At 47.4% G+C, this 49,291-nt stretch carries 38 protein-coding genes and 1 tRNA gene; 22 read left to right on the forward strand and 17 right to left on the reverse strand.

The window, feature by feature from the left end; translation table 11 throughout:
- Positions 1 to 206: 206 nt before the first annotated feature.
- The 3 genes from NDK19_RS15905 to NDK19_RS15915 form a co-directional block, all read right to left on the reverse strand.
- On the reverse strand, positions 207 to 812 hold the full coding sequence (locus tag NDK19_RS15905; RefSeq protein ID WP_250632898.1) for a hypothetical protein: 606 nt from the start codon (positions 810 to 812) through the stop codon (positions 207 to 209).
- 6 nt (positions 813 to 818) lie between these two features.
- Positions 819 to 2,087: a 6-bladed beta-propeller gene (locus tag NDK19_RS15910; RefSeq protein ID WP_250632899.1), complete on the reverse strand. Its 1,269-nt coding sequence runs from the start codon at positions 2,085 to 2,087 to the stop codon at positions 819 to 821.
- A gap of 902 nt (positions 2,088 to 2,989) precedes the next feature.
- Complete coding sequence (locus tag NDK19_RS15915) at positions 2,990 to 3,616, reverse strand: DNA-3-methyladenine glycosylase (protein WP_250632900.1); 627 nt, start codon at positions 3,614 to 3,616, stop codon at positions 2,990 to 2,992.
- Between the two features lie 57 nt (positions 3,617 to 3,673).
- Between NDK19_RS15915 and NDK19_RS15920 the strand changes: the two genes are divergently transcribed.
- The 4 genes from NDK19_RS15920 to NDK19_RS16975 are packed head-to-tail and all read left to right on the forward strand — an operon-like array spanning position 3,674 to position 7,805.
- Positions 3,674 to 4,336, forward strand: coding sequence for an HAD family hydrolase (locus NDK19_RS15920; RefSeq protein ID WP_250632901.1), 663 nt, complete (start codon positions 3,674 to 3,676; stop codon positions 4,334 to 4,336).
- The gene (locus tag NDK19_RS15925) at positions 4,333 to 4,821 is read left to right on the forward strand and encodes a SixA phosphatase family protein (RefSeq protein ID WP_250632902.1); all 489 of its coding nucleotides are present in this window, start codon (positions 4,333 to 4,335) and stop codon (positions 4,819 to 4,821) included. The genes NDK19_RS15920 and NDK19_RS15925 overlap by 4 nt, the downstream gene beginning before the upstream one ends.
- A gap of 18 nt (positions 4,822 to 4,839) precedes the next feature.
- Positions 4,840 to 5,736 (forward strand): class I SAM-dependent methyltransferase, encoded by an 897-nt coding sequence (locus NDK19_RS15930; RefSeq protein ID WP_250632903.1) that lies wholly within the window; start codon positions 4,840 to 4,842, stop codon positions 5,734 to 5,736.
- A complete protein-coding gene (locus tag NDK19_RS16975; protein ID WP_250632904.1) occupies positions 5,736 to 7,805 on the forward strand; it encodes a GAF domain-containing SpoIIE family protein phosphatase in 2,070 nt (689 codons plus the stop codon). The genes NDK19_RS15930 and NDK19_RS16975 overlap by 1 nt, the downstream gene beginning before the upstream one ends.
- Before the next feature lie 47 nt (positions 7,806 to 7,852).
- On the opposite strand, the gene NDK19_RS15940 is transcribed toward NDK19_RS16975, so the two are convergent.
- Positions 7,853 to 8,971, reverse strand: coding sequence for an SPOR domain-containing protein (locus tag NDK19_RS15940; protein ID WP_250632905.1), 1,119 nt, complete (start codon positions 8,969 to 8,971; stop codon positions 7,853 to 7,855).
- 69 nt (positions 8,972 to 9,040) lie between these two features.
- Positions 9,041 to 9,895, reverse strand: a complete 855-nt coding sequence (gene folP / locus NDK19_RS15945; protein WP_250632906.1) for a dihydropteroate synthase — start codon at positions 9,893 to 9,895, stop codon at positions 9,041 to 9,043.
- 9 nt (positions 9,896 to 9,904) lie between these two features.
- Between folP and NDK19_RS15950 the strand changes: the two genes are divergently transcribed.
- Genes NDK19_RS15950 through NDK19_RS15975 form a run of 6 tightly spaced genes read left to right on the forward strand, consistent with a single transcriptional unit; the run spans position 9,905 to position 15,084 of the window.
- Entirely contained in the window at positions 9,905 to 10,483 is a 579-nt protein-coding gene (locus NDK19_RS15950) for a DUF1599 domain-containing protein (RefSeq protein ID WP_394801693.1), read from the forward strand.
- Between the two features lie 5 nt (positions 10,484 to 10,488).
- Complete coding sequence (locus NDK19_RS15955; RefSeq protein WP_250632907.1) at positions 10,489 to 11,583, forward strand: BT_3928 family protein; 1,095 nt, start codon at positions 10,489 to 10,491, stop codon at positions 11,581 to 11,583.
- Positions 11,584 to 11,589: 6 nt separating this feature from the next.
- Complete coding sequence (locus tag NDK19_RS15960) at positions 11,590 to 12,645, forward strand: ABC transporter permease (protein ID WP_250632908.1); 1,056 nt, start codon at positions 11,590 to 11,592, stop codon at positions 12,643 to 12,645.
- On the forward strand, positions 12,646 to 13,632 hold the full coding sequence (locus NDK19_RS15965; protein ID WP_250632909.1) for a hypothetical protein: 987 nt from the start codon (positions 12,646 to 12,648) through the stop codon (positions 13,630 to 13,632). It begins immediately after the preceding gene.
- A 26-nt stretch (positions 13,633 to 13,658) separates the two neighbouring features.
- Positions 13,659 to 14,225 carry a TlpA family protein disulfide reductase gene (locus tag NDK19_RS15970; protein ID WP_250632910.1) on the forward strand — a complete coding sequence of 189 codons (567 nt, stop codon included), beginning with the start codon at positions 13,659 to 13,661 and terminating at the stop codon, positions 14,223 to 14,225.
- A gap of 1 nt (position 14,226) precedes the next feature.
- Complete coding sequence (locus NDK19_RS15975; RefSeq protein ID WP_250632911.1) at positions 14,227 to 15,084, forward strand: TraB/GumN family protein; 858 nt, start codon at positions 14,227 to 14,229, stop codon at positions 15,082 to 15,084.
- A gap of 164 nt (positions 15,085 to 15,248) precedes the next feature.
- Here the strand turns inward: NDK19_RS15975 and NDK19_RS15980 are convergent, their stop codons facing one another.
- Positions 15,249 to 15,956, reverse strand: coding sequence for an ATP-binding cassette domain-containing protein (locus NDK19_RS15980; RefSeq protein ID WP_250632912.1), 708 nt, complete (start codon positions 15,954 to 15,956; stop codon positions 15,249 to 15,251).
- Between the two features lie 147 nt (positions 15,957 to 16,103).
- Here NDK19_RS15980 and NDK19_RS15985 point away from each other — a divergent pair, with 147 nt between their 5' ends.
- Positions 16,104 to 16,511: a response regulator gene (locus NDK19_RS15985; RefSeq protein ID WP_250632913.1), complete on the forward strand. Its 408-nt coding sequence runs from the start codon at positions 16,104 to 16,106 to the stop codon at positions 16,509 to 16,511.
- Positions 16,512 to 16,519: 8 nt separating this feature from the next.
- Here the strand turns inward: NDK19_RS15985 and bcp are convergent, their stop codons facing one another.
- On the reverse strand, positions 16,520 to 16,969 hold the full coding sequence (gene bcp / locus NDK19_RS15990) for a thioredoxin-dependent thiol peroxidase (protein ID WP_250632914.1): 450 nt from the start codon (positions 16,967 to 16,969) through the stop codon (positions 16,520 to 16,522).
- 101 nt (positions 16,970 to 17,070) lie between these two features.
- On the opposite strand from bcp, the gene NDK19_RS15995 reads away from it, so the two are divergent.
- The 4 genes from NDK19_RS15995 to aceA all read left to right on the forward strand — a co-directional run bounded on the left by NDK19_RS15995 (position 17,071) and on the right by aceA (position 21,847).
- A tRNA-Arg gene (locus NDK19_RS15995) sits at positions 17,071 to 17,142 on the forward strand.
- A 386-nt stretch (positions 17,143 to 17,528) separates the two neighbouring features.
- Entirely contained in the window at positions 17,529 to 18,680 is a 1,152-nt protein-coding gene (locus NDK19_RS16000) for a hypothetical protein (protein ID WP_250632915.1), read from the forward strand.
- A gap of 244 nt (positions 18,681 to 18,924) precedes the next feature.
- A complete protein-coding gene (gene aceB / locus NDK19_RS16005) occupies positions 18,925 to 20,520 on the forward strand; it encodes a malate synthase A (RefSeq protein WP_250632916.1) in 1,596 nt (531 codons plus the stop codon).
- Positions 20,521 to 20,569: 49 nt separating this feature from the next.
- Positions 20,570 to 21,847: an isocitrate lyase gene (gene aceA / locus NDK19_RS16010; protein WP_250632917.1), complete on the forward strand. Its 1,278-nt coding sequence runs from the start codon at positions 20,570 to 20,572 to the stop codon at positions 21,845 to 21,847.
- 184 nt (positions 21,848 to 22,031) lie between these two features.
- Here aceA and pbpC read toward each other — a convergent pair whose 3' ends face one another.
- The 3 genes from pbpC to NDK19_RS16025 form a co-directional block, all read right to left on the reverse strand.
- Positions 22,032 to 24,365, reverse strand: coding sequence for a penicillin-binding protein 1C (pbpC, locus tag NDK19_RS16015; protein ID WP_250632918.1), 2,334 nt, complete (start codon positions 24,363 to 24,365; stop codon positions 22,032 to 22,034).
- A 7-nt stretch (positions 24,366 to 24,372) separates the two neighbouring features.
- Complete coding sequence (locus tag NDK19_RS16020) at positions 24,373 to 26,955, reverse strand: PAS domain-containing hybrid sensor histidine kinase/response regulator (RefSeq protein ID WP_250632919.1); 2,583 nt, start codon at positions 26,953 to 26,955, stop codon at positions 24,373 to 24,375.
- 136 nt (positions 26,956 to 27,091) lie between these two features.
- A complete protein-coding gene (locus NDK19_RS16025; protein ID WP_250632920.1) occupies positions 27,092 to 28,213 on the reverse strand; it encodes an NAD(P)/FAD-dependent oxidoreductase in 1,122 nt (373 codons plus the stop codon).
- A 115-nt stretch (positions 28,214 to 28,328) separates the two neighbouring features.
- On the opposite strand from NDK19_RS16025, the gene NDK19_RS16030 reads away from it, so the two are divergent.
- The 3 genes from NDK19_RS16030 (at position 28,329) to NDK19_RS16040 (ending at position 32,108) form a co-directional block, all read left to right on the forward strand.
- Entirely contained in the window at positions 28,329 to 28,943 is a 615-nt protein-coding gene (locus NDK19_RS16030) for a hypothetical protein (RefSeq protein WP_250632921.1), read from the forward strand.
- Positions 28,944 to 29,068: 125 nt separating this feature from the next.
- Positions 29,069 to 31,249 (forward strand): S9 family peptidase, encoded by a 2,181-nt coding sequence (locus tag NDK19_RS16035; protein WP_250632922.1) that lies wholly within the window; start codon positions 29,069 to 29,071, stop codon positions 31,247 to 31,249.
- 412 nt (positions 31,250 to 31,661) lie between these two features.
- Positions 31,662 to 32,108 carry an SRPBCC family protein gene (locus NDK19_RS16040; protein ID WP_250632923.1) on the forward strand — a complete coding sequence of 149 codons (447 nt, stop codon included), beginning with the start codon at positions 31,662 to 31,664 and terminating at the stop codon, positions 32,106 to 32,108.
- 294 nt (positions 32,109 to 32,402) lie between these two features.
- Here the strand turns inward: NDK19_RS16040 and NDK19_RS16045 are convergent, their stop codons facing one another.
- From NDK19_RS16045 to NDK19_RS16055, 3 genes are read right to left on the reverse strand one after another with little or no spacing between them, the layout of a single operon-like run.
- Positions 32,403 to 33,584 (reverse strand): MFS transporter, encoded by a 1,182-nt coding sequence (locus NDK19_RS16045; RefSeq protein ID WP_250632924.1) that lies wholly within the window; start codon positions 33,582 to 33,584, stop codon positions 32,403 to 32,405.
- Between the two features lie 21 nt (positions 33,585 to 33,605).
- Positions 33,606 to 34,103 (reverse strand): MarR family winged helix-turn-helix transcriptional regulator, encoded by a 498-nt coding sequence (locus NDK19_RS16050; protein ID WP_250632925.1) that lies wholly within the window; start codon positions 34,101 to 34,103, stop codon positions 33,606 to 33,608.
- An 18-nt stretch (positions 34,104 to 34,121) separates the two neighbouring features.
- Positions 34,122 to 35,372, reverse strand: a complete 1,251-nt coding sequence (locus NDK19_RS16055; protein ID WP_250632926.1) for an MFS transporter — start codon at positions 35,370 to 35,372, stop codon at positions 34,122 to 34,124.
- A 228-nt stretch (positions 35,373 to 35,600) separates the two neighbouring features.
- Here NDK19_RS16055 and NDK19_RS16060 point away from each other — a divergent pair, with 228 nt between their 5' ends.
- Positions 35,601 to 36,014: a hypothetical protein gene (locus tag NDK19_RS16060; RefSeq protein WP_250632927.1), complete on the forward strand. Its 414-nt coding sequence runs from the start codon at positions 35,601 to 35,603 to the stop codon at positions 36,012 to 36,014.
- A 6-nt stretch (positions 36,015 to 36,020) separates the two neighbouring features.
- Here NDK19_RS16060 and NDK19_RS16065 read toward each other — a convergent pair whose 3' ends face one another.
- Positions 36,021 to 37,370 carry a flavin monoamine oxidase family protein gene (locus tag NDK19_RS16065; RefSeq protein WP_250632928.1) on the reverse strand — a complete coding sequence of 450 codons (1,350 nt, stop codon included), beginning with the start codon at positions 37,368 to 37,370 and terminating at the stop codon, positions 36,021 to 36,023.
- 87 nt (positions 37,371 to 37,457) lie between these two features.
- Here NDK19_RS16065 and arfB point away from each other — a divergent pair, with 87 nt between their 5' ends.
- Complete coding sequence (gene arfB / locus NDK19_RS16070; protein WP_250632929.1) at positions 37,458 to 37,865, forward strand: alternative ribosome rescue aminoacyl-tRNA hydrolase ArfB; 408 nt, start codon at positions 37,458 to 37,460, stop codon at positions 37,863 to 37,865.
- Between the two features lie 16 nt (positions 37,866 to 37,881).
- Here the strand turns inward: arfB and NDK19_RS16075 are convergent, their stop codons facing one another.
- From NDK19_RS16075 to aroA, 3 genes are read right to left on the reverse strand one after another with little or no spacing between them, the layout of a single operon-like run.
- A complete protein-coding gene (locus tag NDK19_RS16075; RefSeq protein WP_250632930.1) occupies positions 37,882 to 38,796 on the reverse strand; it encodes an EamA family transporter in 915 nt (304 codons plus the stop codon).
- 37 nt (positions 38,797 to 38,833) lie between these two features.
- The gene (locus NDK19_RS16080; RefSeq protein WP_250632931.1) at positions 38,834 to 39,718 is read right to left on the reverse strand and encodes a DMT family transporter; all 885 of its coding nucleotides are present in this window, start codon (positions 39,716 to 39,718) and stop codon (positions 38,834 to 38,836) included.
- Positions 39,715 to 40,986, reverse strand: a complete 1,272-nt coding sequence (aroA, locus tag NDK19_RS16085; protein ID WP_250632932.1) for a 3-phosphoshikimate 1-carboxyvinyltransferase — start codon at positions 40,984 to 40,986, stop codon at positions 39,715 to 39,717. Before aroA ends, NDK19_RS16080 begins: the two co-directional genes overlap by 4 nt.
- Positions 40,987 to 41,090: 104 nt before the next feature.
- Here aroA and NDK19_RS16090 point away from each other — a divergent pair, with 104 nt between their 5' ends.
- Together NDK19_RS16090 and NDK19_RS16095 are read left to right on the forward strand one after the other, a co-directional pair.
- On the forward strand, positions 41,091 to 43,112 hold the full coding sequence (locus tag NDK19_RS16090) for a tetratricopeptide repeat protein (protein ID WP_250632933.1): 2,022 nt from the start codon (positions 41,091 to 41,093) through the stop codon (positions 43,110 to 43,112).
- A gap of 513 nt (positions 43,113 to 43,625) precedes the next feature.
- Positions 43,626 to 49,291: S8 family serine peptidase (locus tag NDK19_RS16095; protein WP_250632934.1), on the forward strand; the 5,666-nt coding region annotated here is incomplete at its 3' end.

Genomic DNA, 49,291 nt, shown 5'->3' on the forward strand with positions numbered 1-49,291 from the left:
CCTGTGGCAGCCTTACATTTCTTGTCACTTTTAAGATGCGACGTGCAACGTGTGAAAAATACTTGCCATAGTTATATAAATTTGAAAGAATCACCAAGTAAAATTAGGTAATTCACTGATAGTCACCAACCAAAAGGTCTAATGTTATTTCACTGCATTATTCATAAGCTTAATGAGAAATTTACCTTCTTAAGTAAACATATTTATCAGTTAGAGGATTGTTTACTGCTATCATACTTTAATGATAACGATTTCAGAAAGTAATCACCCACCTGAAATGAATCATTTTTTTCTAATATGATCATATTTGTAACTCTCAAAGAATCATCAATTATGAGATAAGAAGGCTGAGATAAAATGTCTCTTGTCAAACCAATACGATCTATATCGGTAAAAAACAGAGGATATTTAATTTTATTTTTCTTCCAATAATATTGAATCTCCTCTTCTGTTGACTTATCTGAAATAACTACCATATTTGGTATATTATACTCTTCCAATCGCTCTATCTCTCTGTAAATACAACTTGAGCAATTTATAAAACCTGTTACGAAAAATACCTTAAAGGAATTATCGCTCAACAGTGTTTCAAAGTGTACTGTATCAGTTCCGGAAATTAAAGGGCACTTAAATGTAAGTCTTTTCCCTATCTCAGCTAAACTTTTTGCCTGCCTATTCTTCTGTGAATCCAGCTGAGCTTTATATTCAAACTCTGCTTGAGAATAACTGGAATACTCCCTGAAAATAAGAAGTACTAAAGATAGATTCAACGTAACCGAAGCAGCCAAAATGACCTTATCTAATTTATTCATGAGTAATTAATAGTTTTGAGTATGTTTCAATCTAAACTGAATCAGAAATGGCATTTCCTGCTCTTCAAATTTTAATAGTTTAGCAAGTTCCGCTTTGGTTTTAGCATGTACTTTGTCGCTGGCAATGGCCTGTTTCAAGAGTGTTTTATTGATTTTATGTAGATAGCTATAGCCTATAAAATCGTGAAGCTTACTAAAACTAAGTCGCTCTATGCCAATTCCAAAAAGAGAAAAATTTTTCTCCCGAACTTTGTAGGAAAGATATTCGTGCCTGTCCACAAAATGAAAAAACTTATCCTCGCGGTCTTTCTCATTACTGAGCCATTCAAAGTGAAGAAAAGTACGTCCGACTAAGAGGTTGCCGATACTAAATGAACTCCCCGCTTGCTGAATCATCTGCCCGATACGCATCAGGTCTTCCTGCTTTTTAATTTCTTCCGGCAGTTTCTTCTTACCAAAGTCTATCACATAATCAGGACAAATTTGTCCATTTACCGGGCCAATCCAGTAAATAGTATCCATCATGGCGCTTGAAAAATAGACGCTGCCATCGTACAGTGAAAATTGAATACGACTTGGGAAGGCATCTACCATTCCATATTCCCATGCTCCTTTCTTCATTACTTTTTCACCGCTGATGTCACTGTAAAGCAATAAAGGCTTTTTCTGCCCCATGTAGTCGCGCCCATCTAAGTGATAAATGTACCAGTCTTCAGTTACGGGATAAAATGACACTATTTCCTTATTTATTTTCTTTTCTTCCAAAAAATCGCCGTTGAGAGAAAAACTAAGCATTTTGTGTTGGGGTAAGTCCCAAACCTGCAATATTTTTCGGTGCACGTTGTATTGTACATCCCACATTTTTTTGTATTGCCCCGGTCCTTGTCCGGTATCATCAATGACAAACTTCAGTTTTCCGTCCCTGTTGAAAGCGTATATTTTATTGGCAATCTGTAAGTCAGCTATATAAATAAGCGAATCGCCATAATCCCAGAGTTTGCTTATCTCTCCTAACAGGTGTTTAGGGTCGTCTATCTGTAAAGGAGTGATGGAAATAGCGTAATTAGAATCCAATAAATCTTCTAAGGTCTTTTCCTGTGCATTTTCCATGCTAATCAGATAATTGTACCCCGCCGGGTTCGTGCAATCCTTTCCACGCGGAAACAGGACATCGGTACTGTACTGCGATTGCTCAGTTTCTTTATTATCGCTTTGGCAGGAACCTAATAGCAAACATAAAAACAGACAGCCGGATAAATAAATAAGTTGTTTCATTCTTGTTGGGAATTGAATATGGATGAATACCTGCGTAATAATTTAAATTGATTCACTCTTTTGAATTGAAAGCTTAAAAGTGGGGAAATATACAACTGTAACTTCCCCACTGAAAATTTTGCTATAAGCCTAATATTTGTTTAAGCAAAAAATACTACCAGTGGTTACAACTACCTCCTGTTGAGCAGGAATACTCATGTGAATTGTCACATGCTATCTCCCATCTACACTTCCAGTATTGCTTCCCTTTACCATCTCCGGGACCAAGATTCTCCTGTGCTTTCACATTACCAGGAAAGGCTATCCAGATAGCGGATGACAATATTAACCCTAAGAAACCTCCATAAATATGAGGCTTTGCTGAGGTAAAAACGGCTCTAATTTTCGTCATGATTGAAAAATTTTTAAAGTGATAGAATAAAGCAGACAGTAGCTTGCGCGCTTATAACTACATCTGATGCAAATAAAAAAAAAAAAAATACATCTCCAAATAAATCATTCATTGTTTATACTGATATTTCCTACTATTTGAGAGGCCATCTGATGATTATTGTACAAATCAATTAGCATTGGTAGTACTAATGAGGCTATATTGATACAACCAGTAGTGAAATACATCAATATAAGCGCCTCTGCTTATCAAATAAGCCTTCTATAATTCAGATTTTTAGCAGATGATGCAGATTTTTGCTGATTTTTTAGTCTGATGTGTTGTAAACAGTGAAATAAGCAGGTGAGCAAATTAACGCGTTCTTTTTTACCGCAGAGTGCGCAAAGGTTTAACCGCAGTGTACACAAAGAAAAAATTTATCATAAAAACACTTAGCGCTCTTTGCGTAATACTCAGTGGGCTTTGCGGTAAATTTGAAAGGTCGTTTTAAGTTGCTCACTTACTTACTACTTTACTTTGCAGGACTGCACCACCTGTTCCCTGCAATACGAAAGCGCCAGGGCAGCAGGGCATCTTCACCGGCATAGTCCACACCTACGCGCGGGCTGCTGATAATTTGCTCATCGGCAATGGGTGGGCCGTCCGTAATCCATATTTGATTGCCTTGCAGCGATAGTCCGTAATGAATTGTTTGTATGCCCATAGCCTTTGTAAGTGCGCCCGGGCCTGCTGTCAGGCGGTAATCGTTGGGTTTATATATTTTCCGCCGTTGCATCATCAGTTCTACGTTATAAAGCGGCTCTACCGCACGCACCAGCACGGCATCCGCAAATCCTTCTTCGTGTGTTACCACATTAAACAAGGCATGAATACCATAGCAAAGGTAAACATAGGCCACTCCGCCCGCTGCAAACATGACTTCTGTGCGCTTGGTGCGCCTGTTCAAATGCGCATGGCAGGCGCGGTCGGTGGCACCACAGTAGGCTTCCGTTTCTACGATTCGCGCCGCACATAAGCCGTCTTCCATGTTGGTAATCAGCACCTTACCCAATAAGTCTTTGGCAATTTGCACTACATCGGAGCGTCTGTAAAACGCAAGCGGCAAGGGCGGGGACTCGTAAAAAAATGACAGATTCATACGTCAAATTTAAGGTGCGTTCTCCGGCATTTAACCAAATGAATCGTATTTTTGACTATGAAAACACCTGCTTTTGTATTTGATATGGACGGTGTGATTGTGAACAGCAATCCATATCATAAAGTTGCGCTGCAAATGTTTTGCCGACGGCTGGGCTTTAATTTGGACGAAGAGGAGATGATTCACAAAATTTACGGACGTACCAACAAAGAGTGGATTAGCAATCTCTTTGGCGGAGATATTGAAGCCGACCTGCTGGCGCAATACGGTATAGAGAAAGAGTTACTCTATCAGGAACTTTATAAACCACATATTCAACCGTTGGCAGGTTTGCAGGAATTTCTTCAATTGCTTGATTTACAGAGTATCCCAAGAGCCATTGCAACTTCTGCACCGCGCATGAATGTAGATTTCACTTTGGGTAATACAGGATTGAGCGGTTTTTTCAGTATCATTTTAGACGAGAGCCACGTGTTGCACGGCAAACCTAACCCCGAAATTTACCTGAAAGCTGCTGCCGCGCTGCAACTGCCACCTGAGCGGTGTATCGTTTTTGAAGATTCGCTTTCGGGGGTGGCTGCCGCCCAAGCTGCCGGATGCAAAGTAGTAGGCGTACTCACCACACACAGTGCCGACGAACTGGCTCATACCGACATGACTATTGAAGATTTTACTAATTTGCAGCCCGAAAAAATTTATCGTCAAATCAATTTATTATGAAAACGCTGTACATCGTTCGCCATGCGCAGGCAGAAGACCACTACCTCTACCAACGCGATTTTGACCGCGAACTCACCTCTCAGGGCATCAGAAAGGCTGTTCAGGTAGGTAAGCAATTAGCCGCCGAGGGTAATATCCCCGAAGTGATTATTGCAAGCAGTGCGGTTCGTACCCGCCAAACGGCTGCCTTGCTGGCCGAAAATTTGGGTGTTGGCGAATCGGCCATCATTCTTGAAGAAGATTTATACAACGCTTCTCCGCGAACATTGCTGCATGTGGTTTGTCATATCAGCGATAATTTTCGGAAAGTAATGCTGGTGGGGCACAATCCGGGCGTAAGTTATCTGGCAGAGTGGCTGACGGGCAGCCGCGACATCAACAGCATGGCAACTTGCAGTGTGGCGCATGTAGTACTCAACCTGCCCCATTGGGCAGCAACCGAACAAAATTGCGGAACTTTGCTGCAATACCGCGATTTTGATTAACCCTTGTCAATTTATTCCATGCAGGCGCATTACCCTTGTCCCGATTGTAACGGCGAACAATTTGCTGCTTTTCATACCTGCCGCGACTATACTGTCAGCGGTGAGCTTTTTACACTGGCGCGTTGCCGCCAATGCCAAATGGTTATTACGCAGCAACCTCCGCCTTCCGAAAAAATCGGAAGTTATTATAAATCAGAAGATTACGTTTCACACAGTGATACGAAGCGCGGGCTGTTTTTTCGCTTGTATCACTTAGCGCGCGGATGGATGCTCCAATCTAAGCGCAAACTGGTAGAAAAATACAGCGGCAAAACCAACGGCAAACTGCTTGACTGGGGCTGTGGCACCGGCTACTTCCCTGCCGCCATGCAACAGGCCGGCTGGCAGGTGCAAGGCATAGAGGCCGATGAAGATGCGCGCAACTATGCCCGCCAAAAGTTCAGCCTCGCGGTTTTTGCCCCTGAGAAAGTTACACAATTGCCTGACAGTCAATATGATTGCATTAGCTTCTGGCACGTGATGGAGCACCTCCACGACCTTCGGGGAACAATTGCCAATATTGAGCGGCTGCTTGCTCCCCAAGGTATTGTCGTAGTTGCTTTGCCCAATCAGCAGAGTTATGACGCATGGTACTACGGCAGGTATTGGGCGGCATGGGATGTTCCGCGCCATTTGTGGCACTTTGCCCCGCAAAATATTGAACGGCTGATGGCTGCAAACGGCTTCGGGCTGCTGCATAAACAAACCATGCCTTTTGACCCGTTCTACGTTGCCCTGCTTAGCGAAAAATACCGCGAAAAGCGTTGGGGATTCATCAACGGTATTTTGCAGGGGTTTATTTCGCTTGTCAAAGGCTACCTGAATGTTAATCAATCTTCATCGGTTATTTACGTTTTTTCCCGCAAGCGGCAATAGTGATTCAGGCATTTGGTTTTACTGCCCGTTTAGTCCGTTTTTTGAGCAACAACGGTTTCCTGCTGGCAGCAGCTTTTTGTTGGCTGGTATGGGAGATACCGCCCGAAATGGCAGGCTTCCCGCAGAATACGCCGTCCATGTCCTATGCGTTGGAGTCGTTTCTGCTCAATGGGTTCATTGGTTTTTTGTTTTTAGACCTTTTAAAACGCAATTTTTCGGATTACAGCGAAGCCGGTAGTTTTATCGGCGAAATGGTAAAAATTTTTTTCGTAGCTGTTGGCGGTACTACTGTGTCATTGTTGCTGTTTCACGCCAATCAAGATTTCAGACAGAGTTTTCTGTTTCAGTGGTTAGGCCATGTCTGGATTTACAAGATTGAATTTGCAGCCATTGTGGTGGTGCTGCTGTTTGTGTACGTCGTTTGGCGGAAACTGATTTTTTTCGGCAGGTCGCCCTACGTGGTCATGGTTTGGCAGTTTTTTGAAGGCTTTCTGTTCCTTAGCCTGCTTTTCCATACGGTGCCGCATCCCTACTTGCATCGCATCACCCACTTTGAGTGGATAGAACAAGGTTTGATAGTGCTTTCATGGCTGTTGGCTTTTATGGCCTCCTTCAACCTGAGTTGGGTGGCATTGTTGCGCTATCGGGAGAAATGGTTTACGCTGTTTGTCTTTGTGATACTGTTTGTTTGCTTAGGCTACTTTTTTGGTATCCGAAAAGTGCCGCTGGAAGGCAGCGAATATTACTTTGACCTAACGGAAAGCATTTTTCTGGCAGTCATCCTCATTTTTATTACGGTTTACAGTGCCTTTTCTTTTCTTACGGTGCTTTTTAATTTGCCGACTTCTAATATTATTGAGCGCAAATTTTCGGAAATTTCGGAGCTGAATCGGCTGCTGGTGCACGATTTCCGCAACGAAGAGCAGTTTTTTGAAAAAATTTTAGACATTGCTATCAACACATTCAAAGCGGATGCTGCATGGTTAGATGTGGCGGGAAGTAAACCCTTCATCGGTCGGCACATTACCAAATTGAAGGCCGGCTACATCCGACAGGCGATTGACCAAACAGGCTACGGCTGGGATACAAGTAAAAAGTTTCTTTCCAAAAACCTCGCGCTGCCCGCAGACCTGATACCTTTTGCTACGATATTGGTAGTGCCCTTGCAGCGCCGCAATCAACAGGTGGGAGTTTTGGTGTTGTTGGCAAAAATTTCCAGCATATTTGATAACGTGCTGCTGCCTCATTCTACCTTGAACCATTACGCGGGGCAGGCTGCTCTTGCATTAGACAATATGCAATTACTGGCCGATGCGGTAGATAATGAGCGATTTCAGGCAGAAATTGCAGCGGCTAAAAAAGTCAGGGAAGAGCTTTTGCCCGCCATCAATTTTAGGCAGGGCAACTTGCAGGTGATTGCCAAAACACATTCGCCGGAAATTATTGGCGGCGATTTTTATGACTATTACCGATTTTCGGCACATCGCATAGCTTTTATCCTTGGCGACGTGGCGGGCAAAGGCACGTCGGCGGTGTTTCATATGTCGCAAATGAAAGGCATTTTCCAGAGTTTAGCCCAGTTGGACTTGCCTCCTGACCGCTTCATGGTACATGCCAATCAGGCTTTGGCACACTGCCTGCCGCCGCAGATGTTTATTACGGCCATTTATTTGGTGGTAGATACCGAAAAACAACAGTTTTGCTATGCGCGTGCGGGGCATTGTCCGTTGATTCATGTAAAAGCAGCCACGGGTGAGGCTGTGCTGGCCGAAAGCAAAGGCATGGGCTTGGGCATTATACGCAGCCGTCAATTTGAGCAATACATCAGCGCGGAAACAGTGTCCTATCAACATGGTGATTTGCTCGCGCTTTACACCGACGGCGTTGTGGAAATACGCTCCGAAAAGAATCAGGAAGAGTTTGGCTTTGAGCGCCTTCGCCAATTTTGTGCTGCTCATTACAATCTTTCGGCAGAACAACTGCTTGCCAAAACCGAGCGCGAACTGCTGTCATTCTCCGGAAACGACAACAGCAACGACGATATGTCATTGCTGTTCATTAAGTTGTAAGTAACAGGTTTATTAACAGGCATTCCAAGATGCTGCTTTGGTTTTGCCTAATAGGCACTCTTCAAATCTTTGAATTTGGGGTTGAAGCCCATCCCTTTCAGCTTGTCCGTATCGGCTTTGGCTTGCTCCTTGGTTAGGTAATTGCCAACCATCACCAAGAACGATATGTCGCGGCTGTATTGGTCGGTAAGAATAAAGATGTTCTCAAATTTGCGGGTCATCAGTTCTTCGCAAAAAGCCTGTGCGCCTTCCAAATCGCGGAACTGGCTGACAATCAGCGACCACTTGTTCTTTTCTACTTTGGCACCGCGCACATCGTAAAGTTGCGCATCTTTGGGGTCAAAAGCTACATAGGGCTGAAAATAGGATACCGGCTTGGCTACCGAGCCTGTGCTGTCTTTCAAAGAAAGCATCCAGTCGTGCATCAACACGCGGAATTGCTTGCCTTCCACATCGCCTTTGGCAAAAATATAGTTGGGCATATTTTGGTCGTTTTTCAACTGGGCAGCACGGCCTCCATTGACCGTATAGGCAGTAATCAGGTAGGTATCGCCCGTCAGTTTCATGGTTTTTGGGGCATTTTCGGGGAGTTTCGGAATCAGGCGTACAAAGTCCATCTGCCCGTCCATGTTAAAGTCGCCGTAGCTTTCGCTGCCGCTGAATATGCTGGAAAACGAAACCTGCGTAATGGCTTTGGGGTTGGTGATGTCGTAGAGATTGTAGCAACGGAAGTTACAGGCTTTCCCCACGCAGTCTTCACGAAGGGTGATGATACTCAGATAGTTGCGTCCTAAGTAGGTGAACTCGTAAATATCCAGATAGTTGCTGACACTTTGGCGGAATACTTTTTCCACATCACAGAAAAACAGGAAGTGCTGATTGTTCAGGTAAACTCCCGTAGGGTTGGGGTTAAAGAGGGGAGTGTATTGTTCGCCATCTACAAAATAGTGGCGCAGTGTAACTGATGAATTTTTGTAGATGGTAAAAGTTGTATCACCCGACATTTTCGGCATATCCGGCACGGGGCGCTTGGTAATTTTAATGGGTTCTTGGCTGAGCCGTTCCAGCGAGTAGATGAAATCGGGTTTGTTTTGAGCAAATGCTGCCATTTGCAACAGCCAAAAAAACAGCGCCAGCTTTGCACCATTGGGTAATATCTTCATCATGATAAAAAGCAGTTTAATAAAGTAAAAACGATGCATTACACAAATTTGGGCAAAAATCGGGCAAATTTTTTATGAATCGCTTAGCAGACGAATAATCTCGGCCGCAGGCTTTACGTCGTGCACGCGCAGTATTTGTGCGCCTTGCAAAAGTGCTATTGTGTGGAGTGCCGTAGTGCCGTTTAGGGCTTGCTCGGGCAATGTGCCTAATTTCTTCCAAATCATGGATTTGCGCGAAATACCGACCAGCAGCGGTTTGTTCAACTGCCTAAACACCGAAAGATTTTTCAGCAGCGCATAGTTTTGCTCCATTGTTTTGGCAAAACCAAAGCCCGGGTCAATGATGATATCGCGGCAACCCGATTGCTGCAATTGCAAGATTCGCTCCTGAAAAAAGTACATCAGTTCCGTAAAAATATCCTCATAATGAGTCAGTTGCTGCATGGTTTGCGGGTTGCCGCGCGAGTGCATCAGCACGTAGGGTACGCCCAGTTCTCCCACAGCGGCAAACATGGCGGCATCGGCCTGCCCGCCCGAAACATCGTTAATCATGTTTGCCCCTTCGCCTACGGCTACCCGTGCAACAGAGGCGCGAAAGGTATCAACGGAAATGATTGCCTGCGGAAATTTTTTTGCCAGTGCAGCCACAACGGGGCGAACGCGGCTGATTTCTTCCGTTTCGGGCACTTCTGCCGCACCGGGGCGGGTAGAGTAGCCGCCCACATCCAGAAAATCAGCACCTTCGCGGAGCATTTGTTCTGCCTGCCGAAGTGCCTCGTCGGTTGCAGAAAATCGGCTGCCGCCATAAAAGGAGTCGGGCGTGATGTTTAAAATACCCATGATGCGGGGCTTGTCTAACGACAGCAACCTGCCGTTTATTTGCAGCGTTTGCGGCGGAAAAAAAGCCATGTCTTTCGTTGTTTCCATTAAATTTGCGTGGAAATTTACACCATCAAAGCATTGTTTGAACAGACTGTCAGAGAATATCGTGCAGTAATAGCTGCCTGCCGCGAATTGTTTGCCAATAAAACACGCGACTATGGCACTTCTTGGCGTATTTTGCGCCTCCCTTCACTTACTGACCAGATTTACATCAAGGCCAAACGCATCCGTTCCATTCAGGAAAAAGGCACGCAAAAAATCAATGAAAGCATCAGCGGTGAATTTGTGGCAATAGTCAATTACGGGCTTATTGCACTTATGCAAAGCCGTTATGATGCGCATACAACGCTGGATTTGCCATTGGAAACGGCTCTTGCCGATTACGACCGCGCCGTTGCCGAAACGCTGGACTTGCTAATGGCAAAAAACCATGACTACGGCGAGGCATGGCGCGAGATGCGCGTGTCGAGCATAACGGATATCATTCTGATGAAGTTGCTCAGAATCAAGCAGATAGAAGACAATCAAGGCAAAACGCTTGTCTCCGAAGGGGTAGAAGCCAATTACAGAGATATTGTCAATTACTCGGTTTATGCCCTGATTCTGATAGGCTTTCCTGAAAATAAATCCTGATAGAAATGCACTACGTTAATTTGATTGTCCGTTGGCTGGTTGGTGGCCTGTTTATCTTTTCGGGGCTGATAAAAATTAACGACCCCGTAGGTACAGCGATTAAGTTGGAAGAATATTTTGAGGTTTTTTCAACAGATTTCGCATCGTTTTTTCACGCTTTTATCCCGTACGCACTGCCGTTGGCTGTATTTCTTTGCGTATTGGAAGTTGCTTTGGGTATTGCCTTGCTCATCGGCTATAAAATGCGCCTCACGCTGCTGTGGCTGTTGGGGTTGATTATATTCTTTACTTTCCTGACGTTTTATTCTGCCTATTTCAATAAAGTTACTGACTGCGGCTGTTTTGGCGATGCCATCAAGCTCAACCCTTGGCAATCCTTTACTAAGGATGTTGTGCTGTTGGTGTTGATTGGCTGGCTGGCCGCACAGTGGAAGCAATGGGACAATTCGGCTACCCGCTTGCAAACGGCAATAGCAATTACAGCCACATTTATTTCGTTCGGCATAGCCTATTATGCCATAGCGCACCTGCCTTTTATTGACTTCCGCAACTACAAGGTAGGCAATAACATCCCTGCGTTAATGAAGCCGCAAGAGCCTTGCCGCTATGTGTACATTATGGAAAAAGACGGAAAACAGGTTGCCCTGACCGAATATCCGACCGACCCTTCCTACAAATTGGTGCAGATGGTGGCCGAAAATGAAGCAACCTGCAAACCCAAAATTTTGGATTACAACATTTGGGACGACAAAGGCAATGACATGACGCAAAGTACTTTTGAGGGCAATAAACTGATTGTGGTAGTGCGCGACGTAAAAAAGGCTTCCATGGGCGCATTCCCTGCCATTAACCAACTGATTGCCCAATCAGATAAATCGGTTGAAGCCATTGCACTTACTTCGTCCGCACAGGCCGATTTTGAAATATTCCGGCATGAAGTACAATTGGCAATTCCTTATTATTTTGCGGATGGAACAGTACTGAAAACCATTATGCGCTCCGACCCGGGCATTTTTCTGATGAAAAACGGTACTGTTGTCGGTAAATGGCATTACAACGATGTGCCCGATGCGGCAACCGTTCAATCTTTGCTCAAATAGGCATCTATGCTGAAATACATTCTATGGCGGTTTTTCTCGGGCTTTCTGGTCATCCTTGGGGTGATTGTGATTGTTTTTTTCATTTTCCACGTATTGCCCGGAAACCCTGTAGACAGCCTTCTGGGGCGCGATAAGTCCGAAGAAACACGACAGCGCATCATGCGCGAGTACCGCTTTGACCGCCCTGTTCATGAGCAACTCATCCTGTACCTGAACGACCTTTCGCCTGTATCCGTTCATTGGCGCGTTGAACATCATCGCAAAAAGTTTGATTACATAGAACTCATGCCAATTGGCGAGGATAAAATGCTGGTTGCCAAACTGCCTTACTTTGGGCATTCCATCTCGCGGGGCAGGCGTGTGATAGATATTTTGCTGGAAGATATTGAGGGGACACTCTGGCTAGCATCTGCTGCTATGCTGTTTGCATCGCTGGTAGGTATTGGCATGGGTATGGTGGGAGCGCTTAACCAAGGCAGCAGGTTAGACAAAATTATTTTAAGTGTTTCTGTATTAGGCATTTCTACGCCTTCCTTTATTACGGCCATCCTTGTTCAGTTGCTGTTTGCTTATTATTGGGCAGACTGGACAGGGCTGGAACTGCAAGGCTCTCTCGTTATCAAAACTGAATACGGCCGCGAATATCATTTCAAAAATCTGATTTTGCCTGCTCTGACGCTGGGCGTGCGGCCCATGTCAATCATCATGCAACTGACGCGCAGTTCGTTAATTGAAGTCATGTCGCAGGATTATATCCGCACGGCGCGGGCCAAAGGCGTACCCAAACACCTGATTATTCTCAAACATGCACTCAAAAATGCGCTCAACCCCGTAATTACGGCAGTTACGGGCTGGCTGGCATCGCTGATGGCAGGGGCGTTCTTCGTTGAGTTCATATTCAAGTATCGGGGGCTTGGTTTTGATACCATGCAAGCCGTCAGCGATAAGGATTTTCCTATTGTGATGGGTTCTACAATCGTGGTTGCTTCTTTTTTCGTGCTGGTGAATATTGTGGTAGATGTTTTGTATGCCTATTTAGACCCTCGCATCAAGTTAAAGTAAATGTTAGCCCATCCTTTCATTATTGCATTACTGCTTACTCAGATTTCGGTAGCTGTTATCGTTACCTATGCTGCGTGGAAGGGCATATATGCACTGCGCCATTGGTCAGCCTCATCTTTTGCGGCGCAGCAACTGACATTGGAGCGCGAAAACTATTTGTTAGGAGCTATCGTGCAAGTAGCGGTAGGGGCACAAATCGTGAGCCTTGCATTGTTCGTCTGGCTGATTAACAGCTACCTACCCGACCTGATACGCGGCGCTATGTGTGGTGCGGGCGCATTGGAAGCCAACGAGTACGGTTATCCGCTACTCTACATTAAAACAATCACCTTGCCGCTGTATGCGTTTTATCTGTTGCTGCAATTTGCTGATAATCAGGCGCCGGACTATCCGCTGACACCTTTCAAATACTATTTTCTGCTGCCGGTAGTAGCGGCCATCCTCGCGGAAACATGGCTGATGACCTCCTATTTTTTCCGACTGTCTCCCGATGTAATTGTTACCTGTTGCAGTGTGGACTTTCTGACATCTCCTTCGCCTGCTGCTGCCTTTTTGTCATCAGGTAACTTTTTGCAGATTGCCTTGTGGGCATGGGGCATTACGGGGGCTTTGCTTGTGGCTGCCGACTGGCGCAAGCCTTTTCTGCCGCTGTGGCTGCACGGACTTTTAATTTTGGCATTTGTTGCATTAAGCCTGTACACGCTCAAATATTTCTTTGTGAAGTACATTTACGGGCTGCCGTCGCATTTATGTCTTTTTGACCTCTTTTTGCCGCATCATCACTACATCGGTTATGTGCTGTTTTTGTTGTATTATATCCTGATTATCAGCATGATGCTGTCAATTGCCATGCCTGTTTTGCAAAAGCGAGTACGCCAAACGCTGCCATCTATGCAGTTGTGGGTAAATCTTCGGCTTGTGGCATTGTTATTGAGTTTGTTAATACCGTTGGCTTATCGTGTGCTTTGGCCGCACGGAACATTGTAATACATTTTTACCCAAATCTTATTCTTATGTTTTTCAAGTATGCAATCACTATTTTAGGCGCATTTTGGCTGAGCGCCTGCGAACCTTCCGAAACCAATGCAAACCAAGCGGTTAGTACAAGTGAGTCGGAAGCAACTGCGTCCGCTGCGCTGTCCGATGATATCAAATTCATCAATCCGATGAATGCGGAGGGTAAACCCAAATCTTTTGATGAACTCATCAGCGAATTTAAGGGCAAGGTGGTTTATGTGGATTTTTGGGCTTCGTGGTGCGGTCCCTGCCGTCAGCAATTCCCATATTCCAAAGAATTACACCAACAGTTGAACGGCAAAGACGTAGTTTTTCTGTATATTTCTTTTGATGACAGTGAAAATGCTTGGCGCAAGGCAGTAGAAAAATTTGCCATGCCCGGCTATCACATCCTGCCAACCGACGAGCAAAAACAGGCATTCTATAATCGTTTTCAAGTGAGTGGTATTCCCCGCTACATGCTGATTGACAAAACGGGCAAAGTAGCCGATGACAACGCCAAACGCCCCAGCAGCAAAGAAGGCCTGATAAAGGATATTGAAAAATTACTTGCAAAAAGCTGATATGCGTAAATTACTCGTTCTGCTTTTATTCATTGTCGGGCAGCGCGTGTTATGGGCACAAAACCCTGAACACACGCTGCTCTGGCGTATTTCGGGGAATGGGTTAGCCAAAAACTCCTACCTTTTCGGTACCATTCACGCCATTTGCAGCGATGATTTTTTTCTGCCGGAAGCTGCTGAAAAAGCACTTGCGGAAAGCGAACAACTGGCGCTGGAATTAGACATGGACGACCCGATGATGCTTTTGCAGGTGCAGCAAAGCATGATTATGCCCAACGGCGGGCACCTGAAAAAATTACTGCCCGAAACCGACTACGAACGCCTCAACCGATTCTTCAAAGATTCGGTTAAAATGGATTTGAGCCTGTTGGGAATGATGAAGCCCATGGCACTTTCAGCCCTGATGTATCCCCGACTGATGAGTTGCCAGACTGTTTCCTACGAAATGAAACTGATGGGGATGGCAAAAAAGCAAAACAAAGAAGTCATCGGCATGGAAACCGTCGCCGACCAGTTGAAAGTATTTGATGCCATTCCATTGGAGACCCAAGCCAAAATGTTGGTGGAAATGCTGGATAGCTACGGGAAACAAGCAAACGAAATGCAGGCGTTAATAGCCACTTACAAAAAGCAGGATATTAACGCACTGTACGAAAACATTAAAAAGTCTTCGTTTGGTGCAGAGCAGTTTGAGGAAGTACTGCTTACCAATCGCAACCGCGCATGGATTGATAAAATCACCCGATTGAGCAACGAAAAGGCAGTCTTTTATGCCGTAGGTGCGGGGCACTTGGGGGGCAGCAGCGGCGTGATTGCACTGTTGCGCAACAAAGGCTTTACCGTAGAACCGGTTAAGTAAACCCTGCTGTCAGGAACGAACGACATTTGTGAAATCAACCCTTAGGGTTGATTTTTTTAATTGATACAGTATTTTGTTTATAAATCACCAATAATCAATTGCTTGTAGCCCAATTCGCCTTTTGACTGACAGCCTCAAACTATAATTAACACCGTACAGGCGAATCAAACTTGCGTAAGCCTGCGGAAAACATCTTCTAAACTGGCGTTGGCAGTCAGTTCGCTAACGGGCGAATCGGCAACTATTTTACCAAGGTTGATGATGACCGCCCGATGGCAAATGGCCTGTACTTCCTGCATGATGTGGGTGGATAGAATCACCGTTTTGTCTTGTGCCGTAGAAAGAATCAGTTGGCGTATTTCGGTAATTTGATTGGGGTCTAAACCTGTTGTGGGTTCGTCCAAAATCAGAACAGGCGGATTGTGAATCAGTGCCTGAGCCAATCCTACGCGCTGCCTGTAACCTTTTGAAAGTGCGCCTGTTTTTTTGTGCTGTTCCCGCTCCAAACCGCAACGGTCAATCATTTCATCCACACGGCTTTGCAAAAGCGCACCTTTTAGTCCATATAATTTACCGGCAAATTCAAGATGTTCGCGCACGTACATGTCCAAATAGAGTGGGTTGTGTTCGGGCAAATAACCGATGCGCTTTTTTACTTCGGCCGCTTGTTGCGCCACATCAAAGCCACAGACTTCTGCCTTGCCCGATGTTGCCGGGAGGTAGCCCGTAATGATTTTCATTGTGGTGGACTTGCCTGCGCCATTCGGCCCCAGAAAGCCAATAATCTCTCCTTTGCCACACGTAAAGGATACTTCATTTACAGCTAACTGACTTCCGTATTGCTTCGTAAGTGCGGAAACGACTACTGACATACCTGTGTGTTTCCACAAACTTAAAGAAATGCGATTGTTTTACATCTTTGCATCATAAATTTGCTTGAAGAACGTTATGTAGTTATACTCAGAATTGTTATATTGCTGTAGCAACTTCTGCATGTATATCAACCAATAATCTTGCTTATGTCTCATTTTCAAGCGCAATCGGCCAGTGCCGAAAGGATGAATATCCTGATTGTGGAAGATGATATGATTAACGCTTTTATCTTCCAAAAGTACCTTGCTGCTGATTATAATGTTTATCTGGCCGATAATATTGCCAAGCTATCAGGTATTTTACAGCAAACCCCGATTGATTTGATATTAATGGATATTAATCTTGACACTTCGGACGAAAACGGGATTGAATTGCTTCAAAAGTTGCGCAGCAATTATCCTACACAACAATTTAAGGCCATTGCACTGACGGCTTTTGCAGAAGAGGAGTACGAAAAGATATGTAAAGAGGCCAATTTTAATGCGTTCTGTCGCAAACCTCTTACCAAAGAAAAGCTGCTTGGCGTAGTGAAAAATACGCTCAAGCAGCCTTAACAGATGTACTATTTGAGAATTTGGGAGGCGTGCTCTTTGGTTTTCACCTTCTCAATCGTATCAATGATAACTCCCTGTTCATCAATTACATAGGTTATGCGGGCTGTGCCCATATAGGTTTTGCCGTACATGCTTTTTTCTACCCATGTTTCGTACAGTTCGTGAATTTTTTTGTCTGTATCGGCAATGAGTGGGAAAGGCAGGCTATACTTTTCCCTGAACTTGGTGTGCGATTTTTCGCTGTCCGTACTAACCCCGATGACTTCGTAACCTGCCGCCAAAAATCGGTCGTAGTTATCGCGCAGGTTGCAGGCTTCTGCCGTACAGCCGGGGGTATCGTCTTTGGGGTAGAAATACAAAACAACCTTTTTGCCTCTGAAATCTGAAAGGCGAATAGTTTCGCCTGCATGGTTTTTCGCCTCAAAATCAGGGGCTTGTGTGCCGGGTGCTAATGCCATATAAAAATTGCGGTTTACGGTTTTGAAAAACTTTTGCAACAATAACCACCGCGGGTATATTCTTGTTTCAAGGGCATTTTATATTTTTGCACTCCCGCATCGGCAGCGTAGTACAATGGATAGTACGTGAGTCTCCGGAACTCAAGATCCAGGTTCGATTCCTGGCGCAGCCACAAAGTTTTTTATATTCCCCCCAACATCTCTGATTTTTTCGGAAATTTTTCCTCCCCAACCAAGGAACATTTGCCTGCCAAAGGTATCAACCCTTGTCAATCAACTTTCTTGGTTTATGATGAGGTTTGTCAAAATAATGACGGTTGCCCTGTTGCCTTGGGCAGTTGCCGCTCAAAATCCGCCTGCGGTGAAGTAGAAAACCACCACTATCCAACTGCCTGCACCTGTCGCCTATCCCTTAGCCAACGTTTTTGGTGGGTTCTCTTCCGTAGTAGAGAAAAATCCCGTGTGCGTGGCAGTGCCGCAAAAGGATAACTCGTTGCTCATTGCTTGGCAGTCATACAGAGTTGCCAAGCCAAAACCGAAGCAGCCAAACAAAACGGCAATGTCGGCTTCATGGCAATCTGAGGAAAAAATTCCGCAGGTGCACATCTCTCAAATTGCTGCCAACGGGAAGTTTATCAAAGACATCAAGAAGTTTCCCCGCGCACGGCTGGCAGGTTTTTGCCAAAGCAGTGCAGGGGCAGCCATCGGGCTTGCCTATGGCGATACGCTGATGGTCGTCGGCTTTGACAAGCAGTGGAAGCAAACCTTTGAGCACTTGGTCATCGGGCATGTACATCCTTACAACCAGAGAGGCGCAAAATTTGACCCGATGGATTGGGGCAGCGCCCGATTGGTTGCCTCTGCGGACAGGTACATCTTCATCTTCGCCCATCAGCAGGAATGGAGCGATGACCCAAACAAACGCGACGTTCATCAGGGCGATATGTTGGTGCAAATGAATCTGGACGGCAGCAATTTACGCGTAATTTGGGATTGGGGCGTTAGCCACAGTTTAGACCAGCGTTTGTTAGTTCACAACGGGCACATTATCACCGCTGCCTTAGGTGATGCCTACCCCAAAGGCATTTCATTGCACCGCGTTACCGAACAAAAGGCAAAATATGGCGATACTACTAAAACAGTGTTTAACCATTTCCCCTATTGGTCGCCTACGGGTAACTGCGTACATCCGATGGCAGCTAATCAAAAAGGCATTACCTACGGCACGTTGGGCAGCCTGAGCCTGAAAAACAATCGCTACTACATCAGTTTTTCACAACGCGGCAAAACAGGCATTTACTATCCGGGGCTGTTGATTATTTCCGGTAAAACGATGAAAAATCCGTGGAAATTGTTGCCTGTTATTGAGGAGCGCGACACTAATAGGAATCCGCTGATTATTCGTTCGGCATGGATAGGCGACTACCTGTTTATGATTTGGAAGAAAGCACCTTATGATGTTCTTAATCATAAAAAATGGCATGAAACAAGGCATACCCCGCGCTGGGGCGACAGTAATCAACAACTGTGCGAATGTGTGTTACTCAATGAGCGCGGCGAGGTAGTGCGCAAGCCTGAAAGCCTTGCTACAGACTTCATGGCAAGCGAAGACCTGTTCCATTTTGCCAATGGCGATATCGGCTGGGTCTATCCTGCCAAAAACGCCAAGGTTGAATATCGTAGTTTAAAGTTGGTGCAGTTGAGCAGGTAGGTAAGTAGCCTACAAACAACTTGATAAATTATTGCGAATTTTCGCTGAGAAAAAGAATTTCAGCAAACTGAAAAAATTTTTCGGGCTTCTCCAAAGGATATAACTGCCTGCCTGCCTATCCTGTAAGGTTTCGCTCAAAAATTACATTTAGCGAAAAAAATTATATAGCGAAATTTCGCTTGACTTATGTTTTTCTCTGTTGTAAGTTTGTATCATCCATTCCACCAAACACTATCAGGACAATATGGAAGCCATACAAACAGACAGTGCTATTCAATTTTTAGCGCCCCTCAGTCCTCAACAGGAGGAAATACTCAGCCCTGCGGCATTGGAATTTCTGCATTATCTGCATGAAAGTTTTGATGCCCGTCGGCAGATTTTGCTCGCCCGCCGTCGGGAGCGGCAGCAAGCATTTAACGCCGGTGAACTTCCCGACTTTCTGCCCGAAACCGAACACATTAGGCAGGCAGACTGGCAAGTAGCCCCCATTCCGCCTGCCTTGCAAGACCGCCGTGTGGAAATAACCGGCCCTGTGGACAGGAAAATGGTGATTAACGCGCTCAATTCGGGTGCAAAGGTTTTCATGGCCGACTTTGAAGATGCCAACGGCCCGACTTGGGACAACTGTTTGGAAGGGCAAATCAACCTGTACGATGCTGTACGAAGAACCATTGAGTTTCGTTCGCCCGATGGCAAATTGTACGAACTTCAGGCACAAACTGCCGTGCTGAAAGTACGTCCGCGGGGCTGGCATCTGACCGAAAAACATCTGCTCATCAACGACGAACCGATTTCGGCTTCACTTTTTGACTTCGGCTTGTACGTATTTCACAATGCGCATGAACTGCTTTCACAGGGCAGAGGCCCTTATTTCTATCTGCCCAAACTGGAAAGCCATCAGGAAGCCCGCCTGTGGAACGATGTATTCACGGCAGCGGAAAACTATCTCCGCATCCCTCGTGGCAGCATCAAAGCCACCGTGCTGATTGAAACCATTACGGCGGCTTTTGAAATGGATGAAATTATCTACGAGCTGCGCGAACATATGGCAGGTTTGAATGCCGGCCGCTGGGATTATATTTTCAGCTTTATTAAAAAATTTCATCAACATGCCGCTTTTGTGTTGCCCGACCGCTCCGATGTTAAAATGACCGTGCCTTTTATGCGTGCCTACGCCGAGCTGTTGGTTGCAACCTGCCACAAACGCGGTGCACATGCCATTGGCGGCATGGCGGCATTTATTCCCAGCAAAGATGAGCAAGTAAATGCCGTAGCATTTGCCAACGTCCAAGCCGATAAGGAACGCGAGGCACAGCAAGGCTATGACGGCACTTGGGTTGCGCACCCGGGGCTGGTGCCTGTTGCCAAAGCTGTATTTGACCGATTTTTGGGCGAACGACCGCACCAGAAACACCGCCTGCGCGAGGATGTGGCCGTTACGGCCGAACAACTGCTCAATGCCCAAGCAACGCCGGGGCAAATTACACGGGCAGGCATTATTACCAATATCCGCGTAGGGATTCTTTACACGGCCTACTGGCTCAAAGGACAGGGGGCAGTAGCCATCAACAACCTGATGGAGGATGCGGCAACTGCCGAAATTTCGCGGGCACAGTTGTGGCAATGGCTACACCACGGCATCACCACCGCCGAGGGGCTGCGGTTTGATAAATCTGCCTACCGCACGCTGCGCGCACAGATTCTGGAACAACTCACACAGGAGTATCCCGAAACTTTTGCCGACAAACTCACCACCGCCGCCGAACTCCTTGACCATCAGGTGCTTTCCGATGAGTTTGAGGATTTCCTGACGGTTCGGGCATATCAACTGCTGGCTTAAAAAACATATCAACCTAAAATTATTTCATCACCCAAATTTTTTGTCAATCATGCAAAATAAACAAGAACGCATCAACCAATTAGTAACCGACTGGACAATTAATCCGCGTTGGAAAGGCATTGAGCGGCCGTACACTGCCGAAGAAGTTGTCAATCTGCAAGGTAGCTTTACATTGGAATACTCTATCGCTCGCATGGGTGCAGAGCGGCTCTGGAATCTGCTGCACAGCGAACCTTACGTGGCCGCCCTTGGCGCACTCACAGGCAATCAGGCAGTACAGCAAGTGCAAGCCGGCTTGAAAGCCATTTATCTGAGCGGCTGGCAGGTAGCGGCAGATGCTAACTTGGCAGGGGAGATGTACCCCGACCAAAGCCTGTATCCTGCCAACTCCGTTCCGATGGTGGTTAAAAGAATTAACAATGCATTGCTTCGCGCCGACCAAATTGCCACGCTGGAAGGCAATAATGACACCTACTGGCTTGCACCCATCGTGGCCGATGCAGAGGCCGGTTTCGGCGGCAATCTCAACGCTTTTGAACTGATGAAAGCTATGATTGAAGCGGGTGCAGCCGGCGTGCACTTTGAAGACCAACTTTCCAGTGCCAAAAAATGCGGGCATTTGGGCGGGAAAGTGCTTGTGCCTACTCGCGAAGCCGTGGACAAGCTCGTAGCGGCAAGGCTGGCGGCTGACGTAATGGGCGTGCCCACGCTGTTGATTGCCCGCACCGATGCCGACGCTGCCAACCTGCTTACCAGCGACATAGACGAACGCGACCGACCTTTTATTTACGGTGAGCGCACCGTGGAAGGCTTTTACAAAGTGCGCAACGGCATTGAGCAGGCCATCAGCCGCGGGCTTTCCTACGCACCTTTTGCCGACCTGATTTGGTGCGAAACCTCGCATCCCGACCTTGGCGAAGCGCGCGAATTTGCACAGGCCATCCACGAAAAATATCCCGATAAAATGCTGGCCTACAACTGCTCGCCGTCTTTCAATTGGGCATCTAAACTGAGCTACGAGGAAATGCTGACCTTCCGCGAAAAAATTGCTGATATGGGTTATAAATTCCAGTTCATCACGTTGGCGGGCTTCCATTCGCTCAATACGAGCATGTTTGAATTGGCAGGGGCTTACCGCGAGTTGGGTATGGCGGGCTATTCACAGTTGCAGGAGAAAGAATTTGCGCTCACTGCCAAAGGTTTCCGCGCCGTTAAGCACCAAGCATTTGTCGGTACGGGTTATTTTGATGCCGTTCAAAATACTGTAATGAACGGGCAAGCCTCCACTGCTGCCCTGAAAGGCTCTACGGAAGAAGCGCAGTTTTAAGTTGATTTTTCATTTATGTTCATGTGGAAAGGTTGTTCGGATATTCTGAACAGCCTTTTGTTTTATACAAAAGCGCAAGTGATGGGCAAAAAAATCGTGTAAGTTTTTGAAAAACAATCGCTTCAACCTGACATAAGCCCTAAGCCCCCTGCGGTTGATATATCCCCTTTTCGGGAGGCTGTCTTTATTCCACCCGAATCTCAATGGTAGTGGTCATGCCTTTGTCGTCGGTGCAGGCAATTTTGCGCTTGCCGGGCAGTGGTTTAAAAAACACCGACTCTTGGGGGCGTGCACGCCGATAGAACTTATCGTCCACATACCAAAAAACCTCGCTTACGTCATTGGCAACTTGGCAGGACAGCAACAGTTCAATCCCATCCGCATCGGTGCGGAGGTAGGTGCGCCCTTCGGCAGGTGAGATAATGGCAGGCGGCTGTCGGTCAAATACCTTTGTGCAGGCGGGGTTGTGGGGCGGAATCTGTTCAAAGCGAATGCCCGATGCAGTCAAAAACGCGACCATATCGGGCGAATGATTCGGGAAGCGCTTTCGTCCAAACTGTCCGTTGGCAGGCAAACAATGCGAGCAATAGCTCATACTGCTATCGGGCGCCGTAAAAACGGGTTTCAGATGTTCGCAACGAAGTGCAGGAGAAACGCCCGGCACATACCAGTCGGTAGTCAGTCGGTTACAAAACTCCGAAGGAGGCAGCCCTGTTTCCATACAGACGCTGCGCTTTTGCAGGCCTGCGGGCGGCTCAAACCAACGGATGGGCTGGTTATAGTCTATGGCATTAAACAGGCGAAACAGCAGCGGCGTAGCAACCCCTGCGCCTGTCAGTTCGGGGGAGCCGATGCCGCTAAAATTGCCCATCCATACGGCAATGGTATAACGAGCATTGTAACCGATGCTCCATGCATCGCGCCTGCCATAGGAAGTCCCTGTTTTCCATGCAATTTTCGGTACGTGCGGATTGTGCTCGTAGTCGGAAGGCAGCTCAGGGCGCGTTACTTGTGTGAGAATCTCATTCACCATAAAAGCAGCTTCGGGGCTGACAATCGTTTCGGCTGTTGCATCCTGTGCGGCAGCCATAAACTGCAAAGGGGCAAACTTCCCCCCGTTGGCAAAGGAGGCATACAGACCTGCCATTTCCCAAACGCTTACGCCGCAACCGCCCAATGCCAAAGAAAGCCCCAACTGTTTTTCCTGACGGCTGACATATGCAAACTGTGCCGATTTCAGGGCTTTTATCATTCGGTTTACGCCCAGCTCATGCAGTACTTTGACCGCCGGAACATTGAGCGAATAGGCCAAAGCCTGCGTAACACTGACATATCCGTTGAATTTTTGGTCAAAATTTTCGGGCGTATAGCCGTTAAAATCTACCGGAACATCTGAAATAATCGTTTTGGGAGTAAGCAAACCTGCATCAAAAGCAACAGCATACAGCAAGGGTTTCAGTGCGCTTCCCGGCGAACGAATCGCACGGATGCCATCTACTTGCCCTGCATGGGCATTGTCGGCAAAATCCTGCGAACCGATATAGGCCAGTACATGCCGCGTGCGGTTATCCACTACCAATACAGCGGCGTTGTGTATGCCTATTTTGGCCATGCTTTTGGCATATGTTGCCGTTATTTCCGCTGCTTTCCGTTGAATATCGATGCGAATGGTGGTGGTGATATTAGCCTCCGACGGACTGCGTGTGCGATGCACCCATCGCCCCAGATGCGGTGCAAGCGAAGGCAAGGCCTCCCGATTGGTTTGCAAAGGCTCGCGCAGTGCATCGGCAATTGCTTCGCGGTCAAATGTGCCGTCTTCCAGAAAGGTTTGTAACCATCGGTTGCGTTCTTCCAGCAGTTTGTCGCTGTTGCTGCCTAATGCCAGCGATGTGGGGCGGTTGGGTACAATGGTCAGCGTTACGACTTGTGCCAGACTCAACTTATCGGGCATTCTGCCGAAATAAAGCAGCGAAGCAGCTTTTACACCTTCCACATTGCCGCCGTAGGGTACCATGTTTAGGTACAACTGTAAAATTTCTTCTTTGGAATATGTCCATTCCAATTGCAGCGCGCGAAAAATTTCTACCAACTTGTTGGCATAGCTGCGTTTTTTGGGCTCCAATAGGCGTGCAACTTGCATGGTGATGGTGGAAGCCCCCGATGTGGTTTTTCCACGAACAATATTTTTAAGCAATGCCCGCACAATTGCAAGCGGATTTACCCCCGGATGGTAGTAAAAAAAGCGGTCTTCTTTGTTGATGAAAGCGCGACGCAGGTCGGGTGTAATTTCGTGTAATTCGGTTTTCATGCGCCATTTGTCATCGGGGCTGAGATAAGCCTGCAACAAAGTGCCGTCTTGTGCCAGCACCATGCGCGAGTATTGCACCTGCGGAGGCAACGGGAAGGCCAGATGTAAACCTGTAAACAACAGCAGGCACAACAAAAAGACTATTGCACCCCATCGGGCATAACGAAACGAAGGATGATTTTGCAATAAATGCCGGTAGTTGCGCAGCATGAGCGAATTAGTCTGGTAATTGCAACATATCAATTGCCGTTGCGGACATGTCTATCAGCTGTTGCAAGGCATCATCGGCAGGCTCCTGATTTTTCATGCGTTGCAAAATGGTGCGGAGTATAGTTTCAATGCGCCGCGCCGCTAAACTCTGCAACGTGGGTTTTACCTTGTGCAGCAAGGCATCCAATTGTTGCGCATCGGCTTTGGCAACGCACTCGCGCACTTGCTCGGGCAACTGACGAAACGTTTTGAGGTAAACATGAATCAGTTCGCGTTCAAATGCGGGGTCGCCCATGGCAAAGTCGGCAATTTTGTCTAAATGGATGACTGGATTTTCACTTTTTCGTTTGCGGCTGCTTTTAGGCGGTACAGGTTGGCTGGTTTCCATCGCCGTCGGGGTGAAGTCGGGCGGCAGATATGCCGTCAGCTTCTGATACAGCTCTTCGGGATGGAAAGGTTTGCTGATGTAATCCGTCATGCCGGCCTGCGCTACTTTGTTGCGCACATCGCCCAGAACGGATGCCGTAAGGGCAATAACAGGCACAGGCGGAAGGTTTAACTCCTGTTCCATTTTTCTGATGGCAACCGTAGCCTGATAGCCGTCCATTTCGGGCATTTGCAAGTCCATCAGAATCAGGTGGTAGGTCTGCTGACGCACTGCCTGCAAGGCTTCTATGCCATTAATTGCGATATCGGGTTTAATGCCCCACTTTTCCAAAAATTTGGAAGCTACCGTGCGATTGGTTTCGTTGTCTTCCACGAGCAATACTTTCAGCCCTTCCAAATACATTTTTTTGTTCAGGCTTCCCGCGTGAGCACCCGTGCTCGGGCGTTCGTTGGTTTTGCTGAATGAAAGGGTGAACGAAAAGCAGGAGCCTTTTTGTTCTTCGCTTTGCAAATGAATTTGACTGCCCTGCAATTCCAGCAGACGCTTAACGATTGCCAGCCCCAATCCCGTGCCGCCGTACTTGCGCGTGGTATCTCCGGAAGCCTGCGTGAAGTAGTCAAAAATGCGGCCGTGCTGCTCTTTCGGAATCCCGATGCCCGTATCGGTAACGGAAAAATGCAATGCCACATGCTCGGCGGAGCTTTCCTGAACGCTTACTTCCAATATTACCTTGCCCCGTTCGGTAAACTTAATGGCATTGCTGAGCAGGTTGTTAATAATTTGGTTCAACCGAACGGGGTCGCCTTTGACAAACTGCGGAACGTTTTTGTCTATCCTGACGCGGAAATGAATGCCTTTTTCATCGGCTCTCAAATTAAACGTGTTTTTGGCCGATGCAATGAGTTCGCGGAGATTAAATGCCGTATTTTCAAAAACGATTTTTCCGGCTTCAATCTTGGAAAAGTCTAAAATATCGTTGATGAGCACCAGCAGGTTTTCGGCGGCAAAACGAAGGGTTTGCAAATGCGGCACCTGCTCGGGGCGCGGGTTTTCTTCCATGAGCAGGTGAGTCATGCCTACCACCGCATTGAGTGGCGTGCGCAACTCATGGCTCATCGTAGAGAGGAAGGTTTCTTTGGCCTTCATTGAGCGCAGTGCTTCTTCTCGGGCTTCAATCAGTTCCTGCTCAAAGGCTTTGCGTTGGTCAATATTGCGCGAAGTGCTCTGAATCTGAATCAGTTTGCTTTGCGGATTAATAATTGCTTTGGCAATGGTTTCAAACCAGCAATAAGTGCCGTCGGAGCGCCTGATGCGATATTCTATGGCCTCGGCGCGGCCTTGGCGGATGATTCGCCGATGATAGCGCGCCAGTTTCATCCAGTCTGCCGGATGCACAAACAGGTGCGGAGAGAGGGACACCATTTGCGAAGGCTCATAGCCCAGCAAATCGGAAACCGACTGCGACACGTACTGAAAATCGCCGTTGGGATGGTGTACACAAATCAAATCCTGAGCATTTTCAGACAACAAACGGAACAAATTAACGCTTGTGCGCAATTTCTCTTCGGTTAGTTTGCGGTCGGTAATGTCCTTGGGGTGGATGTACACATAGCCTAATTCGGGCAGCGGCGTAAAATTGAAGCGATAAAAACGGTTGCCAATCAGCGATTCGGTTTCTGTGCTGAACCCTTTGCCAAGATTAGCCAACAACTGTGCGCCTTCCTCTTTAGCAAAAAGGCTGTTTAGGTAAGGTTGAAAAACCTGATGTTTTTCCGAAAAACCAATCAGATTGCCTTGAAAGTCAATGCATAACAGATTTTCTGCCAACTGTGCTGATGATACATCGGCCTCATTGGAGCGATTGTCGGGCAAGCCGTAGAACAAATAACCGCCCGTTTGCTGGCGCATGGCCTGTAATGAAAAGTACTTTTTGTGTCCGCCGGCATCTATCATGGCCAACTGAATGGGGCGGCTGTAGCCCGAAGCGGGCAGCAGCGCCATCAGAATGTCGGAGGAAATAGCGCTCAACCGCGACATAAACGACACCCCCAAACTTTCTTCCTGCTCGTAACCGGTGGCTTTGACCGCACCGTTGCTCCAATGCGTAATGTGCCACTGCTCATCGGTGGCGATGAGCACGTGGGAATCCAGCAGCGTAAACAAAGCGCTTGTATCCAATCCGGTTATTTCGGGCTGCACCATTGAGCAAAAAAGTTTCAGACTATACTACTTGCACGACTGCCAAGCGGCAGTTTTGTTTAAATAACGCAAGTTAGTCGTCGTGGTTTATTTAACGGCGATATTCGTACCAAAAAAAGCGTGCAGTCCATTTTTTCGGTTACAAACGAATGGGGCTGCCGTGCGTTTGGCGAATCAGTAATTCCGCAGCGGCAGGTGCCATTTGGAAACCGCCTACGAGCATTTCGGTCAGCACCGGTGCACCGAAGAAGCGTTGAATTTGACGGCCTGTCCATAATCGCAAGGAAAAAAGTTGTTTCCATTGTTGTTGGTACTGTCGGTACAGCTCCTCGCGGCTGAATTTGCCTGCTTCACATTGGGTCAGCAGATGCGCCAACAAAGCACCGCCGTGCATAGCCATTGCCATCCCGTTGCCGCAAAGGGGCGTAATCATTCCCGCAGCATCACCGCACATCAGAATGCCGTTTTCAACCAATGTTTTGGGGGCAAAGGATACCTCGTTAATTACTTTGGGGGCATCGTAGAGTATATTGGCCTTAGAAAAAATTTCTTTTAAAAAGGGGTTCTTATGTAAGGTTTTTGCCTCTAATTGTGCAATTGTACCATGTTTTCGTAGCTGTTGGCGGTCAACCAAGTAGCAAAGGCAACACTTATCATCCTCAATTCGCGAAATGCCGCAGTAGCCGTCCTTAAAGTTGTGTAATGCAATCAAATCTTGATTATGTACAATTTTTATGTGATACTTTACACCCACGTAAGGCGAACGCTGAGTGAAAAAACGACGGTTCAGTTGCTTGTCTATATTGGAGCGTTTGCCATGTGCGGCAATAGCCCATCGGCCGCTCCATTGTTGCCCTCTGCTATTCCGAACGGTGAACTTGTGCTCATCCGTGCGTTCTATGCGCTCCACGGCGCAGCGTTCTATGATTTCCACGCTGTTGGCAGCCGCCATTGCCGCCAGTTTGGCATCCAGCACATAGCGGCTGATGCCAAATCCGCCGCTTGCCAAGGGTAGTTCAAGCGACTTGCCCGCGGGAGAGGTGATTTGTAAACGACTGATAGCCACCGCTCCCCAGTCAAAAGGATTAATCCCTAATTTGTTGAGCAGGGGCAGCGTTTCGTTGGAGATATACTCGCCGCAAACGCGATGGAACGGATAGCTGTTTTTTTCCAGCAAAACGACCTTAAATCCGGCCTTTCCCAGCATAATGGCACTTATCAAACCGGCAAGCCCACCTCCGATAATTACAAAATCGTACATTCAACAAACAAAGTTCATCTGAGTAATATTACTCATAACATTGCAGAAAACCCAATATACAAAAGCGATAATTTTGACGTTAGTAAGATAAGCGTTTGTTTTGATGTTTACCCCTATGACTCACACTAACTATCACACAGCCAAAATCGGCTTTTTGTATTTATTTCTGATGTTTTTTGCCTTGTGCGCACAGGCACAATTTATTGACGACCCGCTGAAAAAACCGGCACAGTGGGAAAAAGTCCGCAAGAACCCGACTGACATTGAAACATGGGCTAATTACTACGGCAAGAAGTGGATTCTGATGACTCCCGCCGAACAGCAGCAGGTAATGGAGTGGAAACATCAACTCATCTTGCAAGACATTGCCGACAAAGAGGCCATCGTAACCTCAGCCGAAAATCCTGCTTCCGCATCTTCGGAGATAAGCTCCTCAACGGAATTGCCCGCAAAAGCCCTTCAGGATATGGAAGCCTTCATCCGCGAAGAGAAAAAGGGGTTGAACGATTTGCGCAGCAACATCCATGAAAATTTTGTCATATTGGAAGACATGTACCGCGATATTTTCAAGGAATTGGGTGTTACCTATATCGCTTATGAAAAGAAATATCCCAAGGGCGATTACAGCCGCGTAAAATGGATTGAAGAACAGGAAGCGCAAATCAGAATACTGAAAGAAAGTAAAATTAAGCAGGTGAGAAGCCAGCTTTCTTCCAATGCACGCAATTGATGAATGAGTTAAGAAATATACCATAGAATAACAGATTAAACCTTTGGGCATTGCTCAAAGGTTTTTTTGTTGGTGGAGAGTTATCTTTACGACCCGTAAACTCCATACACCAAACCATCTCTGATATGAAACAAAACACACGCTTGTGGGGGCTGCTGTTACTCTGGCTGTTCTCTTGGTCTGCTTTTGCACAAAATAAACTTACGGTCAATGATATTTACCGCAATGGTGCGCTGCGTGCCCGTTCGGTAGATAATGTCAATTGGATGAAAGACGGCAGGTTTTACACTGCTCAAAACGGTGCGGATATTGTCCAATACGATGTAACTACCGGGCAGGCAGTACAGACTATTTTGGACGGCAAAAGCCTGAATATCAATTACAGCAACTATGATTTCAGTGCAGACGAAAAGAAACTGCTGCTCACTACCGACTTTGAATCCATTTACCGCCGTTCATACAAGGCAGAGTTTTTTGTATATGACTTGGCTGCCAAATCCTTGTCTCGGCTTTCCGAAGGCGGCAAGCAGTCCTACGCGACTTTTTCGCCCGATGGCAGCAAAGTAGCTTTTACTCGCAATAACAACCTGTTTTTCAAAGACTTGGCTTCGGGTAAAGAAACAGCCGTTACTACTACCGGCAAGTTCAACGAACTCATTCACGGCAGTGCCGACTGGGTATATGAGGAAGAATTCAGCATGGCACAGGCATTTGAGTGGTCGCCCGATGGCAGTAGAATCGCATTCATCAGCTTTGATGAACGCAAAGTACCGGAATACAACATGCAAATGTGGCCTGCGAATGCGCTTTATCCTACCGACTATCGCTTCAAGTATCCCAAAGCGGGTGAAAGCAACTCGGTCGTAAGCGTTTCAATTTATGACTTGGCTTCGGGCAAAACCACTGCCGTTGAACTTGGCAGCGAAACCGATATTTACGTGCCGCGCATCAAGTGGACAAGTATGCCTAATACACTTGCCGTGCTGCGCCTGAACCGCCTGCAAAACAAGATGGAACTACTTTATGCCGATGCAGCTACAGGGAAAACCAAACTTGTATTGGAAGAAAACAGCAAAACCTACTTGGAGGCTGAAGATTTTGACATGATGGTTTATCTGAAAAACGGCAAGCAGTTTATTTGGGCAAGTGAGCAAAGCGGTTACAAACATTTGTACCTCTACAACAACGACGGCAAACTCGTGCGCCCCCTGACACAAGGCAACTGGGAGGTAGATAACTTCCTCGGCGTTGATGAAACCGCCAAAGTACCCGTGATTTACTACACATCCACAGAGGTTTCGCCTTTGGAGCGCCATTTTTATCGCATAGGGCTGGACGGGAAAAATAAACAGCAACTGACTGCCGCATCAGGGGCTAATCGCATCAATTTGAGCCGCGATTTTAAATACTATTTCTGTTACAACAACAGCAACAAAGCGCCGCTGAATGTGAAGCTGTATCAGGTAGCAGGCAATAAATTGGTGAAAGTATTGGAAGAGAATCAGGGTTTGCAGAAGGCCGCCGCTGATTTTCGCCTTTCACAAAAAGAGTTTTTTACTTTTAAAACAACCGACGGCACAGAGCTCAACGGTTACTTTATCAAACCTCCCGATTTTGATGCCGGCAAGCGCTACCCTGTACTGATGCACGTGTACGGCGGCCCGGGCTCACAGCAGGTACTCAACACCTATGCCAACGGCGCTAACGACCTCTGGCACAACATGTTGGCTCAAAATGGCTATTTGGTTGCCTGTGTGGACAATCGCGGTACAGGCGCACGCGGTGAGGCTTTCAAAAAGATGACCTATGCCAACTTAGGTAAATACGAGGTGGAAGACCAAATCGCAGCCGCTAAATATCTCGGCGGGTTGCCCTATGTGGACAAAAACCGCATCGGTATTTGGGGGTGGAGCTACGGCGGCTACATGAGTTCGCTGTGCCTGTTGCTGGGCAACGACGTGTTCAAAGCCGCTATTGCCGTAGCGCCTGTAACCAATTGGCGTTTCTACGATACCATCTACACCGAGCGGTTCCTGCAACGCCCGCAAGACAACCCCAAAGGCTATGATGACTATTCGCCCGTTACCCATGCCGATAAGCTGAAAGGCAAGTTTCTGCTCATACACGGCACCGGCGATGACAACGTGCATTTCCAAAATGCCGTAGCGCTGCAAAATGCGTTAATTGCCGCTAACAAACAGTTTGAATCGTTCTATTATCCCGACCGCAATCATGGCATTTACGGCGGCATCACCCGCATTCATTTGTACCAGATGATGACTGATTTTATCTTGAAGAATTTGTAGGCCTTACGCCGCGCAGTACGGCTAACTTATATCTTCACAACTCTTGTCCGTAGAGCGTCGCATTGCCTCTACGGACTTTTTTATGCAGTTAAGCAACTTACGCTGCATTTTTTGGCGGACATATCTCAGGCACATGGTGCTATATGTCGCTGATTTTTAACGTGAAGTTTTCAATCCGAATTGCTGCTCAATTAATTATACGGGACTTTGTTGTTTTTTGTATGAGGCTGCAAGAAACCCGCGCGCATAAAAAACGTAGAAGCATGAACAGCACATCCTAAAACTCATGAAGAAATTACTTTTTCTTATACTGATGTTTTTATTGACAATTTTAATTGTCTGCGCATATTATTTTTACTACGAAAGTTACAATTTTGACAAACAATCAGCTAACGCATCAAAAAAAGACAACATGAATATCCCGATTAACGAAAACGCCCCCGTCGTTTCAAGAAATCAAATGGAGATAGCCGCACCTGTTGATACGGTCTGGCAAGTACTGACCGACATCAAAAAGTGGCCGCAATGGCAAAAAGCCGTTTCGGAAACCATTGTGCCCGAAAAGGTTGAGGAAGGAACAGAGTTTCATTGGAAAGCCGACGGACTTTCTTTTACTTCTAAAATTCATACAGTCAATCCGCATCGGGCATTCGGCTGGACTGGCAAGACCATCGGCGCAAGTGCCATCCACAATTGGAAATTTGTCAAAAAAGACGACCATGCGCTTGTTATCGTTGAAGAAAGCCTTCAAGGGGTATTCCCGCGTCTGTTCAAAAATTTTTTTCAAAAAAATCTTAACCAAGGGGTTCTGACCAACTTAGAGGAACTTAAAGCCGCATCCGAAAAGGCAGCCCGATGAGGCAAGCAAGTAATTCATCACATTAGAGCGCACTTTTGTAAAAATGCAGATTTCGGATTTGTGTGGAAGTTATATTACGCAAATTATATGATATTCATCTGATAATCAGTGCGTTTTGTATGAAAAAATCAAAATGACGCATTAGCGCAAAGAGGCATGTTTGTAAATTGTATTTTTCCGATGCAGGTAAATTTGTAGGAACAGGCGACGTGCAACGCGCATCCCCTGTCCCTACAAGTGCAACACAAAACTAAATTAAATTTTTCCAAGATTCTGCTGCAAATCGCATCCCTTTCAACCATGTGCGGCTTTTTCGGGGGCAGGCAAGCCCGCAAAATAGACAACCAACGCAGCAACAGCTGCAGCCGTGACAATAAACGCCGCAGCCGCACCAAATTTGAACCAAATCAAGCCCGTAAGCGAACTTGCCAGCAGTGAGCCAATACTTTGCAGCCCCGTAAACGTACCGATGGCGGTTGCGGTGTCTTTTTTATCGGTGATGTTAGAAATCCACGCCTTGGCGATGCCTTCCGTTGCGGCGGCATAAATGCCGTACAGGAAAAACAGCATCGCAAAAGCATACCACTGCGTGCCGAAAGCCATTCCCAGATACACTGTTGCAAACAGCACCAACCCGATAATAAAAATGCGTTTCAGCCCCAACTTATCGGCCAATATGCCCACGGGAAAGGCAAACAGAGCATAAACAAGGTTGTAAAAAATGTAAATGCCGATAACGGTTTTATCGTCAATGCCTGTTTCTTTGATTTTCAGCAATAAAAACACATCTGAACTGTTGAACAAGGTAAACACCAGCAGCCCGATGATTAATTTTTTGTAGCTGTGCGGGCTTTCTTTCCAATAGCCGAAAGCAGCGAAAAAAGAAACTTTTGCGTGTGCAGGTGGGGTCGGGTGCGCTTTGTCGCGCAGCAACAGGGAAGCTCCAACCGCCAACAACCCGGGAATAAAGGCTATGAAAAACAGCATTCTGTAATCCTGCGGATAAAAATGCAGGAAAAGCAGCGCCAGCAAAGGCCCTAAAACAGCCCCCAGCGTATCCATAGAGCGGTGGAAACCAAAAACTCTGCCTTTGGTTTGCGGGGTTGCTTCGTCGGAAAGGATGGCATCCCGCGCCCCCGTGCGAATGCCCTTACCGAATCGGTCGGCAGTGCGCGCCAGAAACACCCACAGCGGATAAGTGAAAACCGCCATCATCGGCTTGGAAACGGCACTTAGCGCGTAGCCCAGCCGAACAAAGGGCGCACGCTTGCCCGAAAGGTCGGAAAGTTTGCCAAAGTAGCCTTTGCTAAGCCCTGCCGTAGCTTCGGCAATGCCTTCCAGCACGCCAATCAGCACCACCGAAAAGCCGATGCTTTGCAGGTAAATCGGCATAACAGGGTATAACATTTCGCTTGCCGTGTCGGTAAACAGGCTGATAAGCGACAAAATCCAAACCGTGCGCGTCAGATGTTTCAAAATCCGTTCGTTAGTTGAGTGTTAAGCATTGGCGCGTTTCAGTACCTGCAAGAGTTCTTCCAAATTGTGCAGCGTATCTTCTAATTTTTCCTTGCTCAACACCGAAAACAAGGCAATATTGGCTTTTCGGCGAAAGGGTTCTATGCGTTGCAAAATCTGAATACCGCGAGGCGTGAGCCGCAAAATTTTGCGTCGGCGGTCGGTTTCGTCAAGCGTTTGTTCTACCAAGCCCTTGGAAGTCAGCAGATTGAGAATGTTGGTGATATTGGGGCGCGATACGTTCAGCGCTTCGGCAATGTCGGAAGCCAGCATTCCCGCGTTGTGCTGAAAGTGCTTGTCGGCAGAATAATGCTTGCCGATATACGGAATATTGGGGTCGCCGTAGATGTAGAGCATGATAATCCACTGTTGAGTGGTGATGCCCACCAACTCACTGATAATATCGCCGCGGCGGTTCAATGCCGCAGCAAGTTCCAGAATTGTCAGCACTAATTTTTCTTCAATGGCAGGGCTTTGCATGGCTGTATGGTTGAATTGTTAATGAGCAGGTTGCAATTGCGGCTTTTTCATGAATTGCAAAGCAAGTACACAAATACAGGCAAAGCCGCAAAGTAATATCATCGTATCAAATGCGCCCAGATAGCTGCCGCTGTTTTTGCGCATAGAGCCTAATACAATAATGCCCATGCTGCCGGCAAGTGTGTCTATCATGGTAAAAATTCCCAAAATTTTTCCGTAGGAACTGCCGCTGTACAGTTCAGCCACTACAACCTGAATCATGGTGAATGCGCCGCTGAATGCAATTCCGTACACTAATGCGTACACATACATCATCGCCGTCGGTAAGTCGGCAAGGTAGCGCAGCAATACAGTGCCTATCAGCAGGTTGATAATGGATATGAGCATGATAATCAGCTTGTTGAATCGGTCGCCTAACCAGCCGAACAGCAACTTGCCGATAATGCTGCACAGGAAAAACAGCGAGGTTACGTTCGTTACAATCTCTTTTGTCTGATTCAAATCTTTTTCAATGAACAAGACCTGATGGTTTACTACGCCCGTAATGCAAAACCAAAGCGTAGCCGTTGCCACCAGCAGTAAGTAGAAATAAGGTGTGCGCATGGCAGCGCCTAAGGTCATCCCCGCATGGCCATGTGTACGGTGGTTGTCGGTGGTGAGGTTAGGTGTTTCTCCGTCGGGCAGCAGTCCCATATCGGCAGGGCGGTTGCGAATCAGCAATATCAGCGGCAAGAGCATCCCCGCTACGGCACAGCCCAACAAAATCCACGCGGCACTGCGCCAACCCAGCGTAGCAATGCCCCAACCCGCAATTTTATTAAATAGAGCACCTCCAAAACTTGAACCCATCAGGAAAATGCCGACCGCCAACCCGCGGTATTTGACAAACCACTGCGTAATCAGGTACATGCTGGTAACAATGCCTGCCAGCGTAAGAGCAAAGGCATACAGCACATAAACTCCCTGAATTTGTATGAATGAAGTCGCGCTTGCAAAACCTGCTAATGCAATCAACAAAATGATTGCACCGGATAGCATAATGATTTTGGGCGAATATTTATCTAACAAAATACCGACAAAAGCCGCAAGAATGGATACTAAAAGATACAACAACTGTGCGGGGCGCGAAACCTGTTGATTGTCTAATTGGAACTCATCCAACAATTGCGGGGCAAAAAGCGGCATGGTATTGAGCAAAATACCATTTGTAACCATGTAAATCAGTACCAGAGCGAGCAGTACCCACCAGCCGTAGAAGATGTTTTTCATTTTCGGATTTGCTAAACCAACAAATTAGTTAATTAGGTTAAGCAAAATACACTTTCTTTTTGGAATGCGCAAAGGGGGCTGTCGGCTTGCAAATTTATACCGGCCGATAACCAACGGCATCGGTTCATCATTTGATTTGTTTTTATGAAGCCTTGACGCGTGCGGTATTTTGAATACCGCTAAAATCAATGTTTTTTAGCTGCCAACATATTTAAAGCAATTTTTAACATGGAACAGCAGCAAAAAACCTTTGAGGAAATCATGCGCGAAGAATTTGCGCAACAGGACAGAGCCAATAAGCGCCCGACCATCATCACAGTCATGTGTGTATTAAGGTTTACAGGCCTTATCTTGGTGCTGATATACGCGTTATGGCTCATGCAAGACCCGCTCATAGGCCAATTTGCAGGTCAATTCACGAGTAATTGGTACGCATATTTCATGATAGTTATGGCTGTGGCAAATGGTATAGCCCTCATGGGAATCTGGCAGATGAAGAAATGGGGCGCTTACAGTTACATTGCGCTTTTAACATTTCAACTGTTTTTTGCTTTGATTATCGGAAGATTGTCGGCTGTTGCCGGTATTGCCGATTTTATATGCGTTTTTATAACATTTTTCCATCTTGATAAGATGAGATAGTTTGCGTCACACCTGCATCAGCTCCTCTGCCGCCCGATAGCCGCTTTGGATGGCTCCGTCCAAGTAGCCGTTCCATCGGTCGGCGGTTTCAGTGCCTGCAAAGTGAATATTACCGAAGGGCGTGCGCAGGTGCGGCCCGAAATGCGTCAGTGTATTGGGTGCCATCAGCCCGACGTAGCAACCGCGTGTCCATTCTTCCTCCGTCCAGCATTTGTCGGTGTAAAAAAGCGGGAATGCTGCTTCTTTGCCGAAAAATCGCACGAGCGTTTCCAAGACCATTTGCTTGCGCATGTCAGGCGGCAGGCTGATGAAGTTCCGCGCATCGTTGCCTTCTACGAACACCAGCATTTTGCCGTAGTCGTTGTCGCCCTGCCCAACGTCAAAAGTTACCTTAACGGGAAACTCATCGCTGATGACTTGTCCGCTCAGCCCGTGTTTGCGCCAAAAAGGCACGGGATACACGGCAAAGCATTTCATTGCTGCGCCCATGGGCATCCGCTGGCAGAGTTGCGCTTTCTGTTGCGGCAGCGGCGGCTCAAATCGGATGCGTTCCAGCAGCGCAGGCGGTACGGTCAGGATACACTTCCGCGCCCGAATGATGCCTTGGGCAGTATGTGCCGTAACACCTGTGGCATCTTGCACAATCTTTTGCACGGGACTTTGCAGCACGATGCGGTCGGCAAAGGGGGCAGCTACTTTTTTCAGCAGCCCCTGCGTGCCTTCTTTTAGGATGGTCTGCTGTGCACCGTTGGTAATGCTGATGAGCGTTTCCAGATTGTCGCCTGAGCGCAGGTAGAACAGTGCAAACAGCAGCGAAATTTCCGACGATTCGGCAGCAAAAACCGTCTGTATGCCGATTTCCAGCATGTGCCGCGCTGCTTCCGTGCGCGTGTGTTGCCGAATCCACGTGCGCAGCGTCATTTCATCGTAGCGTTCTGCTTTGGGGTGTTGCCAAGGTTGCAGGGTATCTATTGTGGCAGCTAATTTTTCCAATTGGTTAATCGCGTTTCCCAAATCCAGCAGGCTCAAAATACCGATTTTCGGGATGGTTCCCGTGTAATGGGAAATTTTACCCTTGTAGCTCAGGATGTTGCGCCCTGTGTTGTAGGTTTCGTAAGTGACGGCGTTGGTTTCGTGTACCCATTCCCACACAAGTTGCTGCGTTGGGCCGAGCCACTTCGCACCTAAGTCCAGCGTAATGTCGCCTTCAAAAGTTTCGGTAAGCGTGCGTCCGCCGATGCGGTCGCGGGCTTCTACGACCAGAAAATCGCGGTTGAGGCCATGCAGTTTTTTGGCGGCTGCAATGCCTGCAAAGCCCGCCCCGATAATGAGAATGTCTGTTTGTCGTTCGTTCATGGTTGTGCTGTTGCTGTGGTGAAAAAATACCCGCAAAAAGCCTCCGACAGAGGAATCTTATTGCGAGATACAACGTTTCTTTGCCATATGCAAACCGAAGATTTCAGCCGCGAATGGACATTCCATACTTCGCGCAGCAGCGGGCCGGGCGGGCAAAACGTCAACAAGGTAGAAACCAAAGTTGAGTTGCGTTTTTCCATCCCTACCTCTGCGTTGCTGACCGAGGCAGAAAAAGCGATGCTATTTGCCAAAGTGCCGCATTTGATTAATGCAGCGGGTGAATTGGTGCTTACTTCTCAAAAAACGCGCAGCCAACTTGCCAATAAGGAGGACGTTATCCGCAAGTTTTATGCAATACTTCGGGCAACTTTTACCATTCCCCGCAAGCGAAAAGCTACGCGCCCCTCATTGGCTGCTCAAAAGGAACGCTTGCAGGAAAAGAAACGCCACAGTGCCAAGAAGGCCAACCGTAGGCGCTTTTATTTGGAAGAATAAATTGGGTCAAGACCTGCTACTTGCTCATGCGTCGGCCAAGGGTAATCAGTACTACTCCTGTCAAAATGATGGCAGAGGCAGTCAGTGTGCGCCCGCTGAGCGATTCGTTCAGGAACAACCAGCCTAAAATAATAGCCACTACCGGATTGACATAGGCATAAGTTGAAACCAATGCAGGAGGCGCATTGCGCATCAGCCAGTTGTAAGACGAGTAGCCCAGAAAAGAGCCGATAAAAATCAGGTAGCCCATCGCCAGATAGGTTCGGAGGTTCATCCGCGAAATGGCTTCCCATGCGTCAGGTTCTGTGAAAGTGCTGATAATCAACGCAAAAATGCCGCCTGCCAGCATTTGAATGGCCGTTGATTGCAGGGGGGGCGGCATGGTCAGGTGGGGAGCACGCAGCGAGCCATATGCCCACGAAACGGAGCCCACTAATACAAGCACGGCAGGAAACCAAACAAGGTCAGATGTGTTCAATCCTGAAAAAGGATTCAGCAGCACAGCCATTCCGAAAATGCCCAGCAGCAAGCCCGTAACTGTAAGTTTGTGCGGCTGCAACTTGCTGAATAACAGAAAGTCCAATACAACCGTCCAAATGGGTAAGGTGGCTACTAACAACGCCACAATGCCGGTCGGCATAAACTTGATGGCATAGGAGAGGGCAGTATTACCAACACCTACCAACATTACGCCAACCTGAACCGCTCCCAGCGTTTGCCGGCCGTTGGGTAGCACAGGGTGCATACCTTTGGCAAGCCTCCAGAGAACGGCAATCAGCAATAAGATAACTCCGCCGACCAGAAAGCGAAGGGAGGATGCCAGAATAGGCGGCAGCACTTCCAGCGCATAGCGAACACCTAAAAAAGTAGAACCCCAAACCAAGTAAATTACCAACAGGTTCAAATAAACGGGCAGAGAATTTTTTTGCACGGTTTATATGTGAAAAATTAAACGATACAGCTTCTATTTATGTGCGATTGGCCACATAAACGCCTCCTACAATCAGTCCCATACCTGCCAGATGTAAAAGGCCGAACGCTTCGCTGTCGGCAATGCCCCAGAGCATAGCAAAAACGGGAATCAGATAGGTTACGGAACTTGCAAAAACGGGAGAGGTCATTTTTACCAGTTTGTTGAAAAAAACCAGCCCCAGCGCTGTGCCGAAAATACCCAAGATACCGATGTACCCCAAAGCAGCCCACGCTTGTTCACCTTGTGCAAGTTTGGCGGGCAAATCGCCTGTTACCGACAGATAGGCGAGGGCGAGCGGCCCTACCATACCCATTGCAGTAGCGGAAATAGCCAAAGAAGGCAGTTGGCGCAAATATTTACCAATCACATTGACACTGATGCCATAACAAAGTGTTGCCGCTACAATCAGCAGTGCGTAAGGGTTAAATCCGCCGACTTCGCCGCCCGACTGAATCAGGCTAAGCCCGATAGACCCTGCAAAGCCCATTGCGATGCCGAGCAACTGCCACTTTTTCAGTCGGAAAGAAAAAAACAGTACCCCGATAAGCAGCGTAAAAATGGGCGTGAGTGCATTTAGAATACCTGCTACCGAACTCGGCAAGTATTGCTGTGCCGTAGCAAAAAGAAAAGCGGGCAGCAGATTGCCGCAAAAACCCGTGATAAAAATGTAGGGCAGGCTCTTGGCAGGAATCAGCCGCAGGTTGTTGATTGCAATGGGCAGCAGTAGCACAAAAGCTATAACAATGCGGAGCGCGCCCACTTCACCCGCAGCAAATACCGTCAGTCCGCGTTTCATCAGGATGAACGAACTGCCCCATACAAAAGCCAGCGCCAGCAGTATCAGCCATGCCAGCCTTTTGTCAGTTTGCGGAACACTCATGCAGTGGTCGGATTTTCAATGGGGTGAACGGTAAAACCTGCTGCTGCCAAGTGTTCCCAGAATCGGGGATAAGATTTTTCCACTACTTCGGGGCGTTCTATTTGCAGCGGATGCAACAACGCAAGCGGTGCAAATGCCATTGCCATGCGGTGGTCTTTGTAGGTACGTACCATCTCCTCCGATGCCCGAAGCGGTGTAACTTCGTTGCCGTGCACGTAGAGTGTATGCCCATCCACTTCATGCGTGGCGATGCCGAAGCGGGCAAGTTCTGTTTGCAGGGCGGTCAAGCGGTCGGTCTCTTTGATGCGCAGACTTTCCAAACCGCTGAGTTTCATGCGGATACCTTTGGCTGCGCCAATAACGGCGATGGTTTGTGCCAAGTCGGGGCAGTCGCTGAAATCCCACTCAAAACTTTCCACATGAGAGGTTTTCGTCAGTTGCAGGCCATCATCGGTGAAGTCCGATTTTACGCCGAGTTGCTCCATAATATCAATAATAACGCGGTCGCCTTGCAGCGAGTCGGTCTTTAGCCCCAGCAGTCGGATATCGGCTTTGTGTGCCAGCGCCGCTATGCTGAACCAGTAACTGGAAGCCGACCAGTCCGATTCAACAGTGTAAGCAGCGGCATGATAGGATTGTTCGGGTACATGGATGCTGTCGCCTTCCCAAGTTGCCTGTGCGCCAAAGCGTTGCATCAGTTGCAGCGTCATTTCAATGTAGGGGCGCGAGCCGATTTTACCCGTGAGTTGCAGCGTAAGCCCCCCGGGAATCACAGGGGCAACCATCAGCAAGGCAGAAATATATTGACTACTTACATCGCCCCGAATGGTAATATGATTTTGACGTGGCGAAAATCCGTTGATGCGGATAGGAGGGAAGCCCTCATTTTTTTCATAGGAGATATCCGCACCGATTTGCCGCAGTGCATCTACCAAAATGCCAATGGGGCGTTCCTGCATACGCGCGGTGCCCGTGAGTATGCTTTTGCGACGGGTTGCCGCACAAAAGGCCGTCAGAAAGCGCATGGTAGTTCCGGCATCCAGCACATCCAGCACCTCATCCGAAGACGCAAGCAAGCGTTGCATGGTTTGAGTATCGCGGGCTTCGGAAAGGTTTTCCAATCGGCAGTATTCTTGGCACAAAGCAGCGATAATCAATGCGCGATTGCTTTCACTCTTGGAAGAAGGCAGTGGAACAACAGATTGTATAATGCCTGTGGGGTGTTGCAAAGCAATGGCAAAAGCATTACGGTTGGCAGATAATTCCATGTACAACAATTGATACTGCACAAAGATATGTTCTTTTTTAATCTGCCGGTGCTTGTGAAACTCTACCCGTTTGGTGTAAATTGTGGCTCAATCGGAATGATGTAATGAATAGGATAGGTGTGATTTTATTTGCGGTGCTGTGTTGCCTCGCAATTACGGGTAATGATGCATACGCACGTCAAGCGGCAGAGGCAGACAGTTTGGAGCGTTCGCTGCAAAACCCCCAACCCGATACGGTACGCATCCGTGCACTGAACCGCTTAGCATTTCTGCTCCGCAATTCTCAAATAGAGAAAGCCCGCACCTATGCCGAAGCGGCCTATAAACTCGCCCAAAGTGCATCCTACAAACTTGGCATGGCCGAAAGTCTGGGCTTTTTGGGGCTGATTTATTACAGGTTGGGCATGCACGACCAAGCCATTGACCGACATTTGCAGTCGCTCAAACTGTTTGAAGAACTGAAAGACAACCGCCAGATAGCTTTCCGATACAACGATATTGCCAATATCTACGTTACGCAGGGCTACTACGACCGTGCGTTGGAATACCACAATAAGTCGCTGATTCTCAAACAGAAAATCAACGACCGCGAGGGTGTAGCCACAAGTTTGAAAAACATTGCCAATATGTATTTGGCGCAAAAAAAGTACACCGAGTCGTTGGAATATTGCCTCAAAGCGCTGCCCATTGCCGACTCGCTCGGCGACCAGCGGCTGCGTGGTCATATCCTGCAATTTTTGGGTGAAATTTACTTGGCACAGCGCGACTACAAACGTGCCATTGATTACCTGCAAACATCTTACAATATCAAAGCCGCCATCAACGAGCAATTTACCCTCTCGCGCCTGCTGAACAGCATCGGCAATGCTTACCTGAACCAAAACGATATTCCCCGTGCCCTGAAATACTATCAGGATGCGCTGACGCTTGCCAAAAAGACAGGCGTAAAATTGGAAGAACAGATTTCATACGGCAATATCTCCAATGCCTACCGCTTGCTGAACGACTATAAAAAGGCATACGACTACCACGTGCTGTTTATGAACATGAAAGATTCTATTTTCAATGAAACAAGCCGTGAGAAAATCACCATGCTGGAAACCCGTTTTCAGTCGGAGAAGAAACAGGCCGAAATAGACCGCCTGAACATGGAAAGTACCCTGCAACAACAAGAAATAGCACAGCAAAACCAGCGATTTTATTTTATTGTGGGCTTGGTAGCCATTTTGGCTGTATTTGGTGTGGTGATGGTGCGTGCCAACAATCAGCGCAGGCTTACCAACCTGTTGCTGCAAAAGCAAAAACAGGAGATAGAGATAGTTTACAAGGAATTAGAACTGAAAAACAACGATATTACCGCAAGTATCAACTATGCCAAGCGGATTCAGTCGGCCATTATTCCTTCCGAAGAACGCCTGCGTTCATTCTTCCCCGAATCCTTTGTGATGCTCAAACCGCGTGATATTGTTAGCGGCGATTTTTATTTCCTCGAGAAAGTAGTTGCTACCGACGGCAGAGAAAAAATTGTACTGGCAGCAGCCGACTGCACCGGGCACGGCGTGCCGGGCGCACTGATGAGTATGGTAGGCAACGACCTGCTCAGTCAGATTGTGAATGAGCGGCAAATTACCCATCCCGACCTAATTCTGAATCAGTTGCACCAGAATCTGCGCCGTGTGCTCAAAATAGAAGACTCCGACAGCCGCGACGGGATGGATATCGCCATCTGCACATTTGATATGGAAACCCGTCAATTGGAATATGCAGGAGCAATGAGTCCGCTCTATCTGGCACGCAACGGAGAAATTACCAAGGTAAACCCCGATAAAAAACCAATCGGCGGCAGAATGGCGGGCTACTCGGGCGCTTTCACCCGCTGCACATTTGATATTGAAGGGGAAACCATGCTATACCTTGCCTCCGATGGCTACCAAGACCAGTTCGGGGGGATTCACAACAAGAAATTCATGTCTAAAAACTTCCGCCAATTGTTACAGGATATTCACATGTTGCCTATCTATCAGCAGCAACAAAAAGTAGAGTCTGTATTGGCACACTGGATGAGTTTTGGCCCCCAAAAACAAACCGATGATATTCTGCTCATTGGGGTTAGGTTGAAAGGATAGTTTTTTGTTTCGGCAGGTAAAAAAACATTGTATAATATTTCTACACTTTTGCCCGTAAATGCACTTTCTCTTACAAATTTCACGGCAGGTGCAGCTATTATGCCAATCACTCCTATACGATGGTTGCTTATTCAGTAATAACGCAACAGGTTTAACAATGTATCAATGTAGGGCTGAATATGATGAAAAAAATGCAATACATCTTGCTTTAATGCTTACTGACGCATATGCACTACATAGGATGTACTAAACGATTTTGTTGCGAAAAAGTTGCAAAAGTTACATGTTATTTTTTGGGTACATCTGTTTACATACTTGCAACCATCATATAACTAAATTATGTTTGCGATTAAGGGTGTGTTACCCGTAAGTTAAAAACTATTTGCAACCTACATCCTTAGAATTTCACATGCGTCGAGTCAGTTTACCATTCTAATTAATTGACTGCTGCCCGGGTGGCAGGGTTATTTCGTCTCTTACAATCACTACCAATTTTAATTTTATTACTAATCGATGAAGCAAAAATTACTTCATTGGCTGGGTGTGCTATTGCTTGGCATATCCTTGCCCCTCCATGCGCAGGTAATTGCGCCGCTACCGGACAAAACCGACAAAGTGCGTCTGGAGCAAATCAGAAAAGAAGCGACACAACGCTCTGAGGCGGTTAAGCAGCGCTTGGAAGAGTTTTCTAAGCGTCCCGATTGGGCGAAATCGCGCTATGCGAAGTACTACCAAAACGGAAAGGTGTACGGCGTTGAGGCTATCCTGCCCGATGGTACGGTGTTGGTGAATGAAATCAACTCTAACGTAGGAGCAGCCAACACTACCCGTGCCAGCAGCTTGTGGACAGGTGGCAGCCTTGGTCTAAACCTGAACGGTGAGGGTACGCAGTTTGGTGTGTGGGAAGCCTTTGATACCACTCCTGAGGGTTCATCTGTGGCGGCGGTACTGCCTACGCACCAAGAGTTAATCGGTCGTGTTACGATTATGGACGGCACAGCATTGCCCGGAGGCCGTGGTTCAAACCATGCTACACACGTAGCCGGTACGCTGGCGGCCTTAGGCGTAGTTCCTGATGCCAGAGGGATGGCACGTGCCGCACAAATTCTTTCCTACGACGTAACCAACGATGCTGCCGAAATGGCTGCCGCTGCGGCAAGCGGTCTGGTAATTTCGCAACACTCTTACGGTGTAAATGCTGTTGGTACAGGTGTTACAGAGGCATTTCGCGGTGCATACAGCGTAACTGCTCAGCGTTGGGATGAGATTGCCAATGCAGCGCCTAACTATCTGATGGTAAAATCAGCCGGCAATAACGGTTCTGATGGTACTAACCCTGCTTTTGGTACGGGCTACAACGTTTTAACGACTTCTTCCAACTCTAAAAACGTACTGGTAGTAGCCAATGCTTCTATTGTAAACTTTTACGGCGGCCCTTCCAGTGTGGTTATTGCATCATCCAGTTCACGCGGCCCTACCGATGACGGTCGTATCAAGCCGGATATTACAGGTGCAGGGGTGCTTCTTTACTCACCTATTGGTAATACAGCGACCTCTTATGACAGCTATACGGGAACATCAATGTCCGGCCCCAATGTTGCCGGTTCTGCAGCGCTTTTGCAACAGCACTGGCGCAATTTGTTTTCCGGTGTTTCTTTCCGTTCGGCTACGCTGCGCGGTTTGATTATTCATACAGCAGATGAAGCCGGTCTTGCTCCGGGGCCTGATTACATCTATGGTTGGGGCTTGATGAATGCCGCACGTGCTGCGCAAATGATGTCTCACGTGGCCGCAAGCGGTACGCAACACATATTGCAGCAAAACATCCTGAACAACGGCGGTACATTTACTACCAATGTAGTCGCTTCGGGTAACGAGCCGCTCCGCTTTACCATCTGCTGGAACGACCCGGCAGCTACCGGCTCTGACTCGCCAACCCTGAACGACTTTACTGCCCGTTTGCGTAATGATTTGGACTTGCGTATTACAGATAATGTAACCGGGCAGGTGTTTTTCCCTTGGACAATGCCCTATCAGACAACTAACCCTCCGACCGCGGCATCGCGTTCTACTGTGGCGACACAAGTGGCACAGCAAAATGCAGACAACAACCGCGATAACGTAGAGCAGGTAGTTGTTTTCACCCCCGTACCCGGTCGCAGCTATACGGTTTCTATTACCCACAAAGGTTCATTAGTGGGTGGTTCTCAGGAATATGCTCTGTTGGGAAGCGGTATCGGCGGTACTCCGATTGCCGGCTCACAGGCTACCAATACTGCCGACTCACGCATTGAGAACGTTACTTTTGCTACCATCAATAATACCAGCAACGCACCCGGTGCATGTACGGGTTATACAGATTTCAGACAGTCTGTAACAGCGCCATCTTTGTTTGTAGGACAAACCGTGAACTTCAGCGTAACGCTGGGTACTTGTGGCGCTAACGCAAACAAGCATGTTCGTATGTATCTTGACTGGAACGGCGACGGCGATTTTGACGATGCAGGCGAACTGATTGCTCAATCAACTGCTCCGGTGAACGGAATAGGCGGAGCTACACTGAATACATCTTCTGTGGTTGTTCCGAGTAATGTAGCGATAGATGGCGTGGCAACGTTACGTGTGGTTTGCGTGGAAACCAGCAATGTAAACGATATCCAGCCTACAGGTGCTTATCTGAAAGGTGAAACAGAAGACTATCTGGTACGCTTTACCCGTCCAAGCAGCGATGTGGGTGTAGAGAGTTTTGTATCTCCGTCCGGTTCTCCTTGTGCCGGTAATATTCCTGTTACCGTGCGTATCCGTAATTTTGGTACAGGTGCTGTTAGCAACATTCCGGTGCAGTTTACTGTAAACGGTGGTGCTCCTGTTACAGCTACCTTCACAGGAACCATTGCAGGTGGAGGCGTTGCAACCTTTACTGTTGGTACATTTGCAGCAACTCCTAACACACTTTATACAATTGTAGCGCAGACTACACTGTCTGGCGATGCAAATAATGCTAATAACAGCCGCTCATTAAACGTTACTACGGCTGTTACGCCATCTATTCTGGCATCCTCTTCGGCAAGCTGCGGTGCTGTGAATCCGACCGACCTGATATCTTTAATTGCCACTGTAAGCGGCAGTACAGATGTGGTTCATTGGTACAATCAGGCAACAGGAGGTACACGCATTGCTTCAGGTAATAATACAACAATTACCAAAGCAGTGGCAGATGCCCTTCCGGTGTCTAATACCGTTTACGCAGCACTGAATGAATTTAGTGCTACGGGAGTAGGCCCTGCCAATACAACGCTGGGTGCTACAGCAACAGGTAGTTATGCACAAGCTACGGCAAGACCTATATTCAATGTTACAACACCTTTCCGTATTGCAAGTGCAAGGCTGTATATTAGCGAAGTTGCCAGTGGGACTACACCTACCGGTACGCCGGGCACACCTGTAGGCACCATTATTTTCCGTGTCATCCGCACAAGCGATGGGCAGATTATGAGCACCTCAGTAGTACAGGCACGTGTAACTTCTGCCGCAGGTGATATTTTCCCTGTAGATATTCTCTTCCCTGCTGCGGGTGAATATTCTATTGCTATTGAATATGAAGGGACTTTCGGTTTGTTCAGAAACAACGGTTCTGTGCCGGGAACATTATATCCTATGAATTTGGGACCTGCGCCTTCTGTTGCTCAAATCACAGGAACAAGTGCAGGTGCCGGATTCTATTATTGGCTATATGACATGACGCTTGCCGGTGCTGGTTGCTCTGCCGGCAGCCGTGTGCCTGTAACTATCAATATCAGCCCTGCTCCTGTGGCAACTATTACACCCGCAGGCAGCACCGTAGTATGTGATGGCAGCACTGTTACATTGAATGCTAACACCGGTACAGGTTTCACTTATCAGTGGCAGCGCAGAACCGGTGCAGCGGCATTCGCCAATATTGCAGGTGCAACAAGTGCATCTTTCAATGCAGGCAGAGTGGCAACAACAGAGGTTACAGCAAACGAGGTATTTGAATATCGCGTGATTGTTACCCGCCCTGACGGCTGTCAGGCAACTTCATCGCCTGTTACGGTTACGGTAGTGCCTTGGCCTACACAGGTGCGCATTATTCCGCAAAACGGCAGCACACAACTGTGTACAGGCGCAACACCAAACTTAATACTGCGTGCTTCTGCACCTGTTGGTCTTAATAATAATACCAATTTCAATTACGAATGGCGCAGAAATGGCGCAGTGGTAGCTACCGGTACAGGAACGGGTGCCAACGGTTGGGAATATACTGCTACGCAAACCGGTGAATATACCGTAACCATTACTCCTATTACGGCGGGTTCGACCTGTTCAATGACTTCGCCTCCAATTACTATCACGGCAGCAACTCCTGTACTTTCTGACTTGAATGCAATTGCCTGCGCAGGCAGCCCTGTACAACTGTCAGGAAGCACTACAAGCGGCAATATTCACTGGTACACAGCACCTACAGGCGGTACGTGGTTAGGAACAGGCAATAGCATTACTACAACAGCTATTGCATCACCTACCACTTATTATGCGGCCGTAAATGAATTTACAGGTACAGTGCCTTCTCCACCGTTGGGTGTAAACGGTAGCTTTACAAATTTTGGAAGCGGCTTTATGTATTTTAATGCCGAGCAACCGCTTCAGATTAATCAGTTCTCTATCCGATTGCAGAATACAGGTGCTACTGCCGGTACCGTAATCTTATTCTTGTTGGATAAAGATTTTGGCAGTGTCATATCTTCTCGTTCATGGGCAATTCCGGGCGGAACCCCTGCAGGCAACTTTAACCTTTCTATGGCCGCCGCACCGCTGGTTGTGCCTGAGGCAGGTAATAACTATGCCTTACTGGTGCAGTTCCAAGGTACTACGATGCAAGGATACCGTAATAATACCGGTATAGGTTTAGCTTATCCTTATACTATTCCGGGTGTCATTTCTTTTACAGGTACTAATCAAGCACCATCAACGGGATTCTACTATTACATGCATGACATTCAGGTATCTGCTATTGGTTGTGCTACCACACCTCGCACAGCAGTTCATGCAATCCCCGGCCCTGCAACAGCTACACTGTCTGCATCCGCTTCTGCTATTGAACTGTGCGACGGTCAGACAACTAATTTGAGCGTAGCCCTGACAGGTCGTGCGCCATGGTCGCTGACTTATACCAACGGTACAACCAACACAACGGTGAATAACATCATGTCATCACCTTATGTAATCAACGTTGGAACGGCAGGCAATTACTCGCTGGTGTCAGTATCTGATGCCAATAACTGCGCCACAGGCAATACAGTAAGCAATAATACAATTACTGTTACTACACCTGCACGCATTGGCGTAACACAAGGAGCAACTGCACTGGCATCGGGCAGTACGGTTAATTTTGGCACGACTACCTACGGGTCGCCTGTGGACGTAACGCTGACACTGAGCAATACCTGCAACAGTACGCTGAACATTGTTTCGCTGCCTATTACAGGGCCATTCTCTTTGGTTGGTGCAACCCTGCCTATTAACCTTGCTCCGGGCGCTTCTACTAATATCACAGTACGTATGTTAGCCAATGCAGCAGGTGCTGCCAACGGCATACTGACTGTGAACAGTAATGCACTAAATGAGCCTTCGTTTGTGATTAACCTGAACGGTACGGTTAATAAAGCTCTTGCAACGTTCCGTGCCAATGACAGAAGTATTTTCTTCCGTCAGCCAATACCAACGCTTACTTTTACGGTAACAGGCTTACAGTTTGGCCAAACCTTAGCAACATCGGGCATTACAGGTTCGCCGGCTATTTCCACAACAGCTACAAGCAACAGCCCTGCGGGTGTTTATCCGATTACGATTAGTATTGGTTCACTTGCGTCTGCCAACTACGATTTTGCATTTGTCGATGGTACGCTGCGTATCTTTACACCTGTACCTCCTCCTCCATCAGGCTTAAACCTGAGCACGCTGCCTGTTTTGCAGGACAGAGTGTTTAACCCGCAAGGTGAGCTCATCAATGCGCAGATGCAGTTGCAAAACGGTCAGGCGGCACAGCGGACGGTTTCAGGGCCGATAGTCCCCGTGTTTGAGCGCGGACAATTGGTCGGCTATCGCATCACAGGTGCAGGTACGGTATGCTTCACCTTCTTCGGTGAGCCCAATACCAA

It is taken from the genome of Rhodoflexus caldus, from assembly GCF_021206925.1.
GTDB lineage: Bacteria > Bacteroidota > Bacteroidia > Cytophagales > Thermoflexibacteraceae > Rhodoflexus > Rhodoflexus caldus.

Coding starts and splice junctions, on each gene's coding strand:
- NDK19_RS15905 (WP_250632898.1), bottom strand. CDS start 812: ATGAATAAATTAGATAAGGTCATTTTGGCTGCTTCGGTTACGTTGAAT.
- NDK19_RS15910 (WP_250632899.1), bottom strand. CDS start 2,087: ATGAAACAACTTATTTATTTATCCGGCTGTCTGTTTTTATGTTTGCTA.
- NDK19_RS15915 (WP_250632900.1), bottom strand. CDS start 3,616: ATGAATCTGTCATTTTTTTACGAGTCCCCGCCCTTGCCGCTTGCGTTT.
- NDK19_RS15920 (WP_250632901.1), top strand. CDS start 3,674: ATGAAAACACCTGCTTTTGTATTTGATATGGACGGTGTGATTGTGAAC.
- NDK19_RS15925 (WP_250632902.1), top strand. CDS start 4,333: ATGAAAACGCTGTACATCGTTCGCCATGCGCAGGCAGAAGACCACTAC.
- NDK19_RS15930 (WP_250632903.1), top strand. CDS start 4,840: ATGCAGGCGCATTACCCTTGTCCCGATTGTAACGGCGAACAATTTGCT.
- NDK19_RS15940 (WP_250632905.1), bottom strand. CDS start 8,971: ATGATGAAGATATTACCCAATGGTGCAAAGCTGGCGCTGTTTTTTTGG.
- folP (WP_250632906.1), bottom strand. CDS start 9,895: ATGGAAACAACGAAAGACATGGCTTTTTTTCCGCCGCAAACGCTGCAA.
- NDK19_RS15955 (WP_250632907.1), top strand. CDS start 10,489: ATGCACTACGTTAATTTGATTGTCCGTTGGCTGGTTGGTGGCCTGTTT.
- NDK19_RS15960 (WP_250632908.1), top strand. CDS start 11,590: ATGCTGAAATACATTCTATGGCGGTTTTTCTCGGGCTTTCTGGTCATC.
- NDK19_RS15965 (WP_250632909.1), top strand. CDS start 12,646: ATGTTAGCCCATCCTTTCATTATTGCATTACTGCTTACTCAGATTTCG.
- NDK19_RS15970 (WP_250632910.1), top strand. CDS start 13,659: ATGTTTTTCAAGTATGCAATCACTATTTTAGGCGCATTTTGGCTGAGC.
- NDK19_RS15975 (WP_250632911.1), top strand. CDS start 14,227: ATGCGTAAATTACTCGTTCTGCTTTTATTCATTGTCGGGCAGCGCGTG.
- NDK19_RS15980 (WP_250632912.1), bottom strand. CDS start 15,956: ATGTCAGTAGTCGTTTCCGCACTTACGAAGCAATACGGAAGTCAGTTA.
- NDK19_RS15985 (WP_250632913.1), top strand. CDS start 16,104: ATGTCTCATTTTCAAGCGCAATCGGCCAGTGCCGAAAGGATGAATATC.
- bcp (WP_250632914.1), bottom strand. CDS start 16,969: ATGGCATTAGCACCCGGCACACAAGCCCCTGATTTTGAGGCGAAAAAC.
- NDK19_RS16000 (WP_250632915.1), top strand. CDS start 17,529: ATGTCGGCTTCATGGCAATCTGAGGAAAAAATTCCGCAGGTGCACATC.
- aceB (WP_250632916.1), top strand. CDS start 18,925: ATGGAAGCCATACAAACAGACAGTGCTATTCAATTTTTAGCGCCCCTC.
- aceA (WP_250632917.1), top strand. CDS start 20,570: ATGCAAAATAAACAAGAACGCATCAACCAATTAGTAACCGACTGGACA.
- pbpC (WP_250632918.1), bottom strand. CDS start 24,365: ATGCTGCGCAACTACCGGCATTTATTGCAAAATCATCCTTCGTTTCGT.
- NDK19_RS16020 (WP_250632919.1), bottom strand. CDS start 26,955: ATGGTGCAGCCCGAAATAACCGGATTGGATACAAGCGCTTTGTTTACG.
- NDK19_RS16025 (WP_250632920.1), bottom strand. CDS start 28,213: ATGTACGATTTTGTAATTATCGGAGGTGGGCTTGCCGGTTTGATAAGT.
- NDK19_RS16030 (WP_250632921.1), top strand. CDS start 28,329: ATGACTCACACTAACTATCACACAGCCAAAATCGGCTTTTTGTATTTA.
- NDK19_RS16035 (WP_250632922.1), top strand. CDS start 29,069: ATGAAACAAAACACACGCTTGTGGGGGCTGCTGTTACTCTGGCTGTTC.
- NDK19_RS16040 (WP_250632923.1), top strand. CDS start 31,662: ATGAATATCCCGATTAACGAAAACGCCCCCGTCGTTTCAAGAAATCAA.
- NDK19_RS16050 (WP_250632925.1), bottom strand. CDS start 34,103: ATGCAAAGCCCTGCCATTGAAGAAAAATTAGTGCTGACAATTCTGGAA.
- NDK19_RS16055 (WP_250632926.1), bottom strand. CDS start 35,372: ATGAAAAACATCTTCTACGGCTGGTGGGTACTGCTCGCTCTGGTACTG.
- NDK19_RS16060 (WP_250632927.1), top strand. CDS start 35,601: ATGGAACAGCAGCAAAAAACCTTTGAGGAAATCATGCGCGAAGAATTT.
- NDK19_RS16065 (WP_250632928.1), bottom strand. CDS start 37,370: ATGAACGAACGACAAACAGACATTCTCATTATCGGGGCGGGCTTTGCA.
- arfB (WP_250632929.1), top strand. CDS start 37,458: ATGCAAACCGAAGATTTCAGCCGCGAATGGACATTCCATACTTCGCGC.
- NDK19_RS16080 (WP_250632931.1), bottom strand. CDS start 39,718: ATGAGTGTTCCGCAAACTGACAAAAGGCTGGCATGGCTGATACTGCTG.
- aroA (WP_250632932.1), bottom strand. CDS start 40,986: ATGGAATTATCTGCCAACCGTAATGCTTTTGCCATTGCTTTGCAACAC.
- NDK19_RS16090 (WP_250632933.1), top strand. CDS start 41,091: ATGAATAGGATAGGTGTGATTTTATTTGCGGTGCTGTGTTGCCTCGCA.